The sequence below is a fragment of the Marinobacter sp. C1S70 genome, assembly GCF_000475355.1.
Classification (GTDB): Bacteria; Pseudomonadota; Gammaproteobacteria; order Pseudomonadales; family Oleiphilaceae; genus Marinobacter; species Marinobacter nauticus.
Genome location: NZ_AXBW01000084.1, coordinates 115,344 through 173,014 on the forward strand (window position 1 = coordinate 115,344; position 57,671 = coordinate 173,014).

Genomic DNA, 57,671 nt, shown 5'->3' on the forward strand with positions numbered 1-57,671 from the left:
CGAGCACGGTCCGGAAAATTCGCAGGGATAACGGGCTGACGCCATCCGCAGAGCTGGACGCCTCCTCGGCTTCGGCAGCCTGCTGCCCCTTCTTGTGTTTGAGAAGCCTGAAAGCCAGCTAGGGGGCCACCACGAAGGCGACAACCTGGGACAGCACCATACCCGCGGAGGCATTGATCGGAATCGGGCTCATGTAGGGGCCCATCAGGCCACTGACAAACGCCATCGGAATCAGCGCCGCCATGATGGTGAGACTGGCCATGATGGTAGGCGTGCCCACTTCATCCACGGCCACCGGGATGATGTCCTTGACCGCACGACGGGAGTTCTGGATCCGGCGATTGATGTTCTCGGTGATGACGATGCCGTCGTCCACCAGGATGCCGATGGAGAATATCAGCGCGAACAGGGACACCCTGTTCAGGGTAAATCCCCATGCCCAGGAGAACACCAGGGTCAGCAGCAGGGTAATCAGAACCGCGATGCCGACAATCAGGGCCTGGCGCCAGCCCATGGCCGCCAGCACCAGCAGCACAACGCACAAAGTGGCGGAGATCAGATCGGTAATCAGTTTGCGGGCTTTCTGGGAGGCGGTTACGCCATAGTCCCGGGTGACCAGCACTTCCACCGATTCCGGCAGGGCCCGGTTGCGCAGCTGGTCCAGACGCTCTTCAATGGCCGTGGTGATATTGATGGCGTTCTCGCCCGGCTTCTTGGCGATGGCCAGGGTAACTGCCGGATAAACCTCGCCGGGCTGGCCAGCCACGCCGGCTTCCCGGGGCGGCCCGAATCCGGTCATTACACTCTGGTCCGCCACGGTGCCTCCCCGGCGGACCTGCGCCACGTCCTCCAGGTACACCGCGGAGCCATTGTGCATGCCCACGACAAGGCGCCGGACATCCTCCACGGTTTCCAGCAGCGTTCCGGCCTGGACCGGTATCGACAGGTTGTCCCGGGCAATCCGTGCCTCCTGGCTGCTGGTGTTGGCCGCCATCAGGGCGTTCCGGATGTCATCGATGGTGAGGTTGAACCCCGCCAGCAACGCCGGATCGAACCGGATATCGACCCGATCCGGGATCCCGCCGGTGGTATAGACATCCCGGGTGCCGGGGACCCGTTTCAGGGCGACTTCCAGCATGTGCGCCAGGCGAGTCAGTTCCTCCCCCGTATGCCCGTTGACCGGATCATAGAGAGTGAGTGTCATCACCGGGACATCATCAATGCCCTTGGGCTTGACCACCGGCTGGGCAGCGCCCAGGTTGGGCGGCAACCAGTCCTGGTTGGAATACACCTGATTGTAGAGCCTGACCAGGGCTTCCTGCCGCGGGATGCCCACCTCGAACTGCACCGTGATCACCGCCTGGCCTTGGCGGGACACGGAATAGACATGCTCGACGCCCTTGATCTCGCTCATCACCTGTTCGGCCGGCGTGGCGATCGCGCTTTCCACCTCCCGGGTGCTGGCGCCCGGAAACGCCACCATGATATCGGCCATGGTGACGTCAATCTGGGGTTCTTCCTCTTTGGGTGTGACCACCACAGCCAGCACGCCAAGAATGATCGCCAGAATGGCCAGCAACGGTGTCAGGTGGTTGTCCTGGAAGACTCGGGCAATGGCGCCGGAGGGGCCAACAGGCGGCAAATCACGGCTCACGGGTTCGACTCCTCGCCCGTTCTTTCAAGCGGACTCAGGCGCTCGCTGCCCACCAGGACAGACGGGTTTGTGACTACCCGCTCGCCCTCGCTCAGGCCCGCAAGAACCTCCAGCCGGCCATTGTCCCGCACCCCGGTGCGAACCTGCCTCAGCCTGGGCTGATCCTGATCATCGAGCACAAATACCGCCCGGAGCTCGCTGCGCTGGATCAGGCTGCTGAACGGAACCCACAGGGTCTCGCGGCTGGCAACCGGCACACTGACCTTCACCAGCATGCCGGGAAACAGCGAGCCATTGGGCTCACTCAGTCGCATCCGCAGACGGAAGGTGTGAGTTTGCGGATCGGCATAGGGGTAGAAGGTCATCTCACCGGTTTCCAGCACCCGGCCATCAGCCAGGGTGACCTGGGCCTGACGCTCCATACGGGCCAGTTCGGCATACTTCTGGGGAAGATCCACCACAACCCGGAGCTGCTCCAGGGACAAGCCGCTGAGCAGCGGCTGGCCGGGGTTGACCGCTTCTCCGACTTCGACATGCCGTTCGGTAAGAATGCCACCGTAGGGTGCCAGCACACGGGTATAGGAGAGTTGCTCCTGGGCCTCGGAAACCGAAGCCCGGGCGCGTTCGACCCGGGCCCTGGCAGCGGCAAGGTTGTTGCGGGCCTGGTCGAATTCCTGCCTGGACACAAGGCCACGCTCGTGTACCGCTTCAATACGCTCAAAGCGCTGCCCCGCATCCGCCAATGCCGCCTCGGCCTCCTCAAGCCCGGCCTCGGCCTGGCGCAGACGGGACCGCTGCTCGCTGTCCTCCAGCTGGACAATCAGGTCCCCGGCGGCCACGGAATCATCAACGTCGAAAGGCAGGCTCTGGACGGTGCCACTGGTCTGCGCGGAAACAGTACTTTGCTGTACGGCCTCAATAATGCCATCGAGGTGCACAGTCTCTTGCAGTTCGCCTCGCTCGGCGACCGCTGTTGTCACCGGCTGGGCAGGCGACGCCTGCTGTGCCTGCGTCGTTGGGGCCAGCAAGCCCAGAGTGATCATCAATCCTGCAGCAGCCATTCGCCCCATGAGGCCCTCCGGGAAATCGTTTTGGTTATTACCTAATAACCGGAGATTATCAAAATTCGCAGCCGGAAAACACGAGAGCAGGTCTACCCGGCCGACACGCGAGTGCCCGCCGATCCTTCCAGAATGGCCAAGGCGTCCTGCAGCCGTCCAATGCCGCTGATTCCGCCAGCCTCGGCAAACCCGCAGGCGGCCTGCAGTTTCGGGCCCATGGATCCGGCAGGCATGTCCAGCGCCCGCGCCTCGCCCACGGTCAGTTCGGAAAGTGGTCTCGACCGGTCGGTGCCGAAGTCCCTGTAGACAGCATCCACATCGGTCAGCAAGAGCAGGGCGTCCGCCCCCAATTGGCTGGCCAGCAAGGCACTGGCGGCATCCTTATCGATGACCGCTTCAATGCCGACCATACTGCCATCCTCCCGACGCAGCACCGGTATTCCACCACCACCGGCACACACCACGACCACCCCCTGATCGAGCAACAGTTTCAGCACGCGCATGTCCGGTATTTCCAGAGGTTTCGGCGACGCCACCACACGGCGCCACTTGTTACCGTCCGGCGCAATACTCCAGCCCGCACCCTCTGCCCGGCGCTCAGCCTCCTCGCGTTCATAGACCGGTCCCACGAATTTGGTCGGATTTTCGAAAGCTGGGTCCTTGGGATCCACCACCACCTGAGTCAGCAAAGTCGCGACCGGTCGGTCGTGTCCGAGGGCGTTTTCCAGTTCCTGCTCGATCATATAGCCGATCATGCCCTCGGTTTCCGCACCCAGGACATCCAGCGGGTAGGCCTCATCCGGTTTGTAAGCGGCGCCCTGCAAGGCCAGCAACCCCACCTGCGGACCGTTGCCATGGGTGACAACCAGATCGTGACCGGCACGGACAATAGCTGCTAGCGAAACCGCCGCGGCTTGCACATTCTTTCGCTGAACCTCTGCGGTCAACGGCTCACCACGTTTCAGAAGGGCGTTTCCACCCAAGGCTGCCACCACCAGCATGTCAGCCTCCCAGGGTCGCCACGAGGACGGCCTTGATGGTGTGCATCCGGTTCTCGGCCTGATCGAAAACAATCGAAGCAGGGCTTTCGAACACTTCTTCCGTCACCTCCATGGCGTCTATTCCATAGGTTTCCTGAATCTCCTTGCCCACCACGGTTTCGGTGTTGTGAAAGGCCGGCAAGCAGTGCATGAACCGAACCCGTGGGTTGCCGGTTTTGGCCATCAGGGCCGCATTGACCTGGTAAGGCATCAGCAGCTTGATCCGCTCGGCCCACTTTTCCTTTGGCTCGCCCATGGAGACCCAGACATCGGTATACACGAAGTCGACTCCGGCAACCGCGGCGCCGATATCTTCTGTAATGGTGATGCGTGCTCCGGTTTCAGCCGCCAGCGCTCGCGCTTCCTCCTGCACGGCCTGATTGGGCCAGCAGGCCTTAGGTGCGCACAAGCGCACGTCCATACCCATCTTGGCACCGCCGATCAGCAGGCTGTCACCCATGTTGTTGGCGGCATCGCCGATAAACACGTAGGCCACATCCCGCAATGGCTTCTCCACATGCTCCTGCATGGTCAGGAAATCCGCCAGTATCTGGGTGGGATGAAATTCGTTGGTGAGCCCGTTGTAGACCGGCACGCCTGCGTACTGCGCCAGCTCTTCGACAACGGATTGTCCGAACCCCCGGTACTCAATGGCATCGTAAACCCGGCCAAGCACCCGAGCGGTGTCTTTCACCGATTCCTTATGGCCAATGTGGGTTCCGGTCGGCCCCAGGTAGGTGACCCGCGCCCCCTGGTCGAAGGCAGCCACTTCAAACCCGACCCGGGTTCGAGTGGAGTTTTTCTCGAAGATCAGCGCGATGTCCTTGCCGTCGAGTTTGGGCACTTCAGTGCCAGCATACTTGGCGGTCTTGAGATCCGCCGACAGCTTCAGCAAAAAGGCGATTTCCCTGGGGCTAAAATCCCGCAGTGTCAGAAAATGCCGGTTCTTGAGATTGAAAGCCATTGAGCCTCTCCTTTACTGTCAGACAGCATCCCGAATGGTTGGACAACTCATGCAGCGACCGCCGCCCCGGCCACGCCCAAGTTCCGCTCCCGGTATTGCCAACACTTCGATGCCTGCAGCTTCCAGAGCAGCGTTGGTATCGTCATTGCGATCATAGCCAACGACGACCCCTGGGCTTAACGCCAGGACGTTATTGCCGTCGTTCCACTGCTCACGCTCTCGCTCCGCCGGGTCATAACCGCCGGTGGGAACGATCTCCAGTTGCTTATAACCCAGTACGTCGGCTACTACTTCGAACAACGGACGCGGGTCCTGACGAAATGCGAGATGCTTTTTGCCCTCTCCGGGGCGCAGGTCATAGCAGACCATTTCATCGGCCACTTCCTTGAACGTCGTGACCACATTGCCGCCACAGAAGGTAAAGACGGTATCCAGATGCATCGCTGATCGGGACTTGGGTATCTGGCAGGCAACGACGCGCTCGGCTGTGCCACTTTCAAAAAGCGACCTGGCCAACTGACCAATAGCCTGAGGGGACGAGCGCTCCCCCATACCCACCAACACGGCACCATTACCCACCGGCATGACATCCCCACCCTCCAGGGAGGCAAGACCGTGGTCTTTGAGAGGATCGCCCCAGTGCACATTAACCTTGCCGGCAAATTTGGGATGGAATTTGTAGATACCCGCCATAAGCAGGGTTTCTGGCTTCCGCGCCGGCCAGTACATGGGGTTCAGGGTGACGCCACCATAGATCCAGGCGCTGTTATCGCGGGTGAACAGGAAGTTTGGCAGTGGCGGCAACACGAAGCCGTAATGACCGAGATGGTTGCCAAACAGGCCAACCGGATCAAAAGGCAGATCGGCTACTTCAAGGCCTCCAATAAGAAACTCTGCCAGCCTGGTCCCCGGCAGTTCGTCCATCCAGGCACGTAGATCCGAGACCATCCCGACACCGATTTCGTTCCAGGTAATGCGATGATCCAGTATCCATTTGCGAGCCTTCGCGATATCCAGCGTCTCCGCCAGCAACTCGTTGACGTCCAGCACCTCAACGCCCCGGGCACGCATGAGGCCTGAAAACACGTCATGGTCTTTCTGGGCCTGCTTGACCCAGAAGACATCATCGAACAACAGCGCATCGCAATTGGAGGGCGTCAGGCGACGGTGCGCCAACCCAGGCCGACAAACGATGACCTGGCGCAGGGTTCCGGTCTCAGAGTGCACTCCAAGAGTGTGTTCAGACATGACAAAGCTCCTTTTGTCGAGTGTTCACAGCATAGCGCCGAGGCTTATGACTATCGTGATGAACACGGTCAGGATAAGCAGCAAGGGCCAGATGAAGGCGAGCCAACGATCGTAGGACACCCGCCCGATGGCAAGCCCGCCGACGACAACCGCAAAGGTGGGGTTGATCAGATTTACGAGGCCATTGGCAGACTGGTAAGCCGTCACGACGAGGTCTCGTCCGACGCTGGCAAAATCCGCCAGCGGGGCGAGGATCGGCATGGAGAGAACGGCGAGACCGGAAGAAGATGGTACGAAGAAACTCATGCCAACTTCGATCCAGAACATCAGGTTGATAAAGGCCAGCTCGGGCAAACCTCCCAGCGAGGTTTCGGCGCTGTGAAGGATGGTATCGGCAATCATGCCCTGCTCCATGATCACAACAATGCCCCTGGCGAGCCCAACCACCAGGGCAACCCCAAGCAGATCCCGCGCACCATCAACGAAGCTGCCAGTAAGTTTCTTCTCGCCCAGCCGCGCAACAATGCCGATGACGATGGCCGCACCAAAGAACAAAGAGCCCATCCGGGCCATCCACCATCCCTGGGATGACACACCCCAGATCATCACGGCAAAGGTCAGGGCAAATATAATCAGGGCAATAATTTGAGTGGTAGTCAGCTTGGCGCTGTGAATCTCTTGCTCGTGATCCTCCAGGAACAGCTTCTTGTGCGCTGGCCACTGCCTGGCAACCACGGATCTCGACGGATCGGCTTTTACCCGGCGAGCATACCGCATCACGTAGCCGATACAGATCACCAGACCGCCAATCAACAGAATAAACCGCAATACGATTCCATCTGTGAAAGGGATACCGGCAGCATTGGCTGCAATCACGGTGGCAAACGGGTTAATCGTGGAACCCAGAACGCCAATACCGGCGCCGATAAGGATAATGGCAACCCCCGTTACGGCGTCGTACCCGGCCGCAAGTATCACGGGAATCAGAATGGCGTAAAAGGCCAGGGTTTCCTCGGCCATTCCGTAGGTCGTGCCACCGATCGCGAAGAGCACCATTAATATTGGTATCATCCAGATCTCGTGACCTTTCAGATGCCGCATCGCACTTCGAATACCAGTGTCTATCGCGCCCGTGGCGTTCATCACACCGAGAAAGCCCCCCAGAAATAACACAAACAGAGCGACGTCAATGGCATTGGCAGCATAGCTGTCCGGGTCATAAAAACCGCCAGTGGGGGCCAGCATTACATCAACGAAGCCCTGAGGGTTCGGGTCAACAATCTGATAGGTGCCGGGCACCGCCACTTCCCGCCCAACCTCTTCATTCATGGCTCGCTCGTACTGCCCCGCAGGAATGATCCAGGTCAGCGCGGCCACCAGAATAATCAGGCCGAAAAGGATTGTATAAGCGGTGGGGAAGCGGGAAGCGAGGTCGGTTTCAGGATTTTCTGGCAACTGTTCGTCTTCGGTCACGATGCGTCTCCTTTCCGTAATCGCATGGTGCAGACAAGTCCTTTTCGGGGATCCCAACAGGCTTGGAGTTTCCCGGCGGTTATGAGCCACTCGTACAAATCTGCATGGCTACAGCATAGTTCATGAAATGGGGCCCGAAGTTGAGGTAGCGCAATTCTTGATCGGCCATAAAAAAGCCCCGAGTGGAGCGTTAGCACCACCCGGGGCATCAATGTCGCCCGCCGGCTATGAGAAGCGGGCAACCGCCATAATCGTTTTACCACCGGGCCGTAAGCGCTGCGCGCAAGGTGCGCCCCGGCTCATTGACCCGGAACACCCCGCTGTCGGCCAGGTTGTCCTTGCTGACATGGTTCGCCCAGGTATTGTCGAACAGGTTATCCACTGCCCAGGTCAGGCTCAGATTGGCCATGAGCGGATGGGTGCCGGACAGGTTGAATACGCCGTATCCAGGTGAAGTACTGGGGTCCAGTCCGGATTCCAGGTCTACCCGATCCTGGCGACGGGCCAGTTGCCATTCGGCTTCCAGGGTGTGTCCCTGGTAGTGCCAGCCCAGCGTCTGGATAAACTGGATGGGCGGAATCCGCGGCAGCGCCTTATCGGCATCGCGGTTTTCCCCGCGCACCGAGGCCAGCTTGCTGGTGCTGCTCCAGGTACCGTTGGTCCATCCCAGCATGCCCTCTACGCCGAGGAGGCGGGCGCTGATATTTTCGTAGCGGGTATCCGTCGTGTTATTGGGATTGCGGATGTCAAAGCGGTAAACATAGTCATCCACCTGGTCCACCCAGACAGCCGGGCGCCAGCTCCACTCTCCCTGGTTGCCGGGCAGGCTGACTTCCAGCTTGTGGTGTTTTTCGGTATCCAGATCCGGATTCCCGATCCAACTGCCTTTCATGGTCTTTCGAGCAACATAGCGCTCATTCACGCTGGGGGAGCGCACGCTGTGGCTGGCCGTAACCTCAAGGGCCTGGACCGGAGAAACACGCCATTCTCCGGTCAGGAAACCGCTTACGTTGTCATCGTTGGCTTCGGTATCGCTTGCACCATAGGCCGAGGCGTAAAGCCCGGAAGGGGAGAACGTCATCATACCGCCGGCCATCGGAGTAAACGTCTGATCGGCACGGGTGGCATCCATTTCCACACGGTCATAACGGATGCCGGCACCGAGGCGGGCGTTGGCGCGGATCTGGTGGAAGGCTTCCACAAACACACCTACCCGGTCTCGCTCAACGCCCGGCCACATCAAAGAGGCCTCGTGGTCGAGATTCATGCCGTTGTACATGGTGGCGTCCCACTCATTGCTTTCCACATCCACACCAAAGGCAATATCTTTGGTGTAGTTGATGGTCTGATCCAGCACCAGTCGGGCGCCCCGGGTACGGGTTTCCGAGTTGGTCTGCATTTTCATGGGCATACCCATATTTACCGGCGGCTCACGCAGGCTGAAATTATCCATCACGTGATCCACATCTGCCTGCCAGGCCATCAGGTTCCAGCCGCCGCTGGCGACCGGCGCTCCCAGCTCCAGCCGGTACAGGTCGGTATCCGTTTTCGGTGCATCCATACCCCGGCCGGGAAACTTTACATCCCGCTCTTCCTGGCGGCTGACCAGGCCCTTGATGTAGAAGCCATTATCAGCGGTCCAGGCAGCATCCACCCGGCCTTCAGAGTTTTTGTAGGCGCTACGGACTTCGTTACCGTCGCCGTCTTCATAGTCGTCGGCTTCGTCGTAGCCGCCAGCGAGGCGGATAAACGTTTCCTTGTCACCGACCGCCACGCTGCCATTCACCAGCTTGCCTTCGCCATTGTCGGCACCGCCGACGGTCAGGTGGCCGGTTGTGCGGTTGTCATCCGCAAATTCCGGGGCGGCGGTGGTGGCGACCACCTGGCCGCCGGCAATCGGGCCCCAGCGCAGGGTGCGGTTGCTGGTGCGCACTTCCAGCACCGGCGCCAGCGCTGTGCTCAAACGGCTGGTGGGCGGATCCATCCGGCTCGGGCAGGCACCTTCCACCCGCATGCCGTCAAGCAGCACCTCAACCCGTTCTTCGTTCTGGCCACGGATCACCGGGTCCAGACCACGGCCACCCATGCGCGACAGCGAAACCCCGGCATCCGAGGACAACCGCTGTACTGGCTCGGTCTGAACGGCCGCCGCCGACAGTCGGGCGGCTTCGGCCGACTGACCTTCGGTCACCCGGATCAACATCAGGGCATCGGTTTCAGACTGGGCATGGGCAAGAGGGGCGACAGCACAGCCGGCCATCACAAGGCTGATACAGCGAGCCAGGTGGGTCTTTCTCATCATGGTGTGGCGGGTCCTTGGAGCGTTTGGATCAGGTGTTTCGTGAATTAGCCGGAATTGTATGCCGCTTCTTTTTCACTGGCTTGAGACACAATGTCGCACCCCCTTGGGGGTATCTCCGTCGGGCAGGCCGCCGGGCTTTGCAGCGGATTCACTTGCCAACTACCGCACCGCTGTGGTGCAATCACTGCCCTTTTTTTGGGCACCGCATTTCCCTGCGACCTTCAATACGCGTATTCCGAGGGCATGACACCATGACTGCAAAACTCGACGAAAAGCTGGAACCGATCTTTCGGGACGTACTTCATCGCAACCCGGGTGAGAAAGAATTCCACCAGGCGGTTCACGAAGTACTGGAAACCCTGGGGCCCGTGCTGGTGAAGTACCCGGAGTTCGCGGACAAGAAGATCATCCAGCGCATCTGCGAACCCGAGCGCCAGATCATCTTCCGTGTGCCCTGGCAGGACGACAGCGGTGAGATCCACATCAACCGAGCCTTCCGTGTCGAGTTCAACAGTGCTCTTGGCCCCTATAAAGGTGGCATGCGTTTCCACCCATCTGTTTACCTCGGCATCATCAAGTTTCTGGGCTTCGAACAGATCTTCAAGAATGCCCTGACCGGACTGCCCATCGGCGGTGGTAAAGGCGGCAGCGACTTCGACCCGAAAGGCAAGTCGGACGACGAAATCATGCGTTTCTGCCAGAGCCTGATGACCGAACTGTACCGCCATCTGGGCGAGTACACCGACGTTCCCGCCGGTGACATCGGCGTCGGTGGCCGCGAGATCGGCTACCTGTTCGGCCAATACAAGCGCATCACCAACCGCTACGAATCCGGCGTATTCACCGGCAAAGGCCTGGACTGGGGCGGCAGTCGCGCCCGTACCGAGGCCACCGGTTACGGCACCGTGTTCTTCACCCACGAAATGCTCAAGGCTCGTGGTGACTCCCTGGAAGGCAAGACCGTGGTGGTGTCAGGCTCCGGCAACGTAGCCATCTATGCCATCGAAAAATGCCACGAACTGGGCGCCAAGGTAATTGCCTGCTCCGACTCCCAGGGCATGATCGTGCATGAGAAGGGCATTGACCTGCAGACGGTCAAGCGCATCAAGGAAGTGGAGCGCCGCCGCATCAGCGCCTACACTGAATACCACAAAGACGCCAGGTACGTGGAAGACGGCAACATCTGGAGCGTTCCGTGTGATGTGGCCCTGCCTTGCGCCACCCAGAACGAACTCAACGGCAGCGATGCCAAGACCCTGGTGGAAAACGGCTGTATCGCAGTTGCCGAAGGCGCCAACATGCCGACCACGCCGGAAGGCATCATCATCTTCCAGGACGCCAAGATTGCTTACGGCCCGGGCAAGGCCGCTAACGCCGGTGGTGTTGCAACTTCCGCCCTGGAAATGCAGCAGAACGCCAGCCGCGATTCCTGGACTTTCGATTACACCCAGAAGCGCCTTGAGGAAATCATGATCGATATCCACAAGAACTGTTACGAGACCGCCGCAGAGTTTGGCGCTCAGGGTAACTATGTGCTGGGCGCGAACATCACCGGGTTCCTTCGCGTAGCCAAGGCTATGACCGCCATGGGCGTGATCTGATCACGCCATGACGCACCAGCAGCCTCAGCAGACCACAGACCGGGTGTCCACCGGACTGCCCGGTCTGGATGAGGTGCTGGATGGCCTGCGAATCGGCGACAATGTTGTCTGGCGGGTCTCCGATCTGGACGATTACCGCCGATTCGTTCTTCCCTTTCTGGATGCTGCCGCCGACGCCGGCCGGCAGATCATCTATCTCCGCTTCGGCGAGCATCCGCCGATCATTGACCAGCACCCTGCGGTGCGCACCATCACTATTGATGCCCTCGGCGGTTTCGAGAGTTTTACCAGCCGGGTCTGGCACCTGATCGAACAACATGGCCGCGGCGCCTTCTACGTTTGCGACAGCCTGAGTGAGCTACTCAATGCCTGGGCCACCGACGCCATGGTGGGCAATTTTTTCCGGGTAGTGTGTCCCTTCCTGTTCGAACTGGATACCGTCGCCTGGTTCACCCTGCACCCGGACCGACACTCCCGGATGACCCTGGACCGGATTCGCCAGACCACCCAGGTGCTGATTGATGTACACCGCCACGGCGACGATGTGCAGATTCATCCCATCAAGGCCTGGCGCCGGCAATCACCGACCATGTTCCTGCCCCATCGGGAACAGGCTGGCCAGTTCTGGCCGATTACCGACAGCAGCGATGCCACCCGCTTGCAGGCCTCGCTGGAATCCGGGCACCTGCATCGCCAGCCACTGCTGGATTACTGGGACAGACTGTTCCAGGAAGTCAGCCGGGCCGTTTTTGAACAGGACCAGACCTGCATGCCTGATCTGCAGGAGCAGGTTCTGCAGGTGATGATCAGCCGCGACCCCAAGATTCTGGAACTGGCCCGGCGCTACCTGACTCTGGAGGATCTGCTCACCATTCGCAGCCGTCTGGTTGGCAGCGGTTATATTGGCGGCAAGGCCACAGGCATGCTGATTGCCCGGAACATTCTGCTGAAAGATGCGCCTGAACTCTGGCAGCCGAATCTGGAACCCCACGATTCCAGCTACCTGGGCACCGACGCCTACTACGCATTTCTGGTCCACAACGGCCTGTGGCCGGCAATCATGCGACAACGCTCACCAGAAGGTTATCTCAGTGAAGCACCCTCTCTTCGCAAGGCCATCCTGACCGGGCAATTCCCGGCGGAAGTCCGTTCGGAGCTGGAACGCCTGCTTGACCATTACGGCCAGTATCCCATCCTGGTGCGCTCATCCAGCCTGCAGGAGGATGGTTTCGGCAACGCCTTTGCCGGCAAATACGACAGTGTCTTCCTGATCAACCAGGGGGCACCGGAACAGCGACTGGCGGAGCTGGAAAATGCCATCCGCCAGGTCTACGCCTCGTCCATGAGTGACGACGCTCTGGTGTACCGTAAACAAAGAGGCCTGGATCAGCGCGAGGAACCCATGGCCCTGCTGATCCAGCGGGTAAATGGCCGTTTCCATGGCCGCTATTACCTGCCCGATGCCGCGGGCGTTGGCGTGTCCAGAAACACCTTTGCCTGGGACAGCACCATGAACCCGAAAGCGGGCATGGTCCGCCTGGTTATGGGGCTGGGCACCCGGGCCGTAGACCGGATTGAAGGCGACCACGCCTGCGTGATGGCGCTGGATCATCCCGGCCGGCAACCTTTCCGCAACCCGGACGAACACTATCGATTCTCCCAACATCTGGTGGACCTGCTCGACCTGCAGGAGGGCCATCTGGAAACCCGACCCCTGAGCCAGTTACTGGACACCGTTCAAGATCTGCCCATGGCCCAGATGGGCGAAATCGACCGGGCCGCCAGTACCCGGGCGGAACAGATTGGGCTGCCAGGGCCGGTCTGGCGACTGACCTTCCGGCCGCTGGTTCAGTTCAGCTCATTCATTCAGCGGCTGTCATCTCTGTTATCTACCCTGGAGGCCGGCTATCAGCATCCCGTGGATGTCGAGTTCACCCTGCATATTGATGAACAGGGCGAACCCTCCTTCAATCTGGTTCAGTGCCGGCCACTGGCCACGATTGGTGAAACCGGTCCGGTCACACTGCCGGAACATCTGCCCGCGGAGCGAGAGATTTTCCGCACCCAGGGCCACTTCATGGGCGGCAACATCAATCTGGCGATTACGCGGATTATCCGTATAGATGCGGCGATCTACGCCAACCTGAATATCAATCAGCGTTACGATGTGGCCCGACGTGTCGGCGAGGTGGTTCGGGAATCCAGCGCCAGCACCCTGCTGATCGGTCCCGGACGTTGGGGCACCAGCAGCCCGGAGCTGGGCGTTCCGGTCAGGTTTGCCGATATTGCCGGCGTCAGTGCCTTGGTGGAGGTATCGGAGAATGCCGGCGACATGGTGCCGGATCTGTCCTACGGTTCCCATTTCTTCCAGGATCTGGTGGAAACCGGTATTGCCTATGTGGCGCTGTTTCCTGAATCAGACCAGTGCCGCTACCGACCTGACCTTATGCCCGGCGAAATCTCCCAGCCTGACAACGCCAGTGACATTGAGCGCGCCGTCCGGGTATATGTCACCGACCAGACACCCCTGCAACTGACCGGTGATGTGGTTCGGCAGGAACTGGTGTGCTACCGGCCGGTTGACCCGAAGCAATAGCCAGAGGTTTTTCGCCCCGGCACCGACAACACGCTGCTAGAATGCCCTCATGGAATGGCTGACACACTCACAGACCGGTTTTCGGCAGGCCGCCCGCTACCTTCTGGGCATGCGCCTGGCCATTATTGTCACCTTGCTGGTGGCGGTCGCGGTTGCCGAAACCACCATCACCCTTGCTCATCGGGCCGAGGCGCTGCTGCTGTGCCTGCTATACGGTGTACTGGCCACGCTCGGATGGTTATGGTTCAGCCGACGCCCGCCCGCCTCGGCGGTTTTTGTCAGCCTTACCCTGGCAGCCGATCTGGTACTGATCGGGTTCTGGCTTTACCTTACCGGAGGCTACACCAACCCTCTGGTCTCGCTCCTGCTGCTGCCGATTGCGGTCGCCATTATCCTGGTGCCTGGGCGCCACAGTATCGTCCTGACAGTATCCGGCGTTCTGGTGTATACCGCCCTGGTGCTCTGGCATACGCCCGCCATTGAACATCAGCATCACGGCGGCGACCTGGCCCAGCTACATCTGGTGGGTATGTGGGTGACCTTTGCCCTGACTGCCACCATCCTGCTCCTGGTAGTGGGCACTCTGGCCCGCCAGCTCAGAGCACAGCAATCCCAGCTTGGACAGTTCCGGGAAAACCGGCTTCGCGACGAACAGATTATTTCTCTGGGCCTGTCCGCCGCGGCCGTCGCCCATCGTCTCGGAACGCCCCTGAACACCATGACGTTACTGCTGGATGAAATTCGCTCTGCCACTTCTAATCAGGGCGACAAGCATCTGGAGGATGATCTGAGCATGATGCAACAGCAGCTGGCACTGTGCAGTGGCCATCTCCAGCAGCTGACCCAGGCGGCCGTCGAAGCCCGCAACGCAAAACTGGAAAACCTGCCGGTGTCCGCCTGGCTCAAACGGCTTCGGGAGTCTGCAACCTTGCTCTGGCCCGCCGGGCCGATACGCTGGGCAGACGATTGTCCCGAGGCCATGGTTGCGGTAGATGCCACCCTCGATCAGGCGGTACTGAACCTGCTCGCCAACGCCCTCACCGCCAGCCCGCAATGGGTCGCCGTCAGTTGCCAGAGGGCCGACAATGCACGGGTCGAGATCATCGTCGAAGACCACGGCGATGGTCTGGAAAGTGCCTTTGCCGGTGCGCCGGGCGAAGACGTGGTGGATTCCCGCAACGGCCTGGGTGTGGGGCTGTTTCTGTCCAACGCCACCATACAGCGACTGGGCGGCCACCTTCGTGCCCGGGTGAGCGATCAGGGCACCACCATGGTGATCGACCTTCCGATGTCTGACGCACCTTCTACGGGAGTTATCTGAACATGACAGACGGCGAATGCTGGTTGCTGATTGATGACGATGAGAGCTTTCTGCAGGTACTAAGTCGCTCTCTTGCACGACAGGGCGTGGAGAGCGCGACGGCCAGTAACCGGGCGGATGCGCTCCGGGCCCTTGGCGAGAAGCACTTTAACCGCTGCGTGCTGGACCTGAATCTGGCGGGTGAGAGCGGCCTGCAATTACTGCCAGAACTGCTGCAGGTTGATGACAATCTGGAGGTCCTGGTGCTGACCGGTTACGGCAGTATCGCGACAGCGGTAGAAGCCATGCGCCGTGGCGCCATGAACTACCTGTGCAAACCGGTCACCGTAAGCCAGCTGATTCACGGTTTTGAGCCCATTGAAGGCGCCCCCGAACTGCGCCAGGAACCGCCGTCGGTGGAGGAAATGGAGTGGGAGCATATCCAGCGGGTGTTGAATGAGCATGAAGGCAACATATCAGCAACCGCCCGGGCCCTGAACATGCACCGGCGTACACTTCAGCGCAAACTGCAAAAACATTCCCGCTGGCGGCAATAGTGCCTCGATTGTCATCGAACCGTAAAAAGTCGTTACGAATTGACGATGATCAATTCTCTGAAACCAAGGTCGAATGCCTTCCAGCCCCGGATGAGGTAGCATCCCTCGCACCTCTCATTGCAATATACGGATAACAAGTACACGGAAAATGCGGAGGTTGCGGGTAGCCATCATTGCCATTCCCGCGAACAGTTCTCACATGGAGAGGAGGAAGCCGAAAGCCACCGTTAACCGGAACACCTGATCTATGCCCAACACCCCGGACTCTCCCCAGCCTGCTTCGGATATCGATCCGAAACGACTGGCCCTGGTCGCCACCGCCAGCCGTAACATGGCACTGATACTGGATGCCGGCGGCTGCATCGAATGGGTCAACCAGGCGTTCGAGGAGCATACTGGCTACTCGCTGAGTGCAGTACGTGGAAAGCTTCCCAGCCAGGTTCTGGCCGGGCCGGACACGGATCCTGATACCGTCAGCCGAATATACCGCCACCTGTTCCGGGGCGAGGCGTTTGAAGAAGACATCCTGCACTACACCGCCAACGGCGAACCTTACTGGGTACACACCTACTGCACACCCGTCGATGGAGAGGACGGCATTGAACCCGGCTTTGTGGTAATCCAGACCAACATCTCCGACCGGAAAAACAGCGAACGCGGCCTGCGCATCGCTGCCAGCGTCTTTGATCGCAGCCACGAGGCGATTTTCATCACCGATCACCTCAACCACATTATCGATGTAAACCCAGCGTTTTCCCGGATTACCGGCTACAGCCGTCAGGAAGTACTCGGCCTCAACCCTTCCATTCTGAGCTCTGGCCGCCATTCCCGGGAATACTACCGTTCCATGTGGCAGTCCATCGAAAAAACCGATCACTGGCGCGGAGAGGTGTGGAATCGCCGCAAAAACGGTGAGGAATATGTGGAACTGCTATCGATCAGCCGGGTGCACCTGGAAGAACCCGGCAAACATTATTATGTGGCGGCGTTCTCCGATATCACTGCCCTGAAGAATCACGCCAAAGAGCTCGACCGGGCCGCGAATTACGACGACCTCACCGGCCTGCCCAACCGACAGCTTCTGGAAGAGCGGTTGCGATCCGCCAAGGCGCACGCGGACCGGCAGAAACGCTCACTCGCCATCTGCTTTCTTGACCTGGACGGATTCAAGGGCATCAACGATGAACTCGGCCACGATTTCGGCGACGAGGCCCTCCGCATGGTGGCGGAACGGCTCACCAGAAGTCTCCGCAGCGGAGATACCGTCGCCCGGATCGGCGGCGATGAATTTGTTCTGCTGATTCAGGGTGATCATTCCGAACCCCTGTATCAACGTATTCTGACGTCGGTCAGCGAGCCATTCGAACTGGCGGGCAAAGAGGTAAACCTGACCGCCAGCCTGGGCGTCACCCTGTACCCGGAAGATGATACCGACGCCGAAGGGCTGGTCCGGCACGCCGACCAGGCCATGTACGCTGCCAAAGAGAAAGGCCGCAACCAGTTCCATATTTTCGATCCCGGCCAGTATGCTTTCCGCAAGGAACGCCGGAACCAGCTGATGGAGATTTCCCGGGCCCTGGAAAACGAGGAATTCGAACTCTACTTCCAACCCCAGCTGCGCATGGCGGACTGCCAGGTGATTGCCTTCGAGGCTCTGATCCGCTGGAACCACCCGGAAAAGGGACTGATTGCCCCCGGCGCCTTTCTCCCGGCGGTGGCCAACAGTCACCTGGAGATCCCCCTGGGCCAATGGGTGCTGAAAGAGGCGATTCACCAGATGAACCGATGGCGGGAAGCCGGCGAAGCCCTGGCTGTCAGCATCAATATCAGCGCGCCCCACCTGATGGACCGGAAGTTTGCGGACTACCTGGAAGGCTATCTGCAAAGTCATCCGGAAGTGAGCCCCGGGCAAATCACCCTGGAAGTGCTGGAATCCACGGCGCTGGAAGACACCAAACGCGCCAGCAATGTGCTGGCGCGCTGCCAGTCTCTGGGGCTGCAGGTGGCGCTGGACGACTTTGGCACCGGCTTTTCCTCGTTGACCTACCTGCGCACCCTGCCCGTGGATGTCATCAAGATTGACAAGAGTTTCGTCCGCAACATGCTTACCGACGCCAATGACCGTGCCATCGTCGAAAGCGTCATTTTCCTCGCACAGCGTTTTGACCACCCCGTACTGGCCGAAGGGGTGGAAACGCTGGAGCACGCCATCGCACTGCGGGACATGGGCTGCAACCTGGTTCAGGGCTATGGCATCGCCCGGCCCATGCCGTCAGCCGAAGTACTGGGCTGGCTGGACAACTGGCGTCGGAGAATCCACTCCAGCAGGGACATTCGTGAACTGCAGACCGTTTCCGAGCAGGGTGACGGTATCTGAAAAGGGCCTTAACGGTACCGGCTCTGGTCCAGCGTACTGAGCCGGTCCGGATGGAAAACCATCAGGCCAGTGACAAAGGTGCCGTTGATGAAGCCCTCCGGAATCATGAACAGCGGCAGATACCTCAGATACTCATGCACCAGTTCATCAAAACTGTAGGTACCGCTGCTCCACAGCATCAGGCACATCACCATACCGGCCGCGGCTACCGACAGACCGGCCCCGAAAAAACCACAGAAGAAGATATAAGCGAAGAAGTTACGGAAATTGCGCCGCCGTTCCCACAACATGATGCCATGGCTGACCAGTGCCGGGACCATCACCGTAATCAGACCGTTGGCGGCAAACATCAGTAATGGCTCGCGCCCGGTGATGACGGTGATCACCAGAGCCAGCAGGCCCGCCAGCACGGCCAGAGCCCAACCCAGCATCAGGGTAATCACCGTGATGCCAAAGATGTGAATCGCCAATCCTGGTGAAATACCTGCCCGCAACTGCCAGACAAAACCCAGAATCACCGCAGCACCGAAAAACGAATGCTGAAAAGCGTTATCCTTGCGCAAGGCGGACCAGTCGACAGAACGCACCGCGTTCAACAGAATCACCGCAAACAACACGGCGGTGATCAGCCATTGACTGGTGGAGAGCAGGTTGTCGGTCATTCCCATGGCGATTTACCGGTGCGGGTGCGATTGGAAATACGGGGCAGTGTCTACACATACCCCATACACCGTCAATGGGATCACACCGTTCAGGTCAAGCCGCCAACGCCGCCCGGTTCGTGAGCGCCTGCCAGGCTTCATAAGTGCTCAGGAAGATGCGTCCGCCCAGGTGTTCCAGCAACTCCGTGCCTTTGAGCCGGTCCATGACCGGGCCCTTGATTTCCGAGAAATGCAGACGCACCCCGGCGTCGCGCAGCCGTTCGTTAATCGCCTCCAGGCTTTCCAGGGCTGAGGCATCAATCAGGTTCACCGCCGGGCACACCAGCACCAGATCGGTCAGCTCCGGCTCCCGGGTAACCAGATCCATCACGGTTTCTTCAAGGAAACGGGCATTGGCGAAATACAGGCTTTCATCCACCCGCAGGAAGGTAACTTTGGGACAGAGTTCCACCTCATGACGCAGCACGTTGCGGAAATGCTCGGTGCCCGGCACCCGGCCCACCACGGCGCTGTGGGGGCGACTGGTTCGGTACAGGAACAGGCCAATCGATAACGCCACCCCGGCAATGATACCGGCTTCGACACTGTGACCAAGGGTAAGCAGGATGGTCGCCAGCATGGCCCCGAAATCGGTACGGGAATATCGGAAAGTGCGGCCCAGTGCCGGCAGATCAATCAGGGTGATCACCGCCACAATAATGGTCGCCGCCAGCGTCGCCTGGGGCAACCAGGCTATGGCCGGAGTGAGGAACAGAGTGGCCAGGGCGATGCCCACCGCCGTGTAAGCGCCAGCCGCCGGTGTTTCTGCGCCGGCATCAAAGTTCACCACCGAACGGGAAAAGCCACCGGTAACCGGCATACCGCCCGACAGGCCGGACCCCAGGTTGGCGGTACCCAGACCAATCAGCTCCTGGTCCGGGTCAATGCGCTGGCGCCGTTTGGCCGCCAGGGTCTGACCCACCGAAACCGATTCCACGAAACCCACCACACTGATCAGCAAGGCGCTGACCGCCAGTTGGGACCACAGGCCAAGATCCAGACTGGGCATGGTGAAGGCAGGCAATCCTGACGGTACCTCACCGACCAGTCGCACGCCCTGCTCATCAAGCCGCAATACCCAGGCAACCAGAGTCGTGATCAGCACCGCCAGAATGGGCGCGGTCTTGGTCAGGATGTCGGCCGCCCGGGGCGCCAGGCCAAATCGATGCAGTACCGGTTTAAGGTACCGGCGAGACCACAGCAGAAACAGCAGGGCACCGACCCCGATCAACAGCGTGGGTAAGTTGGTATTGCCCAGGGAAACCAGTAACGAGTGACCAATCTCCAACAGGTTGTGGCCATTGGCCTGGATACCGAACAGGTGCTTGAGCTGGCTGGCGGCAATGACAATTCCCGAGGCGGTAATAAACCCGGATATCACCGGATGGCTCAGGAAATTGGCCAGGAATCCCAGCCGCAGCACCCCCATCAGGGTGAGCATCAGGCCAGACATCACCGCCAGCAAAATAGCTCCGGCCAGATACTCAGCAGTGCCCGCCTCGGCCAGTGGCGCCAGAGCAGCCGCCGTCATCAGCGAGGCCACCGCCACCGGGCCAACAGAGAGGGTGCGACTGGTTCCGAATATCGCATAGACCACCAGTGGCAGGATGCTGGCGTACAACCCGACCTGCGCCGGGAGGCCTGCCAGCAGAGCGTAGGCCAGGGACTGCGGAATGAGCATAACGGTGACAATAACCGCAGCCACCAGATCACTGGTGGCCTGGTCACGACCGTAGGATGGCGCCCATTGCAGAATGGGCAGATAGCGTTTCAGATTCATGCGCGGCTCAGAACAGGTTGACCGGTACCTTCAGGTACACCTGGCCGTTGTCTTCCGCCGGCGGCATATGACCCGCCCGCATATTCACCTGCACCGACGGCAGGATAAGTCTCGGCATATCCAGCGTTGCGTCCCGCTCGGTGCGCATCTTCACGAACTCCTCTTCCGACACACCATCGTGCACGTGCACATTGGCCCGGCGCTGCTCGGCCACGGTGGTCATGTGCTGGTATTCATCACGGTCAGGAGCCTTGTAATCATGGCACAGGAAGATGCGAGTCTCCGGCGGCAACGCCAGAACTTTCTGGATGGACTGATAGAGAACCCGGGCATCTCCGCCCGGAAAATCACAGCGGGCCGTGCCGTAATCCGGCATAAACAGGGTATCGCCCACAAAGGCGGCGTCGCCAATCACATAGGTGAGGCAGGCCGGTGTATGGCCGGGCGTATGTAGCACACGGCCTTCGAGGCTGCCGATCGCAAAGGTGTCGCCTTCCTCAAAGAGCCGGTCAAACTGACTGCCATCGCGGGCAAACTCGGTACCGGCGTTAAAGGCCTTGCCGAAAATTTCCTGTACCTGAATGATTTTTGCCCCGATACCGGTTTTGCCTCCAAGCTTTTCATGCAGGTAGGGAGCTGCTGACAGGTGATCCGCATGTACGTGAGTTTCCAGAATCCATTCCACGATCAGATCGTTCGCCTGAATGTACTGAATGATCTCGTCGGCCGAGCGCACATCGGTGCGGCCAGCGGCATAATCGAAATCCAGAACCGAATCCAGAATCGCACAGACCTGGCTGTCGGGATCGCGCACGACATAACTGAAGGTGTTAGTGGGTTCGTCAAAAAAATGCTGAACGATGGGCTGGGTCATGGTATTCACCTCTGAAGTCGCCAGTTCTTTAATCTGATCTAAGGATATACTGAAACGATATATAAGGTGAAATGCTGTTTTCTTATATGCGCGATAATCCCGATGCATCAACCAGGCAATCCCGGCCCCCATCCTTGGCCTGGTACAGCCTATCATCTGCCCTGGCAATCAGTGCCTCCGGGGTGGCCGGCTCGTCTGTCAGCTCCGACACGCACACCGCCCCGGCACTGACCGTAACGGTTAATGCCTTGCCGTCGACCAACCATTCCTCCTCCCTTACTGCTTCCATGATTCGCATCACCAGGGTTTGCACATCCCTCTCGGTCACCCCGGTAAAAACCACCAGAAATTCCTCACCCCCGAAGCGGGACACCACATCGGTGGTTCTGGTATGGGCAAGCAGGACGTCGGTAAATCGCATCAATACCTGATCACCTGCCAGGTGGCCCAGGTTGTCGTTTATCCGTTTGAAGTGATCAATATCGAACATGGCCAGGCAGAAACGGTCGCCATGGCGATTGCTGGCAGCAAGGATCTCGTCCAGCCGGGGCATCAGGTAACGACGGTTATGCAGTCCAGTCAGGGGATCACGAATCGACTGGTTAAGCAGGTCCTCTTCCAGCCGGTTGCGCTCCAACGCACCGGACAACAGACCAGAGACAATAATCAACAGATCCGCCATATCCCGCCGCCAACTCCGCCGGGATAACGAATCCACACCAAAGAAGCCCATCACCTGACCGCGGATCCGGACAGGGACGCAGAACATGGAACTGACTCCCTGCTGCTCCAGCAATGCCCGCTCATTTTCGGCATCAGGCGGCAAATCCGCAGTGTCCTCAATGAACACCACCTGGCTCTGGCTCTCCATCAGGCGAATCTGTTGCTGCCACCAGCGGAAATCGTCAATCGGCACCGCCTGCTGATCCGCCATCAACGATGGCACACCCGGAGCACACCATTCGTGGGTATTGGTCATGGTGGCAAGGTCCGGCGAAAAGGCATAGACGTAAGCGCGATCAACGCTGAAAAAGGCGCCGATGGATCTGAGCAACTCATCAATGCAGTCATCGATGGAGCCAAATCCGAGATGAATGAACTCACTGGAAAGCCGGGCAATCAGCTTCTGGAAACCCGCCTGGAACGAGAATTCCGCTTCACTATCCCGAAGATGCTGCTCTAGCTCCTTGTAGTGCTGAATGTTGTGGAACTGGCCGTACCAGAGGGTGCTGCCGTCCGGTTGCCGCTCCGGCACGGAATGGGCCTCGTACCATTGGTACTCGCCATTCTTCATCCTCAGCCGGGCGCGGTAACACCAGGGTTGCAGCGTTCGCACCGAGTGCAGGATGCTCTCACCAACGCCGGCCGCATCGTCAGGATGAATGACCCGGAAAACCGAATCGGCATTTTCCCGGAGCTTTTGCGGCTCGACGCCGAACAGTTCTTTTACCTGGTCACTAACGTAGGGATAGCGGTGGGACTGGTGATCGGCACTGAGCCAATAGGTAAACAGCACGCCCGGCACGCCGGATGCCAGCTTCTGAAAAAACCGGGCCGACAGGCCCTCTGGCTGCTCATCGTCGGGCTGGCTTGCCATAAATGGCCGGTCTCCCTGCTATTGTCTACACTGGTTTTTTTAGTGTAGTCCAGCCCGACAGTCGCGGCGAATGCGCTTCAAAGGCTGTCCAGGCGGGCCTTTGCTTCCGCCCGACGGCCGGCATCCGCCACTTCCCGACCAGGTCTCGACGGGGCTGCCAACACTTTTTCAAGATAGACCCGTGCCCGTTGAGGCTCGTCCTGCTCCGCCAGAAAATCTCCAAAGAAGTAATTGGCATCAATACCTTCCGGGTTGATTGCCAGCGATTTCTGCAGGTACTTCCGGGCCACCTCATCATCCCCGAACCCCAACGGCCAGCCCGGCACCTGATAATACAGGCTACCCAGTGAGGTATAGGCTGAGCCATCCAGCGCCTCCGGAGCGATCTTCAGGGCCGCTTCCAGGGAGGCCCGGGCCTCTTTCACCAGTCCCAGCGCACCCAGGCCGCCTTTGGCGCCGGCGTAGGTACTGAGCACAATACCCTGCCAGATCAGCGGTTCGGCACGGCCCGGATAATCAGCGACAAAGGTCTCGGCCTCTTTGGCCAGTGCCTCAAATGCCTTTTCCTTATCATCTTCGGGCAACTGATACTGGATCTGCGCCCAGCGTTGCTGGATTTGTGCCAGTTCAGCCCGCATGTCCTGAGCCCACAGGGGCATGGCCATGACCCCCGCCAACACCATTACGATCCACTTCATGACACCACTCCTGAATCCAGAAAGCGCCGGATCACCGGCAGTTGTTTTAACATGGCTTTATCCACAAGCTTCGGCAGGATGCCGTTGATCACCACAAACAGTTTTTCCGGCCAGCCGAGAAAACGTCGGCGTTCATCTTTTTCCATCGCCTGAAGAATCTGGGCTGCGACAGCTTCCGGTGCGTCCATGGCATTGCCCAGGGCACGGTTCAGCTCGTTCACCGGCGCCGGGTTCATAGCCGTGGCCGTGGCTCTGGGCGCTACGTACACCACCTGCACCGGGGTGTCCGCCAGCTCCCGACGCAGGGCTTCGCTGAAGCCGCGCAGGCCGAACTTGCTGGCGCAATAGGCGGTGTAGCCGGGAAACCCGATGCTGCCGAAGGTGGACCCCACCAACACCAGGGCGCCCACGCCGGCTTTACGGAAACGAGGCACAAAATGCCGGGCCACCAGCATAGCGGAACGCAGATTGACCATAAGCTGTGCATCCAGGTCGCTGACGGCCATGGCATCCAGCGCCGCAAACCGGTTCTGGCCGGCGCAATGAATTACACCATCAATATCGGGATACACCTCACTCAACTGTTGAAGCTGTCGATCCAGCTCCGGGCTGGCCAGCTCCAGGTGTACCGGAGAAACGCCGGCGCGCTTTTCCAGCCGCTCCGGATGTCGGGTCGCAACGATCACCCGGGCACCGCATTCCACCAGCGGCCCGATCAGGGCCTGGCCAATGCCACCGGTACCACCCAGCAGCAGGAAGGTACGGTCATGCAGCCTCATGACGTTGCTCCTTGCCATGGGCCCGCAGCGGAATACTGTGAAGCATATCGCCGTACAGGCGATACACCATGCGCGCGGCCTCGATGATGGCCTGCTGGTCCTCCGGATCGGTGATGTCGTTCATCAGGTTGCGGAAGAACTCAAAGTGGTCCTGATCCAGGGCGCCGTGAGAGTACAGATAACTGAACGCCTGATTGGGCAGGCCCAGCTGTTTCTGGATGGCTTCACCCAGGGGCGTGGCCAGCTCAATGGAGGTGCCCTCCAGCACCTGAACCATGCCAAAAAAAGCCGCCGGGTTACCCCGCTGGATGCGGTCATACAGGTAGGCCACCATCAACTCGATGGAGGTATCGGGCTGGCCATGACGAATGGCTTCCTTGTCTTCGCCGCAGGCTTCAAGGTCGTTGAGAATCCACTCGTGGTGGCCGTATTCTTCCTCGATGTATTCCACCAGTGCCTTGCGCACGAATTCCAGCCGTTCGGGCAGCCGGCCACCACAGGCCATCATCAGTGGCACGGTGTGTTTCACGTGGTGGTAGGCCTGGGTCAGAAACCAGGTGTAGCCTTCAAGGTCAAAGCGACCCTCGCGGATAGCCTGAATCACCGGGGCTCCGGTGACATGGGCCCGGGCCTGTTCAGTTTCGGATTGCAGTCGGTCAAAAAATGCCATGTTTGAGTCTCCTGGCGTTGTCTGTCGGATAGAAGTGCCCGCAGGCACTGAGAGATTCATGAATAAGGGAAAGGATTCGGCCATGAGCCTGGGCAGGTCCGCCTGAATCTGGTGCCGCACCGGGCGACCGTTGGCCGTGATGTGGCCCTCGGCCTGGGTCAGCCGTTGCCGGCGCAGGTACACGGCCTGCAAGCGGGCATAATCCGGCAAACCGGCATTCAGCAACGTCAGGGCCGCACGTATATCGTCAGGGCTTCGGTTATCCGTGATCACCACCAAAGCACCGGGTTGTGGCTCACCATCGCCAAATACCACGGCCTGAGTGGCCCCCAATGCCTGGACCAGTTCACTTTCCAGCCATTCCGGGCTGATGTTCCGGCCAAAGCTGGTGATCAACAGATTCTTGGCCCGGCCGTTGACGGCCAGAAAGCCCTCGGCGTCCTGGTCGCCCAGATCTCCGGTATCCAGCCAGTCATCGGCTTGCGGCTCATCACCGAGATACCCCAGATGGGTATTGCCCCGAACCAGAATCCGGTGTTCGTTATCCACCTTTACCTGCACATGCCCCAGGGGCCGGCCCACCGAGCCTTCTCGCTCGGCTCCGGGCACGTTCAGCGCCACCACCGAGCCACATTCAGACAAACCGTAGCCCTCGTACAGAGGCAACCCGATCGACCGTCCCCGGGCCAACAGGTCCGGCGATACCCGGCCGCCGCCGACCGCCAGGAAGCGAAACGAATCCGTTGTCAGCAATCCCTGCTCGCCGGCATTGACCAGCGCCATCGCCAGCTCAGGCACCAGAATCACGGAATGGGGTTGATGCCGGTTCAGGCCGGCCACCAGCTGGCCGAGATCGAGGCCACTGCTGCCGGTCATGCCCAGGGTCTGCAACGGGGCAACCGTCACCGCGGCGCCCATCAGCAGGGGCAGGTAAACCCCGGCAATGTTCTCCAGCAGGGTTGCCAGCGGCAGAATGCACAGGTGTTGCTCCAGCTCCACACCTTCCAGCCGCTGCTGCAGCGCAACGGCGGTCGCCGCCAGCTGCTGCGCCGACAGGCACACGCCCTTGGGGGTACCAGTACTGCCGGAGGTGAAGGTAATCTTGGCGGTGTGTTCCGGCATCCAGGAGGCAGCAGGGGACACCGGCAAATCTCTCAACCAGACGCCATGACCGATCATCTCCGCCTGTTCTGCTTCGCCACTGAATACCAGGGCATCCAGCCCGGCCCGCTGAATCAGGTGCTCGGTCTGGCTTCTGGAAAAAAACACCGGCACCGGTACACACACCACGTCCGCCATCAGACAAGCCAGGTCCGCAACCACCCAGGCCGGGGTGTTGTCGCCACACAGGCCGATGCGTTTCACGCCCAGGCTCCGCAACTGCTCGGCCACCAACTGCGCCGCCCGCCATAGCTGCTGATAACTGAAACTGGCGTCTGGCCCCTGCAGTGCAATGCGCTCCGGATGTTGCCGGACCCGCTGAGACAGGAGATCAGGCAAGGCGGCCATAGGCACCTCCCAGGTCCGCCTGCAGTTTATCCTCGGCCGCAACAACCGGCTGCACCAGCTTCAGCAAGCCGGCGGCGCGCAAGGCCGCCATACCATCAACGACCTTGATGGTCATCACCACCGGATGATGGTCGTAATAGCGACCCCAACCAGCGCCGCCATCCGGCAATTTTGAAGGGTCGGCATCCGCCAGCACCTGCGTGGCGATGCCGAGCCGATGGAAACTGTTGCGCAACTGGTCGGTACCGGTACACACCACCCAGTCATAGCCGGCAGCATCCAACCACACTGAGAGCGAGGCGAACAGATAGCGGCTGACCCCGGCTTCCACCCCGGCCAGGTGGGCAATTTCGGCAATACCGCTGCGTCTGGTTCCCGGCTCCGGCATCAGGGTTTGCACCGGCACCGACAGGTAATCCTCCAGAAAAAGCCGTTCCTGTTCCGCATTGCGCACGCCAACGGCGGCCAGCAGCGTTCCCTGAGCGGTTGTCAGGGCCAGAAGCCGTGGAATACGCAGGGAAGGCTCGGCCCCGTACGCGTGGAGGAAGCGGCGCCGAATGAAATCCGACACCGTGTGGGCCAATGGCGTGTTGGACTGGATTTCGCAAAACCACCGGCCAGCACAACGGACGGCCGGAACCAACTCCCCGGAATCCGGAGGACAACAGGTCGACATTGTTAACGGATCAGTCATGGCTGCCTTCTCTCTGCTTGCTTTTCCTGGCCCAGACGGACGCAGGGTCATGGCTGACAGATTAGAAAGGCTGGCTTAAACCAGTCTTAAGACGGCACCACAGAAACCTTAAGAGCGCCTTAAGGTTTCTGTGCCTGCACGGTTAAGGCTCACTTAAGAAAGGAGGGGTAGATTGCGGCCGACCTCGGGGCTATCCCGAAAACAATCGACACAGACGCAAACACCTATGCCCAAAGCTCGCCATTTTTTTCAACGCCGACTTGCCCGTTTCCTTGCAGCCGGCGGACTGGCCACGCTGTTGCATTGGCTGATGATGGGCCTGCTGGTTCAGGCCGGGCTTGACCCCAGGCTAGCAACAGCAACCGGAGCCACGGCCGGACTGGTTTTCAACTACGTGGCCCAGCATCAGTACGCGTTTGCCTCGAACCTGCCGCACCGAGTCGCGATGCCGCGATACCTGGCGGCAGCCAGTCTGGGCTGGACCCTGAACCTTTTCAGCTTCTCCGTTCTCAGCCTGGCTGGCCTCAAAGTCCTGTCAGCACAGTTCCTGGCCACGGCACTCGTCACGGTTGCCAATTACTTCTTTGCCAAGAGGTTTGTTTTCCATGAAAAAACAACGCTCAAGCTCCCCTGAACCTATGCTGAGCATAGTTATTCCGGTCCACAACGAGGCTGAAGTGCTCCCGGCCCTGCTGGCTCGACTCTGGACAACCGGGCAAAAGCTCGACGGCAGCTTTGAGCTGCTGTTTGTCGACGACGGCAGTCGGGATGATTCGGTCGCAATTCTGATGGCCGCCAGGCAACGGCAGCCAGAAATCCGTGTCTTGCAGTTGTCCCGAAACTTCGGCAAGGAGGCGGCAGTCTCGGCCGGCCTGGAGCACGCCCGCGGCGAGGCCGTGGTGCTTATGGATGCAGACCTTCAGGATCCCCCCGAACTGATTCCCGACATGCTTGCCGAATGGCGCAAAGGGGCCGATGTCGTGCTGATGAAACGCCGATCCCGGGCCGGCGAAAGCTGGCTTAAACGCATCACGGCCAGCCTTTTCTATCGTCTGATCAATCGGATCAGCGATTCTCCGATTCCGGTCGATACCGGCGACTTCCGGCTGATGAGCCGGCGCACGGTCGAGGCCCTGAACCGGCTTCCGGAACGCAACCGTTACCTCAAGGGCATGTTTGCCTGGGTCGGTATGCCCACCGTAACCCTGGAATTCGATCGCGACCCCCGAATCGCAGGCAGCACCAAGTGGAACTACCTGAAACTCGTACACCTGGCCATGGAGGGCATCACCTCATTCTCGACCCGACCACTGCGACTGGCTCTTGTGCTGGGCTTACTGGCCGCGGGGGCAGGCGGCACCGTTGGCCTCTGGGAGGTAATCCGGGCGCTGGCCTTCGGCATTTCAACACCGGGCTATGCCTCCCTGATTGCCATGATCACCTTCCTGTCCGGCGTCCAGCTTCTGTGTGTCGGCTTGTTGGGGGAATACATCGGGCGCATCTATATGGAAACCAAGCAACGCCCGGTCTTTATCGTGGCGGAAGATAGTCAGGAGACCATGACTTACATACAACCCATGCTGCGAGTGGCCGGCCATGACCAGAATCAGTAACACCTTGCTGTGGCTGCTGGTCTCGGTGCTTGCTGCCAGGCTCGGCCTGTCTGCCTTGTTGCCGTTCGCGGACACCACCGAGCCCCGCTACGCGGAGATGGCGCGGATTATGGCGGAAACCGGCGACTGGATAACCCCCTGGTTCGATATTGGTGTGCCTTTCTGGGGCAAGCCGCCCCTGTCGTTCTGGACTCAGGCACTGTCATTCAAGCTGTTCGGCGTCAGCGAATTCGCCGGCCGACTGCCCTCCTGGCTGGCCAATGTCGGCATCGTCTGGCTGGTCTACAACCTGCGTCGCTACCTGCACCCCGACCCGCTCGGCCACGGAGCCAAAACTCAAGGGCTCTGGGCTGCGTTAATCTACGCCACTACGGCATTGGGCTTTCTGTCTGCCGGCACGGTAATGACGGATTCATTCCTGGCCCTTGGCACCAGCCTGACACTGGTGAGCCTGATCATTCGCCTGCAGGGGGGGCCGCCGCTCTGGGGCTGGCTGTTCTTCATCGGCCTGGCTACTGGCCTGCTGGCCAAGGGACCACTGGTTCTGGTGCTTGCTGGCCTGCCGGTGTTCCTCTGGGCGCTCACCTTCAACCGTTGGCAGACCCTCTGGCACAGTTTGCCCTGGGTGCGCGGGCTGGCCCTGACCCTGCTGATTTCAGCCCCCTGGTATGTTCTGGCGGAGCTGAAGACACCTGGCTTCCTCGATTACTTCATTGTCGGCGAGCACATCAAGCGTTTTGTGGTCAGCGGCTGGCAGGGTGATCTGTACGGCAGCGCCCACGATTTCCCCCGGGGCACTATCTGGGTCTATCTGGTGCTTGCCAGCATGCCCTGGGGGCTTGTCGCGGTGGCTGGCGTGCTTCGCAACCACTGGCGCGACGCTCCCAAGCTGCAGCAATGGCATACTGGCGAACAACATGTCAGCGCGCTGGTAATCCTGGCCGCGGTGGCACCGGCCGTGTTCTTTACCCTGGCCGGTAACATACTGTGGACCTATGTGCTGCCGGGACTGCCATTTGTGGCTGCGCTCGCCTCCGGGTTACTGGCAGCAGACACCGGCCGACGCTTAAAGCGCTCCGCCATAGCCGCCCCCCTGTTCATCCCCTTACTCGGCTCAATTGCCAGCGGCTGGGTCTACCTGCATCCGGAGCAACTGAAAACGGAACGGGAGCTGGTGATGACCGCCAGCCAACTGGCCGGGCGTTCATCGGCCAGGCTTGTGTACACCGGCGAACCGCCATTTTCGGCCAGGTTTTACAGCGCAGGCAGAGCCGATAGCATTGACGTGGAAAGTCTTCGTCTTCAGCTCGCGAATGGAACTCTGCGGCGACCTTTGGCGGTGGCCGTGGGAAAAAACCAGCATGACTTACTTGGCCAGTTGCAGCAGATTACCGATCCGGTCGACGAAAACCGGCGTTACAAGCTGTTCCTGCTGGAACCGATGACCAACAATACGGCTGGGAACAGTAATTCGGACCGCAAATTGCCCGCATTCCATTACACTGAAAAACACCAGCAACCTTTGAGCTAAAAACCAACCGGATGGCGTAGCCAAATGCGCATACTTCTAACCGAAGACGATCACCCACTGGCCAACACCATGCTGAGCATGCTGCGGGACGGCCAGAATACCGTAGATTGGGTCGATGATGGCCAACAGGCTCTGAACGCCTTACTGAACGAGAGCTTTGACCTGGCCATTCTTGACTTGACGTTACCCCGTGTCGATGGCCTGGACATTGTCCGCCAGGTGAGGGAGCAGGGCGTAGAGTTGCCCATCATCATCCTGACTGCGCGGAGCGAACTGACCGAAAAACTACAGGGACTGGATGCAGGGGCAGACGATTACCTGACCAAGCCCTTTGCCATGTCAGAACTGAAAGCCCGGATAAGGGCGGTTACTCGCCGCCGCTCAGGCACACGAGTCTCAGGACTCAAGGTGGGGCGACTCGTGCTTGATCCGGACTCTGCGCAATTGCAGGTAGGCACAGAGACGTTCGTGCTACCCCGTAGCGAACTGCAGATCCTTCACTATCTGATGCGGCACCCTGATCAGGTGGCAACCAGACGACGTTTGGAGGAACAACTTTACGGCTGGGATCAGGGTGCCGAGAGCAACGCCCTGGAAGTTCACGTTCACCATCTGCGCCGGCGGCTGGGTAAGCAGGCCATTCGCACTGTGCGCGGCGTTGGCTACATGCTGGACAGCAAAGCAGCCTCGGAAGGCCAAGAAATATGAGCCTGACACGGAAGCTGATTCTGCTAATTACCAGCACTGTTTTTATGATCACTCTGATCGCGGCAGGCTGGGGGTTCTATGTCAGCAATCACCAGTTGGACGAACTGTTCGATGCGGAGCTGGCACAAAGTACCCGGATTGTGCAGGGGCTGGTGGAACATCTCTCGAGCACTCAGTCTATCGAGCAGTTAGCCTTTACGCTGTCGAAAACTCTCGAATTGCCGGACGCATTATTTCAGGGCGATGAAGAAGAGGACGAAATTCTGCCCGACGGTGCCGGGCATAAATACGAACGCAAAATCGCTTTCGAAGTCTGGTCTCCTGATCAACAACCTGTTCTGGACACTCTCCGGGCTAACGATGCCCAAGGCCTTGAGCCAGGATTTGCCTGGCAGGAAGCCGCCGGCTATCAATGGCGAACGTTTACCATTCGAGATCCATCGACCGGGTTCTGGATACGTACCGCCCAGCGAGAAGACGTTCGGGATGAACTGAGCCAGGAAATTGCACTGGGCAACGTACTGCCCTTTCTGTTGGCGTTACCTTTACTGGCCATAGCCGTACTGGCATCAATTCAGGTGAGTTTCAAGCCTTTGAGAAAGCTCGAAAAACCGGTTCGGAACATGGCACCGGAGAACATCCATCCCCTCGACGATCGTCAGGCTCCGAAAGAAGTAGCTGGATTGGTGCACGCAGTCAACGGCCTGTTGAGACGACTGAATCAGGCTCTGGAACGTGAACGCCGCTTCTCCGCTGATGCGGCACATGAGCTGCGAACCCCATTGGCCGCGCTGCGCCTGAATCTGGAGAAAGTTTACGGTGACAACCCCGAACAATATGGAGACCTTATCCAGGCCGTAGACCGAATGGTTCATCTGGTCGAACAAATGCTGTTACTGAGTCGGGTGGACTCCGGCGCTCAGTTTCCGCCGGAGCATCACAATCTTTCCGCCATTCTGGAACAAAGCATCGCAGATGTTGCACCGCTGGCGCTAAAGAAAAACATAGAGCCGGTGCTCCAGGACGAAACAGGTCAGTCCCTGATTAGCTGCCATCGTGCCCTGATTAACACCCTCATGCGCTCCTTGCTGGCCAACGCCATCCAATACAGTCCGCCTCATACCATAATCACCACCAATCTCGTTCCCGCAGGTGAAGGCTACGCCATTTCGGTTTGTGACCAGGGTCCTGGAATTCCCGCGGAGGAGCGTGAACGCGCACTCAGCCGGTTTGTGCGACTGGATCAACGTAAAGGAGGAGGCGCAGGGCTAGGGCTGGCGATTGCTCGGCGTATTGCAGAGCTCCATGGTGGCCATCTAATCCTGGCAGACAGAGCAGACGGTCAATCCGGGCTTTGTGTGCAAGTATGGCTGCCAGCACGATGCCCGGCGCTCACTAAACGCTCTTAAGATTCGGTTAAGCTTTAAGGCAGATAATTCTTCAAGGCATAAACCGCACAGCAACGCGGTTTAGTTTACATCTTGGAGAATACCTCAATGTCTCAGCATAGCACTCTGTCACTGGTCATTCCTGCAAAAAATGAACAGGAAAACATAGCAAAGCTGCTGACCGAGACCTTCAACGTCATGAGGGATTACCCGGGCTTTGAAGTCGTGCTCGTGGACGATGGCAGTTCCGACCAGACACTGGCAACAGCTCGTCGCACTGCCGAGGCTTTGGGGGGCAGGCTATTGGCGGTTCGACATGAACAGAGCATCGGACAGAGCGGGGCACTGGCGACCGGTATCCTTCGCGCCACAGGCCAACTGATTGTGACAATGGACGGAGATGGTCAAAACGACCCCGCCGATATTCCAGCACTGTTGCAACAAGCGAACAGACTCCACAATCCCGACTTTTGTATTGCCGGCTATCGCAGAAATCGGAAGGATACAGCATGGAAACGTTTCCAATCACGCCTGGCTAATCGTATTCGCAACGCCTTTCTACATGATGGAGTTCCCGATACAGGCTGTGGACTGAAGCTGTTTCCCCGATCGACCTTTCTCAAACTGCCGTGGTTCGATCACGCCCATCGGTTCATTCCCGCGCTGGTGAAAGGCGCGGGAGGCGAAATCGCCATTGTCGAGGTCAATCATCGCCCAAGAATGGCCGGGATTTCCAAATACAATGCCTGGAACCGTGCATGGGCCGGAATCGTCGATATGATCGGCGTTATGTGGTTACTTCACCGCACACGAGTTCCTCAAATTGCAAACCTAGAGGATCCGAACAACAGTCGACCGGCAACGGAACGGGCTTGATATGGCTTCGGGACTGCGCTGGCTATCTTTCGCCATCCTGGTATTAACAGGCTATCTGACCATGAGCGGGGACTGGTTCGGTTTTCTGACCGATCAGGAGCGCGTGGCAGATTTCCTGAACAGTAATGGGCTGGCAGGACTTTCAGCCATTACGCTGCTCGGTGCACTTTTCACTGGATTCGGAGCCCCCAGACAGGTCCTCGCTTTCGTTCTGGGATTTGCCGCAGGCAGCATTCAGGGTGCGATCCTATCGACTATCGCTACAGCCATTGGCGCGACAGGCTGCTTTTTTGTCGCACGCTGGCTTTTGCGAAAAGCACTCCTGAACCGTTTTTCAGATCGCATGCAACGTTTTGACCTGCTGTTCACGGAAGGCACTCTGCTCAAAATACTCATGATCAGGCTGTTGCCGGTAGGCAGCAATCTTGTCACCAATCTCCTCGCCGGGTGTTCCGGGATACGATTCGTCCCATTTTTGTTGGGCAGCGTTCTTGGCTACCTGCCCCAGATGGTGATCTTTGCAATGGCCGGCGCAGGGATTGGCCAGGCCCGTCTCGATCAGCTTGTGATAAGCGCGGTTCTGTTCGCGCTGGCAAGTGCCATTGGCGCTTACCTGTATCACAACCAGCGCAATCAGACCCTTGCTGATTCCGTATCTGACCCCTCCTGAGTTGCGATTATGACACTCGACTTCCGTCTTCGGCGTTTACCCGACACCTTATTCAATCTGCCGTACAACCGATTGTTACTGGTGGTACTGGCCTTCGCGGCACTCATGATTCTGACCGGCATCGGGTTACGCTCTCCGTGGCCCGCCGACGAACCGCGATTCGCCGAAGTCGCCCGGGAAATGGTGGCCTCCGGGCAATGGCTGCTGCCCATGCGGGGCGGCGAACTCTACCCGGACAAACCACCGGTGTTCATGTGGGCCATCGCCTTTTTCTACTGGCTGACCGGCAACCTGAAAATCGCGTTTCTGCTGCCGAACGCCCTGTGCAGCCTGCTAACCCTGGGCCTGGTGTTCGATCTGGGCACACGCTTGTGGAACCAACGCACCGGCGCCATTGCCGCACTGCTGCTGATGGTGGCACCCCAGTTCCTGATTCAGGCCCAGCGAGCCCAGATTGATGCCATGGTGGCCTGCTGGATCATGGTGGCCTGTTACGGTCTGATCCGGCATTTTTTCGTGCAGCCGTCCTGGCGTTGGTATTTCGTGGCCTGGGCCTTTATGGGGCTTGGCATTATTACCAAAGGGGTTGGCTTTCTGCCCGCCTTGCTGTTCATTCCGATACTGGCCCTGAAACTGCAGGACACTTCTCGGTTTCAGGGCACACTCCGCTGGCGCTGCGCCCTCGGCCCCCTGGTCATGCTGGCCGTTGTGGCAGCCTGGCTGGTGCCGATGGTGCTGGCCGTCAGTCACCTGGGCACGGACGAGGCCCTGGCCTATCGCGACAACATTCTGTTCAAACAGACCGGTGAGCGCTATGCCGATTCCTGGGGGCACATTCAGCCCTGGTATTACTACGTCGTCAGCGTGATTCCCTCGCTGTGGTTTCCGCTGCCGCTGCTATTCCTGGCACTGCTGCGGCCCATTCGTGAGATTCTCAAACACAGGCTGGACGTGGTGGTTCTGCTGGCGTGGGTCGTGTTGGTGGTGGCATTTTTCAGCCTGAGCCCGGGTAAACGCGGGGTCTATGTGCTCCCGGCTTTGCCGGCACTGGCCCTGAGCCTGGCCCCGGCATTGAGTGGACAAAACCCGGCACGCTGGTTCGGGGCGGTCATCAGTGTTCTGCATCTGCTGCTTGGTGCAGCCTTGATCATCCTGGGCGTCCTAGCCTGGAATGACCACCCTCGTCTGGTGGAAAAGGTCGCTGACTACACCCAGGATCCGGCTCGACTGCACGAAGCCGGCACCCTGTTGTTCACCCTTGGTTTTATCTGGGTCGCAAGTCTCATGGCGTTCTGGCGCTGTCGGGCACTCGGGCGCTGGTTCATTGCCCTGATGGTGAGTTGGCTGGTGTTCACAACCTGGGGTTATCGGATTCTCGAGCCATTGCGCACACCCAGAAATGTGCTCGCCGCAGCCGAGCAGTTCGTGCCTGCCGGCGGGCAGATTGGCATGATTGATTTCCGTGAACAGTTTATTCTTTTCTCGAAGCGGGATTTCACTCATTTCAGCTTCTTCAGTTCACTGGAACAGGAAGATCGTAATGCATGGGTCTGGATGAAGAAGACGCCAGACAGTTACCTCATTGTGGCCGATCGGCATGCTCTGTCGTGCTTCACCACTGACGGCGCAAAATCAATTGGCACCGCTCACCGGGATACCTACGTGCTGCTGAGCGACCAGGACATGACTGACAGCTGTGAACCACCGGACAAGGTGACACGCTTTACCACCGAAAACCCCGGGAAGTGGTTGGACTGATGCAACCCTGAGAACACCGCAAATTTTGTTGGTCTCACGTACAATGGGCGCTTTTGAATTCTCAAGGAGGCGCCCTTGCTCCCTCGCTCGCAGATTGCACAAGAATGGCAGGCCTTCTGGCTGGCCCTGGGCTTCCTGACTCGTATCCCAATGCTCGTTCGGATTGATTACTCCCAGCGCCTGATGAACCAGAGCAGCGTTTATTTTCCCCTGGTGGGCCTTCTGCTCGGCCTTGGCTATTGCGCCGCCTACTTTCTGTTCTCATTGGTGGCCAGCCCGCTGGCGGCCATTATCCTGGTAGTTATTCTGCACCTGTTTATCACCGGGGCCTTCCACGAAGATGGCCTGGCCGACAGTGTTGATGCTCTCGGCGGCGGCTATACCGTTGAAAAACGACTGGAGATCATGAAAGACAGCCGGATCGGAACCTATGGCACAGTGGCACTGGTGATGGCCTTGCTGCTGAAAGTAGCTCTGCTGGCTGAGGCTGAATTGATCTGGCTTGCGTTGCTGGTGGCACCTGCGGTTTCCCGGCTGACACCACTGATATTGATGGCCTGCCTGCCGTACGTCACTGACCCCGATAAGAGTAAATCCAAGCCGGTGGCAGACGGTTTCTCCCGCAGCCGTTTGCTGGCGGCCGCGGGGTTTGTATTGTTGCTGGCAGCCGGATTATCACTCTGGCAGCCGTTACTGATTCCCGCAGCCATAACGGCCGTCCTGCTGGTTGCTGTGTTCTGGGGCAGCTATCTTCGTAGCCAGCTCGGTGGTTACACCGGCGACACCCTGGGCGCAGCTGTCGTGTTCAGTGAACTGGCGCTGTTGCTGTTTCTCTAACGCTCGGGAAATCGTCAGTTATCCACCGTGAAGGACACTATCCGGGACAGGTGGCTGATGGGCATTTCCGTCTCTTCGTGCCAACGGTTGAACGCCTCCTGGGCCTGGCTCATGCCTTTCTTGCTGGCCGGTGAGGCATCCAGAATTCCGGCCCGGGTCAGGGCGGTAACCACATCGTGGGACAGGATAAAGCCATCCCAACCCACCCGGCGCAGGAAGTACTGGGCTGAGTTCCCGCCCAGACGCTCACCGTTACGCTTCAGGTAGAGCAGCAGCCCCACCTGATCGGTCGACGGCCACTGGGCCAGAAACTGACCAAAGCTGCCATGGTCTTTCGCCACATCCATGATCATCCGGGCATTTTCCGGCACGGTCCGGATCTTCTGCATGTTGCGAACGATACGCTCGTCTGTAGCCAGCTGCTCGAGCACTTCTGGCGGCACCTGCTGCCAGTAGGCGGGCACAAACCCTTCGAAGGCCGCCTCAAAATCCGGCCACTTGTTCTCGATTACCCGCCAGACAAAACCAGCCTTGAAAATGCATCGGGTGATCTCGGACAGGTAACGGTCGTCGCCGACCTCCGCCAGGCGATGTTTTTCGGTGACCGGAGGCAACAGGGATTTCAGGGCCTGCTCGCCACCCTTCCGGGCCAAGGCCTGCTGGTAAAACACAGAAAACTTCATCTCACCCCCTGAACAGAAGTCCCAAATCGGGTCGGATCGTACCCAATTCGGGACCTATGAGGAAAACGATAATAGTTTTTTATGGTACCCATCACTCCCCGGCGAGGTACTTTTCCAGTTTCTTATGCGCAATCGGCTGTCCCCAGCTATTACCATGCACAAGATCCTCCAGCATTACATCCTGATCCAGAATTCTCACCCAGGACATTGGGGCCTTCGCGCTGGGCATCGGTGAAGGGATCATTCGGGTTACTCACAACTGCAACAGGCTCCTTAACCGGTCCGTGTCCAGGCACTGATCCACCTGATCGGCCAGGCGATCAAGCTGCTGCAGACGGTGACGCTGGTAGTCCACCGACTGCTCGCCCTGTGTTTTAAGTCCTGCCCAGGCCAGAATGGCCTTGCAGGCGGCTGGCTCGTCGAAGACGCCGTGGATATAGGTGCCCGCCACCTGGCCATCCGCACTGACGGCGCCATCCGGCCTGCCTTCCAGCTCTGCAAATGGGCGCACCAGCGCCGCGCCTTCCGTGACACCGTTGTGCATTTCATAGCCTTTCAGAGCGCCTGTCACCGCCGTGCTGGCAACATGGGAGGTCAGCCCGCCATTTACCATTCGAAGCTGCTTGCCCGGCACCATACGAGTAACCATCTCGAACAGGGCCAGGCCCTTCGTAGTGCCGACTTCACCTTCCAGCCCTTCCGGGTCTTCCACTTTAAGCCCCAGCATCTGGAAGCCGCCACAGATACCCAGTAGCTTGCCGCCATACCGCAGGTGTTTCTGGATGGCCTCCGGCCAGCCTTGTTGCTTCAGCCACTGAAGGTCGTGCCGGGTGCTTTTGCTGCCGGGCAAGATAATCAGATCCGCTGGCGGAATGGGTTCATCCGTCCCCACGAACACCAGGTCAACGCCCGGGTGGAGTCGCAACGGATCAAAATCGTTGTGGTTGCTGATCCGGGGCAATACCGGCACCACCACTTTCAGGGCGCCGGCCTCGCTGGTGCCGGCGGCACTGACGCTGTCTTCGGAGTCGATCACTAACCCGTGCAGGTATGGCAAAACGCCGAACACCGGCTTGCCCGTGTGTTCCGTCAGCCAGTCCAGCCCGGGCTCCAACAGCGCAATATCGCCCCGGAACCGGTTGATGACAAAACCCGCCGTCCTGCCCCGCTCACTGTCGGATATCAACGCCAGTGTGCCCACCAACTGGGCGAAAACACCGCCCTTGTCGATATCCCCTACCAGCAACACCGGACAATCGGCGGCTTCGGCAAAACCCATGTTGGCAATGTCGTTGGCCCGCAGGTTGATTTCCGCGGGGCTGCCGGCGCCTTCGGCGATGACCACATCGTAGCGAGCGCTCAGATCCCGCCAGCTCGCCATCACCGAATTCATCGCCTCAGCTTTGTAGGCGTGGTAATCCAGAGCATCCATATTGCCATGGACCTTGCCCCGCAAGATCACCTGGGCGCCGCAATCGCTCTGGGGTTTCAACAACACCGGGTTCATGTCGCTGTGGGGCTCCAGGCCACAGGCCAGCGCCTGTAACGCCGTGGAACGGCCAATCTCGCCGCCATCCACGGTGACTGCACTGTTCAGGGCCATATTCTGGGGCTTGAATGGCGCGACTGAGACCCCCTGCCGGGCCAGCCAGCGACACAGCGCCGCCACCACCGTGGTTTTGCCAGCATCCGAGGTGGTGCCCTGCACCATCAGGGTGGGCATTTACAGCTCCACACCCTTCTGGGCCTTGATGCCCTGATCCTTGAAGGCATGTTTGACCACACCCATCTCGGTGACCGTATCAGCCAGATCAATCAGTTCCTGCGGAGCCCCGCGACCGGTGACCACCACATGCTGCATTTCCGGACGGGCCTGCAGGTCGTCCAGCACCCTATCGAGATCGATGTAGTCGTACTTCAGGGCGATATTCAGTTCATCCAGCAGTACCAGGTCATAGCTGTCATCGCTCAGCATGCTTGCTGCAACTTCCCAGGCATCGGTTGCGCTCTTCACATCCTGTTCCCGGTTCTGGGTATCCCAGGTGTAGCCCTGTCCCATGACGTGGTAGGTGACGTTCGGCAGCTCCCGGAAAAACGCTTCCTCACCGGTGCTGAATGCGCCTTTGATAAACTGGACGATGCCCACTTTCATACCGTGGCCCAGAGCCCGGGCCACCATGCCAAAGCCGGAACTGCTCTTGCCCTTGCCGGGGCCCGTGAGCACCAGCAACACGCCCTGTTCTTTCTGGGCTCTGGCAATGCGTTCCTGCATGATCTTCTGTTTTGCTGCCATGCGCCTGGCATGGCGTTCGGGGTCTTTGGCGCGTTCACGCATGATGACTCTCCTTGGGTTAAGGCGTTCGAGTTGCTCAGGAAAACCGGACTTCCTCACCGCGAAAGATCGCGCTAATCAAAGCAGGCGCTGACGGGAAGTATCCGTGAAAATAGCTGGCCACCAGTTTCTGGTCGCGATACACGGCCTCACCTTCAGAGCCAGCCTGTTTCTTGGCCCTGGCGGCAGGTTGCCATGGGGTCTCAAGACTGGAATGGTGATAGGTGTGGCCCCGCAACCCGCCGAGCTGGGTTTCCAGACTTTGCAGACCCAATGCGGTCAGTCGGTTAGCCATGGTCGCCCGCCCGGGCACCAGGCCCAGCAGACTATGTACTTTGCCGTCTTTATCTGCCAGCTCTTCGGCACAGGCCATCAGACCACCGCACTCTGCCAGAATGGGTTTACCGGCCCGGTGGAAGGCGCGAATCGACGCGAGCATGGCCTGATTCTCCGCCAAGGTCCCAGCATGCAACTCTGGATAACCGCCCGGTAGCCAGAGTGCATCGGCCATCGGCACTTCCGAATCTTTCAGGGGCGAAAAATACACCAGCTCAGCGCCCATGGCTGTGAGCAGATCCAGATTGGCGCGATAGATAAAACTGAAGGCCGCATCCCTGGCAACCGCGATCCTGAGCCCCGCCAGCAGCTGTTCTGGCCGGGAAGGTGCCTCATAATGAAAAGATACGGGCTTGGGCAGCACATCCAGACCCGCTGACATCATGACTTCGGCAGCCTTATCCAGCCGATCACTGAGGTCGTCCATTTCAGCCGCCTGGACCAGACCAAGGTGCCGGTCCGGAATGTTCATGGCATCGTTTCGGGGTATCGCTCCCAGCAGGCTGATGCCTTCCGGCAGACTCTCCCGTAGCAGCTCGCCGTGGTAAGGACTGCCAATCTTGTTGGCAATTACCTGATGAACAGGGAGTTCGGAATCAAAGCTCGCCAAGCCGAGGGCAACCGCGCCGAAGGTCTGAGCCATACCTTTGGCATCAATCACGGGCAGGGCCGGAATACCCGCCAGTTTGGCTAGGTCGCCGCTGCTGGGGCTGCCATCAAACAAGCCCATGGAACCCTCCACCAGAATCAGGTCCGCGCTCTGGGCGGCCTCGGCCAGCCGCCACCGACACTCGTCCTCGCCGGTCATCCAGGGGTGCAACTGGTAAACCGGGTTACCGGAGGCTACCTCCAGCACCATGGGGTCCAGGTAATCCGGCCCGTGTTTGAACACCCGGACGTTACGGCCGGCGTTCCGGTGCAGTCGGGCCAGGGCGGCGGTGACCATGGACTTGCCCTGGCCGGATCCCGGGGCGGTGATCATGGCAGCCGGGATTTTGTTGTCTGGCATGTGTTGCTATTCCCTGTCGTCTGAATTTGGTGCAGACGGGCAGCGGAGCAGGACTTTCCGGGACACGCTGTGAATACATCCCTGTAAGCTTGACTGCAGCATCCCTGCTGCAGACAGTCCCGGAAAGCCCTGCCCCGCTACCCTCGCGATACTTCTGAGCTAGACTCGTTTTGGCACGAAAAAAGGCGCGCCATCCACTTCCACCGTTGCCAGTTGCTGGTTGTACAAACGTTCCAGAGCGTTCGGCACCAGCATCCTTTCTGCCGGGCCCCAGCAGGCTTCGCCGTTGGGGTACATCAACAGAATATGATCACACCAGCGGGCAGCCAGGTTCAGGTCGTGCAGGCACATAAAAATGGCATTACCCGCTGCCGCACGGTCGGTGAGCAGTTTCATGACGGCCACCTGGTGATGCAGATCCAGGTGATTCGTCGGTTCATCCAGCAACCAGGTATGAGGCGACTGGGTCATCAGGGTGGCAATCGCCACACGCTGGCGTTCCCCGCCAGACAGGGTAGTGACCAGACGGTTTTTCAGGTGCAGGACATCCAACGCTTCAAGAGCCCTTTGCGCCATAGCCAGATCGTCTGCCCCTTCCATCTGCCACGGAGACAACCAGGGATGGCGACCGATCAGCGCGGTTTCCATTACCGTTGCCGGGAAGCCATCCTGCCGGTCCTGGAACACCAGCCCCAGCTGTTGAGAGAACACACGGCGCTTTAATCCGGATACCGGCACATCCTCGAGATACAGCTCACCGGCACGGGGCGAACGAAGGCCTGCAAGGGTATGCAGCAGAGTGGTCTTGCCGGCACCGTTGGGGCCGAGTACGCCCCAGATCTGACCGGAGCCGATCGTTAAATCCAGCGGGTAGCCATCGACGCGGCCGGGAATATCAATCACCAGGTTCCGGGTACTCAGGGTCTGCATGTGGCGGCTCTGCATGGCGTTCATCAGCGACTCCGGTACAACAGGTACAGGAAGGTGGGAACACCCAGCAACGCGGTGATCACACCCACCGGCAGCTGTTCCGGTGCGATCACCACCCGCGCCAGGGTATCCGCCAGCACCAGAAGGGTACCGCCAGCCAAGGCACAGGCTGGCAGAATCAGTCGCTGATCATTGCCCAACACCAGCCGGAGCATATGTGGAACCACAAGGCCGACAAAGCCTATGCTGCCCGCCATGGTGACCGCCGTGGCGGTGAGCAAGCTGGCGAGAATGTAAATCAGCCATTCCAGCGGGCGAACCGAAATACCCAATGCCGCCGCCTGCATCGGTCCCCGAGCCAACACATTCAGGCTCCGACCCAGTGGCACCACCAGAACACAAACAACAGTCAACAATCCCAGTCCGGGCCATGGTATCCGGGCGTAAGACACATCGCCCATCAGCCAGTACAGCATGCCCGGCAACTCCCGGGCCGGGCTGATCGCCAACATCAGGGTAATCACCGCACCCCAGCCAGCGGCCACCACCACCCCGGTCAGCAACAGGCGGGAGGGCGTCCAGCTGCCAGTGCCATGGGCCAGCCCAAACACCATCAAGGTCGCGAGCAGGGCACCGGCAAAGGCAGAACCGGAAATAACCGCGCCGCCAAGTCCCGCCAGCATCGCCAACAACGCACCAACAGCGGCGCCGCCGGACAGGCCCAGAACATAGGGATCGGCAAGCGGGTTACGCAGCAATACCTGCATCAGGGCCCCGGCCACGGCCAGCAAACCTCCGGTGGCAAAGGCCGACAAGGTTCTGGGTAGCCGGAGTTCAAGGATCAGCGTGCGCTGGAGATTCGAGCCTTCACCCAGAAACACCGACAGCACATCAGCAGGTGATATCGCCACGCTGCCAACACCGACCGAGATCACCATGGCCAGCACGCCGGCCAGAGCCAGCACCAACAGTGGCAAAGTGATCGGCCGGATCACGCAAGGGCTCCATTAAGGTCGCCGGTCACGGGCCACCTCCAGTTTTTCACAAAACAGGCGCGTACCTTCGAGCATTCTCGGTGTTGGTCGCTGTACCAGAGATGGCGGGATAAAAAACAGGTTGTCCCGCTCTGTGGCGGTCAGGCTCGGGAATGACTGCCATCGAGTCAGCCAGTGGCGGTTTTCCTCCCCCATCCCGCCAGCCAGGATAGCCTCGGGATTGGCCGCAATAACGGCTTCGGCACTGATTCTGGGCACCAACCTCTCCAGATGGCCAAACACGTTGTCACCACCACACAGCTCAATCATTTCACCAATCAGATGGTCACGGTTGACCGTCATCAAAGGCTCATCCCACACCTGATAGAACACCGGTACCGTGTCGGCACCTGAAAACCTGGCTCGCAGGTCTGTAATGCCTTTGCGAAATCGGTCCGCCTCGGCAAAACCCGCGGCTTCGGTACCGGCCAAGATAGAGAGACGCTCGATGGTGTCAGACACTGCCTCAAAACTGCGGGGCTCGATGGAGAACACAGGCACACCCATCTCTCTGAGTGTCGCCAACTGCTCGGTCGGGTTACCGGTTACCCAGCCAATCACTAGATCCGGCTCCAGTTGCAGCAAGCGTTCCATATCCATGCGGGTGTGGCTGCCAACCGAAGTCACTTCTTTGGCGGCCGGGGGGTAGTCACTGTAGGCGACCACTGCAACGACCTGATCGCCGGCTCCGGCAGCCCAGGCCAGCTCGGTAGCCCCGGGGGAAAGCGCGGCAATCCGTTGTGCCGGTTGCTCAAGGCAAATCTCTTTACCCAGATCATCCGTGGCACAGACCGGCGATGCCAGGGCGGGGAATGCCAGCAGCATCCCGCCCAGAATCAAAGCCATTGCCTTCAGATCTGCCACAGAGGCCTCCCCCGGTTTAACGGTTATTATCGGATATCGTAACGCACGGTCAGCATGGCAGTGCGGCCGGCTGCAATGTAGTCCAGGTCATTCTGCCGATCATAACGAGCGGTGCTGTATTCCTTGTCCAGCACGTTAGCCAGCGTCAGCCGGGTTGACCAGTCAGGGGCAAAGCGCCAGCCCGCCCGCAAGTCCAGAGTAGCAAAACCGGGCAGTCTGTCGTCGTTGGCACGGTCATCGTAACGATAGCCTTCGGCCACCACTGTGCCACCGAAGTCCCAGGTACCAACGCGCTTACTCAGGTCAAGACGCAGGGTTTTGCCACTCCGGCGCTGGAGTCGGTTTCCGGTTTCCCGGTCTTCCGGGTCCAGCAGCGTCAGAGCCGCATCACCGCGCCAACCATCCCGCTCAAAACCAGCGCTGAACTCGGCACCACGGATTCGGGCTTCATTGACGTTCATTGGCGTCCACAAGCCACTGGGGGTCGGGCTCCAGGCAATCAGGTTGTCCACATCCAGCTGGAACAGCGCTGCATCCCAGAACCAGGTCTGATAGTGGCCACTGGCACCCAACTCCACCGTTCCGGACTCTTCTGCCTCCAGGTCCGGGTTGGCTCCGGGGAAATACAGATCGTTGAAGGTGGGTGCCCGGAAAGACGTACCATAACTGATCCGTACTCGGTGGGATCGATCCAGAGCATGGCCAAGGGCAATGCCACCGGTTTCATTTTTGCCGTAGGCTTCGTTGTCGTCACCGCGCACACTCAGTTGAAGGTCGGTTGGGCCGAAGTTCAGGCGCAACTGGCTGTACAGGGCGGTGTTGGTGCGGCTGGTCTCGGCGTAATCGGTGGTACCGCTGACTTCGTCAGTCATTAACTCTGCCCCTACCACCAGCTCATGGACATTCCAGGTAAAGGTGTTGTCCCAACGCGCTGCCCGTGAACGGGTATTGAAGGTGCTGTTGAATGTGGGCGTAACGTTGTCGGTTTCGTCCCGGGATTCAGAGAACTGAAGTGAATGACGCCAGTAGTCACTCACCGGGGTTTCCAGCCCGAAGCCGATGGTGCGAATCATGAAATCAATTTCGCCGCCTTCGTATTCAGTGTTGCCCTCGCTTTGCACCATCACCAGGCTGGCTTCTCCGCCGGAGTCCAGCTCATGGACGACACGTCCGATACCGGCGGTGTTGCGGAAGCCCCGGTCGTCACCATCGGTGATCACTGCTGTACCGTCGGTTTCTTTATGCAAACCACTCAGGCTGAAACGGGTATTTCCAGCGCGGGCAGCAGCACCGGCACTGCCTTTCTGCGTGTTGAAATTGCCTGCACCGACTTCTACCCAACCTGCCGGCGTGTCTTCCGGGTCCAGCGTAAAAGCCTGCACAACGCCACCGACAGCATCGGAACCGTAAAGTGAGCTCCGGGCGCCACGGACAATTTCCACCCGCTCAATCAGTTCAACGGGAAAGTACTGCCAGGAGGGACCACCGGATGTGGCCGAACGCAGGCGCACACCATCAACCAGCAGCAGCGTGGAGTCGTTGGCGGTGCCGCGGGTGTAGACACTGGTGGTTTTTCCGAAGGAACCGTTGCCGGTCACGTTGATGCCGGGTTGTCCTCGCAGCAGCTGGGTGAACTCTGAGGGGCTTTGCTCGCGGATATTTTCTTCGTCGATGACCGTAACTGATGACAGGCTTTCACCCGCAGTCAGAGGCCCAAGGGTGGCGGTAACGACAATCGGTTCCAGCTTGCGTTCATCCGACGCTTCATCGGCGGCAACAGCAGGCAACGCCAGTGGTAATAGCATCAGGGCGGGAAGGGCTTTGGCAGTACTCATAGCTTCACTCACGTTTCACCGCACGCACCCGTACGGTCGATCAATTAACTGCGGAGGAAGACAGACTGCTCAGACGGGGGTGGAGGGCGTGTCAGTAAATGCGAGCCAGGTTCACCCACCGCCGTCGCCCTCCGCAACGTCTGGTGTCCGGAACCCAAGGTTCCGCCTTTCAGGCCGGTCTCCGGGCTTACAGGCGGAGCCTGTGCTCCGGGGCAACCACCTTCCCATGCCATTGGCACAGTGGCGTACTGGATTGCCTTTCACCTGATTACCGTTGCGGGGGCAGCGCCGGAATGTCACCGGCTTCCCGTTTCACTGCAGGCACTCCTCCGGACTATCGCCAGCCTGGACAAAATGCATACAGCACCTGAAATCGCGGGCAAGACTATCAACCAGGGTGGGGGTGGTCAATGAGATATGTTAATTCAGACAACGCACCCTCCAGCCGTTGCCAACCGGTTTCATCCGGTGGCAAACCGAAACGCAGGGCTGCGGGTGTGTCAAAACGCCTGACCAGAATGCCGCGGCAAGCCAGTTGGTCAGCAATGCCCGCTGCGCGGGGATGTTGAACCGTTCTGAAGAGCAGGGTGCCGGTGGGGGACGACATCCCATATTGTCTGAGCAGGCCGTCCATGCGCAGTCTGGCCGTTCGCAGGCTGGCACGAGCCTCCACCTGCCAGGCCCGGTCTTGCAGTGCCCTGGCCATCAGGTACCGGGCCGGACCGCTGACCGTCCAGGGACCAAGTTCGTTCGACATCTCGCACGCCAGACCAGGGTCGGCCAGGACCGCACCGGCACGGAGACCGGCCAGCCCGAAAAACTTGCCCAGCGAGCGCAACACAATCAGCCCCGGAGCGCCCGCCCACGGGTCCAGGCCGAAGCCCGGCTCGCCCTCAATAAACGCCTGATCCAGCACCAGCCAGCCATCACGCTCGCGCAGCCGCTCGTGCCAAAACCGTAAACGGGCAGGATCCATCAGCTGCCCGGTCGGATTATTCGGCTGTATCCAGACCACTACATCCACAGAATCCAGCCATGCCAGCTCCGCTTGCATTGTCGCCTGTTCAGGAATCGCCACCACGTCGAAACCCGCTCGCCGCCAGGCATGACCATGCTCACGATAACCGGGCATGGGCACGGCCACCCGACCGAAACCATGCTTACGGGCACGAACCGCTGGCAGGGCCATGATCGCCGCCTGGGAACCCGCTACGGGTAGGCAGCAGGCACGCTCCGGCGCCCCGGCCCAGATACGGATAATCTCTTCCAGCCCATCTTCCGGCTCCGGCAGCCGTTGCCATACCTCCGCCGGAATTGCCGGAACCGGCCAGGGCACAGGATTAATACCGGTGGAGAGATCCAGCCATTGTTCCGGAGGAATGCCCCAGTGCTGAGCCGCTGCCCTCAGGCGACCTCCATGCTCCGGCAAATCAGCACCATCGAACGCTGTCACCCGATACCTCCTGACCAGAACGCATTCAGACTTGCGGCCAAGGCCAACAACACCAACAGCCACAACATCACGCCACGCTGAACCAGGGAAATCGCGCCCTCCACGGTTTGCGCCGTGGCGCCTTGCCCGCTGCCCAGCAGCGGTCGCTGCTTCACGCCACCGGAATAAGGCGCCGGGCCGCCCAGTGTGACACCGAGCGCGCCCGCTCCTGCTGCCATCACCGGGCCGGCGTTCGGACTGTCCCAGGCCCTGGACTGTTCACGCCAGCATTTCACGGCCAGCCGGGTATTGCCCAGCAACGCATAGGTCAAGGCAGTTAGCCGGGCAGGCACCCAGTTCATAGCATCATCGAGCCCGGCGGCGCAGCGCCCGAAATACAGATATCGTGGCGTCCGGTAGCCCCACATGGCATCCAGCGTATTCACCAGCCGGTGCAAAACCAGTCCGGGCAAGCCAGCGACCAGATACCAGAACACGCTTGAAAACACCGCATCCGCACCGTTTTCCAGCATGGATTCCGAGGCCGCGGCGGCAACGCCTTCGTCACTCAACACTGCAGCATCCCGACTGACAATTCGGCCAACCGCCAGCCGGGCCCTGGCACCATCCCCGCACGCCAACGCAGTCGACACCGCCCGGCCATGTTCCGCCAGCCCCCTTAATGAAATGGCAAGCCAGACACCGGCCACCTGAGTGAGCAGCCACAGCCAGCCCTCCAGCAGGAATTGCAGAAAAATTGCCAGTACGACGGCTGGCATGACCGCTACCAGGGTCGCCAGCACCCCCAGCAAGAGGCTTTGCGCCGGGAAAGTCTGCTGATCATTCAGGCGTTGCTCCAACAGGGATGCCCATCGACCGAAGCCCACCAGCGGGTGCCACCGACGGGGCTCACCCATCAACCAGTCCAACAAAACCGCCGCACCGCACACCAGCACTGCAACCACAAACGTATCCAAAGCCGGTCTCCCTGATTCAATTGCCGGCAAGTCTAACCGACCGGTCACGAAACTTGACAGCCTTGCCTCCCGGTTAGACCATCCTCGGTTTTCCGCCCACAAGGACCCATCGCCATGGCACTGCCCGACAGCTGGCTCACGTCTCCCCCACGGCCCTCGGTTCAGCACACAGCGCTTGCCGCCGAGCGTCAGCAGGTGCTCACAAAGCCACCCGGCTCTCTCGGGCAGCTGGAACAGCTCGCCATCAGTCTGGCGGGCCTGCACGGCACCGACAGACCCAGCGTTGATCCGGTGCGAATGGTGGTGTTTGCCGGCGATCACGGCGTTTGCGCTGAAGGCGTTTCCGCATTTCCTCAGGCTGTCACCGCCCAGATGATCGCCAATTTTGCCAGCGGCGGCGCCGCCATCAGCGTGATGGCCAAGGAACTCGGTGCCAGTCTGGAAGTGGTCAACCTGGGTACCGTTGGTGAAGTACCGGAGTTACCCGGCGTCATAGATCAGATTATCGCGCCTTCCACGGCCAACATGGCAGAATCACCGGCCATGTCCTCGCGCCAGCTTGAATCCGCGCTATCCAGTGGCGACGAAGCCGCCAGGCGTGCCGCAAACGTTGGCAGCCGCCTGTTTATTGGTGGCGACATGGGCATAGGCAACACAACCAGTGCTGCAGCACTGGCCTGTGCCCTGCTGGGGCAGCAGCCCACCACCCTCGTTGGCCCGGGCACAGGGCTGAACTCCGAGGGCGTTGCCCGCAAGGCGAGGGTGGTTGAAAACGCGTTGCAACGGCATGGTCCCGACCGTGATCCGCTGATGGTACTGGCCTCTCTGGGAGGCTTCGAAATAGCCGCACTGACCGGCGCCATCCTGGGCTGCGCCGCGCGCCGGATCCCGGTTCTGGTGGACGGTTTTATTGTCTCAGTCGCTGCACTGGTGGCCGTGCATCAACAACCGGCTGCGCGCGAGTGGCTTCTGTTTGCGCATCGGTCAGCCGAACCCGGCCACAGTGCCGTGCTGGAGGCACTTGATGCCTCGCCGCTTCTGGATCTTGGCATGCGCCTGGGCGAAGGCAGTGGCGCCGCCGTTGCCGTTCCCCTGTTACGCGCCGCCTGCGCGCTGCATAACCGGATGGCCAGTTTTACCGACGCTGGCGTCAGTGGCAAAGCGGAAGAATAGCCCTATGACCACCACAGTAATCGACCTGATACGCCACGGCGAACCGGAAGGCGGCCAGATGTTCCGGGGCAGTAAAGACGACCCCTTGAGCGACACCGGGTGGCAACAGATGATAGCTGCCATCGCCGAGGGTGATCGGTGGGACGCCATCGTCAGTTCACCCATGCAACGATGCCAGCGTTTTGCCCAGCAACTGGCCGATGAACACAGAATTCCACTGCATATCGAAGAAGATCTCCGGGAGATCGGCTTTGGTGAGTGGGAAGGGTTGACCGCTGAGCAGATCCAGGAGCGCTATGGGGATCATCTTAACCACTTCTGGCAGGACCCCATCAACTTCCTCCCCCCCGGCGGTGAGGCTGTGACGGATTTCTACCAGCGCACTATTGACGGTTTTGATCGATGGCAGCAAACACTTGCCGGCAAACGGGTCTTGGTGGTCTGCCACGGAGGCGTGATCCGCATGGTGCTGGCCAATGTATTGGGCATTCCGCTGGAGAGATCATTCACCGGCTTTGCCGTGCCTTACGCCTGCCGCAGCCGGATACAGGTGGACCAGTCCGAATTCGGTGTGTTTCGCAGCCTGATCAGCCACCAGCCTTGAGGGTAAGTGGCAAACCCGCCACGGCCATCACCACCTCATCACAACGCTGGGCCAGGGCCTGATTGAGCCAGCCCAGCTCATCCGCAAAGCGACGGGTCAGCGGATCCATGCCGATGGTCCCGAGCCCCACTTCGTTGGTCACAATGACCAGGGAGCCAGGATAGACCTCAACCGCCTCAAGAAAGGCCGCCCGTTCGGGCTGGAACAAGGCGCCGTCGGCAAACAGCAGATTGCTCAGCCACAGGCTCATACAGTCCACCAACAGCAACGGCGGTTCTCCCGGGCCGCTGGCATACTCTGATAATACCTGACCCAGGCGCAGCGGCTCTTCAGCAAGCTGCCAGTGGTCCGGCCGCAGTTCCTGGTGACGCTGGATACGCAGTGCCATTTCATCATCGCCTGCCGTCGCGGTCGCCACATAAACCACGTCGTTACCGGTCGCTTTGGCCCTTTGCTCAGCCAGCCCGGTCTTACCGGAGCGAATCCCGCCGGTTACCAGTAACTTGTTGACCATAAACCTTTCTCCAGCCCGCCCCATTCCGGTGCCAAGGTACACCAACCGGACAGACAACTGCTATAGTTTGGCCAGACTCCGGAAACGGCGGCACCGCAATCGCCGGCTTCAGAACAAGACCGATTAACCCTGGAGAGCCCATGCAGGCCGAGCTGCTCGACATCCGCAACCACATCGCCCAACACGCTCCCTTCGACGAAATGCCCGAAGAACTGCTCGACCGCATCGTCACTGGCATCGAAGTGGCCTATTACCGGGCCGGCACCCAGATCCTTGAGCTGGGCCAGCAGAACTACTGGTTGCACTACATCCGCAGCGGTGCGGTGGAAATCTTCCGGCGTTCGGGCGAGCTTTACAACCGCATCGGTGAGGGCGAAATCTTTGGCCAGTTTGGCCTGCTGCGCAATCAGAAAGTGCGCTTTCCGGCCAAAGCCATCGAAGACTGCCTGATCTACAAAATCCCCTACGAGACCTTCCAGCATCTGTGGGAAAACGACGAGAACTTCGCGGATTTTGTCGAGATTGAAGACCACAGCCGTCTGCGTTCGGCGGTCTCGCGCCGGCACAAATCCAACGAACTGATGTCCGCCAAGGTCACCCGGCTAATCGCCCGCGAGCCAGTCTCTGCCCCAACCACCGTCCGCCTTCAGGAAGCCGCCCGGATCATGACCGACAACGGCGTGTCGGCACTGCTGCTGATGGACGAAAGTGGGGATTCGCCCCGGCTCAAGGGCATCATCACCGACCGGGATCTGCGCACCCGGGCGGTCACCAACGCACTGCCATCAGAAACCCCCATCAGCGAGATCATGTCCGAAGGGCTGATTACCATCAGCGCCCGCAGCTACATCTTCGAAGCCATGCTTACCATGCTGCACAATAACGTGCACCATCTGCCAGTGATGGAAGACCATGAAGTGCGTGGCGTAATCGCGCTGTCCGACATCGTCAAATACGAGAGCCAGAGCAGCTTGTACCTGGTGAGCAACATCTACCACCAGAACGACGTCAAAGGCCTGAAGAAAATCAGCCGCGAAGTGCGCGACAGCTTCGTGCGCATGGTGAATGAAGACGCCAATTCCCACATGATCGGCAGCGCCATGGCTGGCATCGGCCGAAGCTTCAGTCAGCGCCTGTTGGAGCTGGGCGAGGAAAAACTCGGCCCGCCACCCATCCCGTATTGCTTTATGGCTCTCGGCTCCATGGCCCGGGATGAACAGCTGGTGGTTACCGACCAGGACAACGCCATGGTGCTGGACGACAGCTTCATTCCGGAAGAGCACGACGAATACTTCCTGGCCCTGGCCAAATTTGTCTCCGACGGCCTGGCTGAATGCGGCTACACCTACTGCACCGGTGATATCATGGCCACCAATCCGAAATGGCGACAACCGCTGAGCGTGTGGAAGGATTACTTCACCGACTGGATCGACAACCCCAAAGCCGAAGCCCTGCTCAACAGCAACATCTTCTTCGACCTGGACGGCATCTACGGCGAAACCGACTATGCTGAACAGCTGAAAACCCTGATCGTGAACAAGGCCAGCAACAGCCAGCGCTTCCTTACCTTCCTGGCCCGCAATGCCCTGAACCGCACGCCGCCCCTGGGCTTCTTCCGCACCTTCGTCCTGGAAGAAGACGGCAAACACCAGAAAACCTTCAACCTCAAACGCCGCGGCACCGCACCGGTTTCTGACCTCATCCGGGTGCACGCCCTGGCCTGCGGTTCCCGCTCCCAGAACTCCTTCGAACGCCTGCGCGACATCGCCAAAACCAAACTCATGCTGGACGACGACGCCGGCAACCTGCGGGATGCCCTGGAATTCATCTCCATCGTCCGCATCCGCCATCAGGCCCTGGCCATCGAAGAGGGCCGCGACCCGGACAACAACGTGCGCCCGGAGGACCTGTCGCCGTTTGAACGCAGCCACCTGAAAGACGCCTTCCAGATCGTCAGTAACGCCCAGAAATTCCTGCGCTTCCGCTACAACGCCGGGGGAGCCACCCGGAATGTCTAGCGTGATCAAAAGCGGCAACAGCAAGCAGAATTGGCCAGAGAACTACCGCAAAGGCGCCGAACAGGCAAAAGACGCCAGAATCCGCGCCTTCTACGAAGCCGGCTGCCCCAGTCCGGACACGCCTGTCCGGGACGTCCCCTTAGTGGCCCTGGACTTCGAAACCACTGGCCTGGAAGCCGACCAGCATTCCATCGTCAGCATCGGCCTGGTGCCCTTTACCCTGACAGGTATCCAGCTCGGCCAATGCTGGCACCAGGTGGTTCGACCCAGACTGCCCCTGCACAAAACCTCTGTGACCATCCACGGCATTACCCACAGCGAAATCGAAAACGCCCCGGACCTGGAAGACGTACTCGACCCGCTGTTCGAACACCTCAACGGCCGAATCCCCGTGGTGCACTACCGCAACATCGAACGCCCGTTCCTGAACACCGCCCTGCAATGGCGCCTGAACGAACAACTCCGCTTCCCGGTCATCGACACCATGGCCATCGAAGCGCACCTGCACCCAAACCGCAACCCCAGCCGCTGGCAGCAACTGATGGGCAAAAAGCCGATCTCCATCCGCCTGGCCGACAGCCGGCTACGCTACGGCCTGCCCCACTATGCCTCCCACAACGCCCTGATCGACGCCATCGCCACCGCGGAACTGCTACAGGCCCAGATCCTGCACCACTTCAGCCCGGAGACCCCCATTGGCGATCTGTGGGTGTGATGCCATAGCCCCAAGCCCCGGCAACCGATAGAATGTCCCCAAACCAGCCAAAGGGACCGAAGTGACCACACCAACCGCCAAAACCACCCCCCTGGACGCCTTCCGCCGCGCCAGAAGAATGTGGCTAAAAGGGGAAAAAATCAGCCTGGCCGCCCTCGCCGACGACCTCCACATCGGCCGCGCCACCCTGTTCCGCTGGGTTGGTAACCGCGACCTGCTGATTGGTGAAATCCTGTGGTCCCTGTACGAGCCCCTGTACAAAGAAGCCCGCGCCGTTACCCCCGGCCATGGCGTCGACTACGTGGTGGGCGTGTTCCGCCACATCAACATGACTATCCTGCACTTCGCGCCGCTGCGAAAGTTCCTGCATCAGGACCCGGAATACGCCCTGAAAATGCTCACTTCCTCCCACTCCACGCTGCACGCCCGCACCGTGGAAGTGAACACCCGCCTGCTCAAAGACGAAGTGCGCGCAGGCCATCTGAGCCCACCCATGAACATCCAGAGCTTGTCCTACTTCATGGTACGAATCGCCGAATCCTGCCTGTACAGCGACATCATTGGCGGCCGCGAACCCCGCGATGAAGAGCTTGAGGATGCCTGCACTGCCGTGCGCATATTGCTGGGCGGAAAGGTCTGAGCTCCTGATACCGCTGGAAACCTGGCCAGCCTGGGATTACTCTTTGCTGACAGTCACAGGAAATCACCAGCAAGGAGTGCACCATGAACCACCGCAACACCCAACCGCGCCTCAACGTGCTGCAAGCCGGCCTGCTGCTACTCAGCCTGGCCCTGGCACCGTTAGCCCACAGTGAAAACCTCACCGAGGACGATGTCACTTCCTTCATCGCCAGCATGGAAGCCATGCAGCCCCTGATCGACAAGCATCAGGACTTCATCGAATCCATCGAAGATCCAGCCGACGATGAGCGGGAAGTGGATTTCGCCCGGATGATGTCCTCGATGGTGGACGAAGTGAAAGGGCACGCAATGTACGATGACCTGGACGACCTGGTCGATGACTTCGGATTCTCCAGCCCGGAAGCCTGGGCCCGCAAAGGCGACCGTATCGTCAGCGCCTGGTTTGCCATCGAAATGGAAGCCCAGCCCGACATGGCACCGGATATCGCGGAGATGGAGCGCGCCATTGCCGAGATGGAAAACAATCCCGACATGCCCGAAGCCGCCAAAGCCCAGATGCGCGAAATGATGGAACAGATGATGGTGACCGTCAAAAGCGCATCCAGTGCGGCGAAGCAAGTGAGCGATGCCGACAAACGTGCTGTCAGGCCCCACGTAGAACGCCTCAAGGCTGTGATGGAGCAGGACGAGAGCGACTACGAATAACACGCTCCCCAAAAACAAAACCCCGGTACTGTCGCCAGCACCGGGGTTTCTTTTTGCTGCCTGAGCAGCGAGCGATCAGGCCGTCAGGTTGTAAACAAACACGATCGCCACGGCAATCGGGGTCACAAAGCGGATCAGGTTGTACCACAGGCTGAACGCGCCACCCTGCAGGGCCAGGTCGCTCTTCAGCGATTCCTTGGCCACAAACCAGCCCACAAAAATGGCGGTCAGCAGGCCAGACAGTGGCAGCATGATGTTGGCGGTGAAGTAGTCCAGCAGGTCGAACACCGTCTTGCCTTCAAAGGCGGCAAACATGCCCAGCGGCGTCACATCAGACCAGACGTTCAGGGACAGAATGGAAACAATGCCCAGCGCCCAGCACAGCACGCCCACCAGAATAGCGCTGCCGGTGCGGGCCAGGCTGGTTTTCTCTTCAACCCACTCAACCACCGGCTCCAGCAGGGAAATGCCAGAGGTCCAGGCAGCAAACAGCAACAGAACGAAGAACAGGGTGCCGAACAGGCTGCCCATGGGCATGTTACCGAACGCCAGCGGCAGGGTCTGGAAGATCAGACCGGGGCCGGCACCGGCTTCCAGGCCGTTGGCAAACACCACCGGGAAAATGGCCAGGCCCGCCAGCAGTGCCACCACAGTGTCCATGATCGCCACACTGACGGCGGTGCGGCCGATGGAGACATCACGGCCCAGGTAGGAACCGTAAGCCATCATGATGGCCATACCCAGGCTCAGTGTGAAGAAGGCGTGCCCCAGGGCAACCAGTACGCCTTTCACCGTCAGTGCCTCAAAATTCGGGGTGAACAGGAAACTAACCGCCTCGCCGAAATGGCCGGTCGTCGTCGCGTAGCCAACCACCAGCAACAGCAGCAGGAACAGCGCCGGCATCAGAATGGTAACCGCACGTTCCAGGCCGCCTTTCAGGCCCCGGGAAACTACCAGCACCACCAGCGCCATGAACACCGTGTGCCAGGCCAGCAGCTGAATCGGGCTGCCCAGCAGGCCACCGAACAGCTCGCCCACAGATTCTGCAGTGCCGCCGGTGAAATCGCCCATCGCCGCGTGGCCAATGTAGGAGGCCGCCCAGCCACCGATGACCGAGTAGAAGGACAGAATGATAAACGCAGCCAGCATGCCGACAATGGCCGACACTCGCCAGGCCGGCGACGCCAGGTTGCGCTCCGCCACCAGCCGAAAACTGGTAATGGGGTTATGACGACCATTCCGGCCGATAAACACTTCCGCCATCATGATGGGAATACCGATGATGGCAATACAGAGCAGGTACACCAGAACGAAGGCACCACCGCCGTTCTCGCCGGTGACATAGGGGAACTTCCAGATATTACCGAGACCAACCGCGGAACCGGTGGCTGCCAGAATAAACGCGAACTTGGAAGACCAGAGTCCGCGAGCCCCGTTCCCGCTGTCTGCTGCGGAGTTGGACTGAGTCATGTGTTTGCTTCCTGTGCTTTTGGCTGAGGAAAATACGAATTGTCAGATCGCCCGGCACGACGTGCGGGCTGTTGGGGCGGGATTCTGCCAGCACTGGCGGCATGATGCCAGTGCTGAGGGGCGAGCGCCGGGAGAATTCATCATTCCCGACGCGGCCCGGGAAAGCTAATCAGCGGGTTTTACTGACAAATCTAGCAATCAGGTCTTTAAGGCCACCGGCCATCTGGCTCAAGGTGTCGCTGCTCTGTTTTGCCGCATCCGCCTGTTCATCACTCTGGTCAGCCAGGCTGGCAATATTCACCACCTGGCGATTGATTTCATCCGACACCTGGCTCTGCTCTTCAAACGCCGCGGACATAGTGATAAAACTCTCGGAGATGCGATCCACCGAGCTAACGATGGCATTAAGCGCATCGGCCGCGCCCTGCACCCGGTTCAGACCATCACTGGCAATCTTTTCACCGGCGCGCACGGCGTTCACGGTTTCATCCACCTGGGCACGGAAATCCTCAATCACCTCGTGTATGCGTACCGTCGACTGCCGGGTACGCTGCGCCAGCGAGCGCACTTCATCAGCCACCACCGCAAAGCCCCGGCCCTGTTCTCCGGCCCGGGCCGCCTCAATGGCAGCATTGAGGGCCAGGAGATTGGTCTGATCGGCGATTTCGCTGATCAGATCCGCCGCCTCGCCAATGCTGCGGGTGGATTCGCCCAACCGCCCCACCGAGTCACCAATGCTCTGAACCTGGTTTACCAGTTGCTGGATGGCGCCCAGTGCCTCACCACTACGGTCGCTACCCTCATGGGCCTGGCGGTTGGCTTGTTCCGCTTCCCTGGCGTTGTGATTAACGGATTCGGCCACTTCCTGGATGGAGACCGTCATTTCGTTGATGGCGGAGGCGGTCTGGTCCGTTTCGGCCCGTTGGCGGGCAATGGCAGAGGCACCTTCGCTGATGTAACCATGGGAGGCCCTGGCCTGCTCCAGAAGTTGCTCAGCCTGATCATCAATGCGGGCCAATGCGGTTCTGATTCGCGCCTCCTCACTCACCAGCAGTAAGGCCAGCCGCGACATCAGTCCACGCTCATCGCTGTAGGTGCGGGCGACGATAGGGTCCTGGAAACCATCCGGACGCAACGCCAGCAGGCCCTTGAGCCGGTTGGAAATGGAGGTAAACACCAAACCAAAACCCAGCAGGTGGCCAACCACTACCAGAAGCACGGCAAAAGCCGGAGAGTCGAATGCCAGTGCACCCAGGCTCAAACCCATGGACACCACAAAGGGCCAGCCTGAACGGGCCATGGATAGAGCCCGGTTGCGCCAATCGGAGCTCAACCGACCTTCGGAGATCTTTTTGTACAGACTTTCAGCGCGGGCAATCTGATCCCGTGAAGCCCGCACACGAACCGATTCATAGCCCACCATCTGGCCATTTTCCCAAATTGGCGTAGCGTAGGCGCTCACCCAGTAATGGTCACCGGACTTCGCCCGGTTTTTCACCACCCCCATCCAGGCCTTGCCGGCTTTCAGGTATTCCCACATAT

General features: G+C 59.7%; 47 protein-coding genes, 1 pseudogene and 1 riboswitch (2 of these 49 cut by a window edge). Of the genes and pseudogenes, 20 read left to right on the plus strand and 28 right to left on the minus strand.

The genetic code is table 11. From position 1 onward, the window contains the following. The 7 genes and pseudogenes from Q669_RS20040 to Q669_RS18235 all read right to left on the minus strand — a co-directional run. Positions 1–1,654: pseudogene (locus Q669_RS20040) on the minus strand (efflux RND transporter permease subunit) (it extends 1,577 nt beyond the left edge of the window). Continuing rightward, a complete protein-coding gene (locus tag Q669_RS18210) occupies positions 1,651–2,724 on the minus strand; it encodes an efflux RND transporter periplasmic adaptor subunit (protein ID WP_022993379.1) in 1,074 nt (357 codons plus the stop codon). Before Q669_RS18210 ends, Q669_RS20040 begins: the two are co-directional and overlap by 4 nt. An 83-nt stretch (positions 2,725–2,807) precedes the next feature. Continuing rightward, positions 2,808–3,716 (minus strand): carbamate kinase, encoded by a 909-nt coding sequence (gene arcC / locus Q669_RS18215; protein WP_022993380.1) that lies wholly within the window; start codon positions 3,714–3,716, stop codon positions 2,808–2,810. Between the two features lies 1 nt (position 3,717). Then, positions 3,718–4,719 (minus strand): ornithine carbamoyltransferase, encoded by a 1,002-nt coding sequence (locus Q669_RS18220; RefSeq protein ID WP_022993381.1) that lies wholly within the window; start codon positions 4,717–4,719, stop codon positions 3,718–3,720. Positions 4,720–4,737: 18 nt separating this feature from the next. Further along, on the minus strand, positions 4,738–5,967 hold the full coding sequence (locus Q669_RS18225; protein WP_022993382.1) for an arginine deiminase: 1,230 nt from the start codon (positions 5,965–5,967) through the stop codon (positions 4,738–4,740). 24 nt (positions 5,968–5,991) lie between these two features. Continuing rightward, on the minus strand, positions 5,992–7,440 hold the full coding sequence (locus Q669_RS18230) for a YfcC family protein (protein WP_022993383.1): 1,449 nt from the start codon (positions 7,438–7,440) through the stop codon (positions 5,992–5,994). Between the two features lie 256 nt (positions 7,441–7,696). Then, positions 7,697–9,742, minus strand: coding sequence for a TonB-dependent receptor domain-containing protein (locus tag Q669_RS18235; protein ID WP_022993384.1), 2,046 nt, complete (start codon positions 9,740–9,742; stop codon positions 7,697–7,699). 251 nt (positions 9,743–9,993) lie between these two features. On the opposite strand from Q669_RS18235, the gene gdhA reads away from it, so the two are divergent. From gdhA to Q669_RS18260, 5 genes are all read left to right on the plus strand, one after another. Continuing rightward, positions 9,994–11,343: an NADP-specific glutamate dehydrogenase gene (gdhA, locus tag Q669_RS18240; RefSeq protein WP_011783856.1), complete on the plus strand. Its 1,350-nt coding sequence runs from the start codon at positions 9,994–9,996 to the stop codon at positions 11,341–11,343. Between the two features lie 7 nt (positions 11,344–11,350). Further along, complete coding sequence (locus Q669_RS18245) at positions 11,351–13,939, plus strand: PEP/pyruvate-binding domain-containing protein (protein ID WP_022993385.1); 2,589 nt, start codon at positions 11,351–11,353, stop codon at positions 13,937–13,939. A 49-nt stretch (positions 13,940–13,988) separates the two neighbouring features. Continuing rightward, positions 13,989–15,260, plus strand: a complete 1,272-nt coding sequence (locus Q669_RS18250; RefSeq protein ID WP_022993386.1) for a sensor histidine kinase — start codon at positions 13,989–13,991, stop codon at positions 15,258–15,260. A gap of 2 nt (positions 15,261–15,262) precedes the next feature. After that, complete coding sequence (locus tag Q669_RS18255) at positions 15,263–15,796, plus strand: response regulator transcription factor (protein WP_022993387.1); 534 nt, start codon at positions 15,263–15,265, stop codon at positions 15,794–15,796. 247 nt (positions 15,797–16,043) lie between these two features. Beyond that, the gene (locus Q669_RS18260) at positions 16,044–18,173 is read left to right on the plus strand and encodes a putative bifunctional diguanylate cyclase/phosphodiesterase (protein WP_022993388.1); all 2,130 of its coding nucleotides are present in this window, start codon (positions 16,044–16,046) and stop codon (positions 18,171–18,173) included. Between the two features lie 8 nt (positions 18,174–18,181). Here Q669_RS18260 and Q669_RS18265 read toward each other — a convergent pair whose 3' ends face one another. The 8 genes from Q669_RS18265 to Q669_RS18300 form a co-directional block, all read right to left on the minus strand. Continuing rightward, positions 18,182–18,841, minus strand: coding sequence for an energy-coupling factor ABC transporter permease (locus Q669_RS18265; RefSeq protein WP_022993389.1), 660 nt, complete (start codon positions 18,839–18,841; stop codon positions 18,182–18,184). Between the two features lie 88 nt (positions 18,842–18,929). Next, a complete protein-coding gene (locus Q669_RS18270) occupies positions 18,930–20,654 on the minus strand; it encodes a SulP family inorganic anion transporter (RefSeq protein ID WP_022993390.1) in 1,725 nt (574 codons plus the stop codon). A gap of 7 nt (positions 20,655–20,661) precedes the next feature. After that, on the minus strand, positions 20,662–21,528 hold the full coding sequence (locus Q669_RS18275; protein WP_036150001.1) for an MBL fold metallo-hydrolase: 867 nt from the start codon (positions 21,526–21,528) through the stop codon (positions 20,662–20,664). Between the two features lie 82 nt (positions 21,529–21,610). Next, positions 21,611–23,125 (minus strand): diguanylate cyclase, encoded by a 1,515-nt coding sequence (locus Q669_RS18280; RefSeq protein WP_022993392.1) that lies wholly within the window; start codon positions 23,123–23,125, stop codon positions 21,611–21,613. A gap of 77 nt (positions 23,126–23,202) precedes the next feature. Then, positions 23,203–23,823, minus strand: a complete 621-nt coding sequence (locus Q669_RS18285; RefSeq protein WP_022993393.1) for a tetratricopeptide repeat protein — start codon at positions 23,821–23,823, stop codon at positions 23,203–23,205. After that, complete coding sequence (locus Q669_RS18290) at positions 23,820–24,602, minus strand: SDR family oxidoreductase (RefSeq protein ID WP_022993394.1); 783 nt, start codon at positions 24,600–24,602, stop codon at positions 23,820–23,822. The genes Q669_RS18285 and Q669_RS18290 overlap by 4 nt, the downstream gene beginning before the upstream one ends. Further along, positions 24,589–26,781 (minus strand): AMP-binding protein, encoded by a 2,193-nt coding sequence (locus tag Q669_RS18295; protein ID WP_022993395.1) that lies wholly within the window; start codon positions 26,779–26,781, stop codon positions 24,589–24,591. The genes Q669_RS18290 and Q669_RS18295 overlap by 14 nt, the downstream gene beginning before the upstream one ends. Beyond that, positions 26,765–27,475 (minus strand): thermostable hemolysin, encoded by a 711-nt coding sequence (locus tag Q669_RS18300; RefSeq protein ID WP_200861814.1) that lies wholly within the window; start codon positions 27,473–27,475, stop codon positions 26,765–26,767. Before Q669_RS18300 ends, Q669_RS18295 begins: the two co-directional genes overlap by 17 nt. 226 nt (positions 27,476–27,701) lie before the next feature. Here Q669_RS18300 and Q669_RS18305 point away from each other — a divergent pair, with 226 nt between their 5' ends. From Q669_RS18305 to cobS, 9 genes are all read left to right on the plus strand, one after another. Continuing rightward, on the plus strand, positions 27,702–28,109 hold the full coding sequence (locus Q669_RS18305; RefSeq protein ID WP_011783843.1) for a GtrA family protein: 408 nt from the start codon (positions 27,702–27,704) through the stop codon (positions 28,107–28,109). Then, entirely contained in the window at positions 28,081–29,088 is a 1,008-nt protein-coding gene (locus tag Q669_RS18310; protein ID WP_036149969.1) for a glycosyltransferase family 2 protein, read from the plus strand. Before Q669_RS18305 ends, Q669_RS18310 begins: the two co-directional genes overlap by 29 nt. Continuing rightward, a complete protein-coding gene (locus Q669_RS18315) occupies positions 29,072–30,619 on the plus strand; it encodes an ArnT family glycosyltransferase (RefSeq protein WP_022993397.1) in 1,548 nt (515 codons plus the stop codon). Before Q669_RS18310 ends, Q669_RS18315 begins: the two co-directional genes overlap by 17 nt. A gap of 24 nt (positions 30,620–30,643) precedes the next feature. Continuing rightward, complete coding sequence (locus Q669_RS18320) at positions 30,644–31,327, plus strand: response regulator transcription factor (protein ID WP_022993398.1); 684 nt, start codon at positions 30,644–30,646, stop codon at positions 31,325–31,327. Then, complete coding sequence (locus tag Q669_RS18325) at positions 31,324–32,736, plus strand: ATP-binding protein (protein WP_011783839.1); 1,413 nt, start codon at positions 31,324–31,326, stop codon at positions 32,734–32,736. The genes Q669_RS18320 and Q669_RS18325 overlap by 4 nt, the downstream gene beginning before the upstream one ends. Positions 32,737–32,823: 87 nt before the next feature. Continuing rightward, positions 32,824–33,591 carry a glycosyltransferase family 2 protein gene (locus Q669_RS18330; RefSeq protein WP_011783838.1) on the plus strand — a complete coding sequence of 256 codons (768 nt, stop codon included), beginning with the start codon at positions 32,824–32,826 and terminating at the stop codon, positions 33,589–33,591. Between the two features lies 1 nt (position 33,592). Next, complete coding sequence (locus Q669_RS18335; RefSeq protein ID WP_022993399.1) at positions 33,593–34,261, plus strand: TVP38/TMEM64 family protein; 669 nt, start codon at positions 33,593–33,595, stop codon at positions 34,259–34,261. Positions 34,262–34,270: 9 nt separating this feature from the next. Beyond that, the gene (locus Q669_RS18340; RefSeq protein WP_011783836.1) at positions 34,271–36,019 is read left to right on the plus strand and encodes an ArnT family glycosyltransferase; all 1,749 of its coding nucleotides are present in this window, start codon (positions 34,271–34,273) and stop codon (positions 36,017–36,019) included. Between the two features lie 75 nt (positions 36,020–36,094). Next, on the plus strand, positions 36,095–36,856 hold the full coding sequence (gene cobS / locus Q669_RS18345) for an adenosylcobinamide-GDP ribazoletransferase (RefSeq protein WP_011783835.1): 762 nt from the start codon (positions 36,095–36,097) through the stop codon (positions 36,854–36,856). A 14-nt stretch (positions 36,857–36,870) separates the two neighbouring features. Here the strand turns inward: cobS and Q669_RS18350 are convergent, their stop codons facing one another. The 10 genes from Q669_RS18350 to cbiB form a co-directional block, all read right to left on the minus strand. Next, positions 36,871–37,539, minus strand: coding sequence for a DNA-3-methyladenine glycosylase I (locus tag Q669_RS18350; protein ID WP_011783834.1), 669 nt, complete (start codon positions 37,537–37,539; stop codon positions 36,871–36,873). A gap of 253 nt (positions 37,540–37,792) precedes the next feature. Continuing rightward, on the minus strand, positions 37,793–39,262 hold the full coding sequence (locus Q669_RS18355) for a cobyric acid synthase (RefSeq protein WP_011783833.1): 1,470 nt from the start codon (positions 39,260–39,262) through the stop codon (positions 37,793–37,795). Beyond that, complete coding sequence (gene cobO / locus Q669_RS18360; protein WP_011783832.1) at positions 39,263–39,874, minus strand: cob(I)yrinic acid a,c-diamide adenosyltransferase; 612 nt, start codon at positions 39,872–39,874, stop codon at positions 39,263–39,265. 34 nt (positions 39,875–39,908) lie between these two features. Further along, positions 39,909–41,216: a cobyrinate a,c-diamide synthase gene (locus Q669_RS18365; RefSeq protein WP_022993401.1), complete on the minus strand. Its 1,308-nt coding sequence runs from the start codon at positions 41,214–41,216 to the stop codon at positions 39,909–39,911. Between the two features lie 159 nt (positions 41,217–41,375). Then, on the minus strand, positions 41,376–42,170 hold the full coding sequence (locus tag Q669_RS18370; protein WP_011783830.1) for an ABC transporter ATP-binding protein: 795 nt from the start codon (positions 42,168–42,170) through the stop codon (positions 41,376–41,378). After that, entirely contained in the window at positions 42,170–43,084 is a 915-nt protein-coding gene (locus Q669_RS18375) for a FecCD family ABC transporter permease (RefSeq protein WP_050999037.1), read from the minus strand. The genes Q669_RS18370 and Q669_RS18375 overlap by 1 nt, the downstream gene beginning before the upstream one ends. A gap of 69 nt (positions 43,085–43,153) precedes the next feature. Beyond that, entirely contained in the window at positions 43,154–44,044 is an 891-nt protein-coding gene (locus Q669_RS18380) for a cobalamin-binding protein (RefSeq protein WP_022993402.1), read from the minus strand. A gap of 26 nt (positions 44,045–44,070) precedes the next feature. Next, positions 44,071–45,879 carry a TonB-dependent receptor domain-containing protein gene (locus tag Q669_RS18385; RefSeq protein ID WP_022993403.1) on the minus strand — a complete coding sequence of 603 codons (1,809 nt, stop codon included), beginning with the start codon at positions 45,877–45,879 and terminating at the stop codon, positions 44,071–44,073. A 154-nt stretch (positions 45,880–46,033) separates the two neighbouring features. Continuing rightward, a riboswitch (cobalamin riboswitch) is annotated at positions 46,034–46,243 on the minus strand. 24 nt (positions 46,244–46,267) lie between these two features. Continuing rightward, positions 46,268–47,332, minus strand: a complete 1,065-nt coding sequence (gene cobD, locus Q669_RS18390; protein ID WP_022993404.1) for a threonine-phosphate decarboxylase CobD — start codon at positions 47,330–47,332, stop codon at positions 46,268–46,270. Beyond that, entirely contained in the window at positions 47,329–48,276 is a 948-nt protein-coding gene (cbiB, locus tag Q669_RS18395) for an adenosylcobinamide-phosphate synthase CbiB (RefSeq protein ID WP_227501148.1), read from the minus strand. Before cbiB ends, cobD begins: the two co-directional genes overlap by 4 nt. A 126-nt stretch (positions 48,277–48,402) precedes the next feature. Between cbiB and cobT the strand changes: the two genes are divergently transcribed. Continuing rightward, complete coding sequence (cobT, locus tag Q669_RS18400) at positions 48,403–49,461, plus strand: nicotinate-nucleotide--dimethylbenzimidazole phosphoribosyltransferase (protein ID WP_022993406.1); 1,059 nt, start codon at positions 48,403–48,405, stop codon at positions 49,459–49,461. Between the two features lie 4 nt (positions 49,462–49,465). After that, positions 49,466–50,065 (plus strand): histidine phosphatase family protein, encoded by a 600-nt coding sequence (locus Q669_RS18405; RefSeq protein ID WP_022993407.1) that lies wholly within the window; start codon positions 49,466–49,468, stop codon positions 50,063–50,065. Here Q669_RS18405 and cobU read toward each other — a convergent pair. Next, on the minus strand, positions 50,049–50,579 hold the full coding sequence (gene cobU / locus Q669_RS18410; protein ID WP_022993408.1) for a bifunctional adenosylcobinamide kinase/adenosylcobinamide-phosphate guanylyltransferase: 531 nt from the start codon (positions 50,577–50,579) through the stop codon (positions 50,049–50,051). The genes Q669_RS18405 and cobU overlap by 17 nt on opposite strands. Before the next feature lie 140 nt (positions 50,580–50,719). Here cobU and Q669_RS18415 point away from each other — a divergent pair, with 140 nt between their 5' ends. The 4 genes from Q669_RS18415 to Q669_RS18430 all read left to right on the plus strand — a co-directional run bounded on the left by Q669_RS18415 (position 50,720) and on the right by Q669_RS18430 (position 54,659). Beyond that, entirely contained in the window at positions 50,720–52,597 is a 1,878-nt protein-coding gene (locus Q669_RS18415) for a putative nucleotidyltransferase substrate binding domain-containing protein (protein ID WP_011783821.1), read from the plus strand. After that, positions 52,590–53,312, plus strand: coding sequence for a 3'-5' exonuclease (locus Q669_RS18420; RefSeq protein ID WP_036149971.1), 723 nt, complete (start codon positions 52,590–52,592; stop codon positions 53,310–53,312). The genes Q669_RS18415 and Q669_RS18420 overlap by 8 nt, the downstream gene beginning before the upstream one ends. 61 nt (positions 53,313–53,373) lie before the next feature. After that, entirely contained in the window at positions 53,374–53,952 is a 579-nt protein-coding gene (locus Q669_RS18425; protein ID WP_011783819.1) for a QsdR family transcriptional regulator, read from the plus strand. Between the two features lie 83 nt (positions 53,953–54,035). Then, positions 54,036–54,659: a hypothetical protein gene (locus Q669_RS18430; RefSeq protein ID WP_022993410.1), complete on the plus strand. Its 624-nt coding sequence runs from the start codon at positions 54,036–54,038 to the stop codon at positions 54,657–54,659. A gap of 75 nt (positions 54,660–54,734) precedes the next feature. Here Q669_RS18430 and Q669_RS18435 read toward each other — a convergent pair whose 3' ends face one another. Both Q669_RS18435 and Q669_RS18440 read right to left on the minus strand, forming a co-directional pair. Further along, on the minus strand, positions 54,735–56,129 hold the full coding sequence (locus tag Q669_RS18435) for a sodium-dependent transporter (RefSeq protein ID WP_011783817.1): 1,395 nt from the start codon (positions 56,127–56,129) through the stop codon (positions 54,735–54,737). A 169-nt stretch (positions 56,130–56,298) separates the two neighbouring features. Beyond that, a protein-coding gene (locus tag Q669_RS18440; RefSeq protein ID WP_022993412.1) for a PAS domain-containing methyl-accepting chemotaxis protein crosses the window boundary here: on the minus strand, positions 56,299–57,671 show its 3' portion. The gene runs 202 nt beyond the window's last position; only the last 1,373 of its 1,575 coding nucleotides appear in the window; its start codon lies beyond the right edge, outside the window; it ends in the stop codon at positions 56,299–56,301.

Coding starts and splice junctions, on each gene's coding strand:
- Q669_RS18210 (WP_022993379.1), bottom strand. CDS start 2,724: ATGGGGCGAATGGCTGCTGCAGGATTGATGATCACTCTGGGCTTGCTG.
- arcC (WP_022993380.1), bottom strand. CDS start 3,716: ATGCTGGTGGTGGCAGCCTTGGGTGGAAACGCCCTTCTGAAACGTGGT.
- Q669_RS18220 (WP_022993381.1), bottom strand. CDS start 4,719: ATGGCTTTCAATCTCAAGAACCGGCATTTTCTGACACTGCGGGATTTT.
- Q669_RS18225 (WP_022993382.1), bottom strand. CDS start 5,967: ATGTCTGAACACACTCTTGGAGTGCACTCTGAGACCGGAACCCTGCGC.
- Q669_RS18235 (WP_022993384.1), bottom strand. CDS start 9,742: ATGATGAGAAAGACCCACCTGGCTCGCTGTATCAGCCTTGTGATGGCC.
- gdhA (WP_011783856.1), top strand. CDS start 9,994: ATGACTGCAAAACTCGACGAAAAGCTGGAACCGATCTTTCGGGACGTA.
- Q669_RS18245 (WP_022993385.1), top strand. CDS start 11,351: ATGACGCACCAGCAGCCTCAGCAGACCACAGACCGGGTGTCCACCGGA.
- Q669_RS18250 (WP_022993386.1), top strand. CDS start 13,989: ATGGAATGGCTGACACACTCACAGACCGGTTTTCGGCAGGCCGCCCGC.
- Q669_RS18255 (WP_022993387.1), top strand. CDS start 15,263: ATGACAGACGGCGAATGCTGGTTGCTGATTGATGACGATGAGAGCTTT.
- Q669_RS18260 (WP_022993388.1), top strand. CDS start 16,044: ATGCCCAACACCCCGGACTCTCCCCAGCCTGCTTCGGATATCGATCCG.
- Q669_RS18265 (WP_022993389.1), bottom strand. CDS start 18,841: ATGGGAATGACCGACAACCTGCTCTCCACCAGTCAATGGCTGATCACC.
- Q669_RS18270 (WP_022993390.1), bottom strand. CDS start 20,654: ATGAATCTGAAACGCTATCTGCCCATTCTGCAATGGGCGCCATCCTAC.
- Q669_RS18275 (WP_036150001.1), bottom strand. CDS start 21,528: ATGACCCAGCCCATCGTTCAGCATTTTTTTGACGAACCCACTAACACC.
- Q669_RS18280 (WP_022993392.1), bottom strand. CDS start 23,125: ATGGCAAGCCAGCCCGACGATGAGCAGCCAGAGGGCCTGTCGGCCCGG.
- Q669_RS18285 (WP_022993393.1), bottom strand. CDS start 23,823: ATGAAGTGGATCGTAATGGTGTTGGCGGGGGTCATGGCCATGCCCCTG.
- Q669_RS18290 (WP_022993394.1), bottom strand. CDS start 24,602: ATGAGGCTGCATGACCGTACCTTCCTGCTGCTGGGTGGTACCGGTGGC.
- Q669_RS18295 (WP_022993395.1), bottom strand. CDS start 26,781: ATGGCCGCCTTGCCTGATCTCCTGTCTCAGCGGGTCCGGCAACATCCG.
- Q669_RS18300 (WP_200861814.1), bottom strand. CDS start 27,475: ATGACTGATCCGTTAACAATGTCGACCTGTTGTCCTCCGGATTCCGGG.
- Q669_RS18305 (WP_011783843.1), top strand. CDS start 27,702: ATGCCCAAAGCTCGCCATTTTTTTCAACGCCGACTTGCCCGTTTCCTT.
- Q669_RS18310 (WP_036149969.1), top strand. CDS start 28,081: ATGAAAAAACAACGCTCAAGCTCCCCTGAACCTATGCTGAGCATAGTT.
- Q669_RS18315 (WP_022993397.1), top strand. CDS start 29,072: ATGACCAGAATCAGTAACACCTTGCTGTGGCTGCTGGTCTCGGTGCTT.
- Q669_RS18320 (WP_022993398.1), top strand. CDS start 30,644: ATGCGCATACTTCTAACCGAAGACGATCACCCACTGGCCAACACCATG.
- Q669_RS18325 (WP_011783839.1), top strand. CDS start 31,324: ATGAGCCTGACACGGAAGCTGATTCTGCTAATTACCAGCACTGTTTTT.
- Q669_RS18330 (WP_011783838.1), top strand. CDS start 32,824: ATGTCTCAGCATAGCACTCTGTCACTGGTCATTCCTGCAAAAAATGAA.
- Q669_RS18335 (WP_022993399.1), top strand. CDS start 33,593: ATGGCTTCGGGACTGCGCTGGCTATCTTTCGCCATCCTGGTATTAACA.
- Q669_RS18340 (WP_011783836.1), top strand. CDS start 34,271: ATGACACTCGACTTCCGTCTTCGGCGTTTACCCGACACCTTATTCAAT.
- Q669_RS18350 (WP_011783834.1), bottom strand. CDS start 37,539: ATGAAGTTTTCTGTGTTTTACCAGCAGGCCTTGGCCCGGAAGGGTGGC.
- Q669_RS18355 (WP_011783833.1), bottom strand. CDS start 39,262: ATGCCCACCCTGATGGTGCAGGGCACCACCTCGGATGCTGGCAAAACC.
- cobO (WP_011783832.1), bottom strand. CDS start 39,874: ATGCGTGAACGCGCCAAAGACCCCGAACGCCATGCCAGGCGCATGGCA.
- Q669_RS18365 (WP_022993401.1), bottom strand. CDS start 41,216: ATGCCAGACAACAAAATCCCGGCTGCCATGATCACCGCCCCGGGATCC.
- Q669_RS18370 (WP_011783830.1), bottom strand. CDS start 42,170: ATGAACGCCATGCAGAGCCGCCACATGCAGACCCTGAGTACCCGGAAC.
- Q669_RS18375 (WP_050999037.1), bottom strand. CDS start 43,084: ATGGTGATCTCGGTCGGTGTTGGCAGCGTGGCGATATCACCTGCTGAT.
- Q669_RS18385 (WP_022993403.1), bottom strand. CDS start 45,879: ATGAGTACTGCCAAAGCCCTTCCCGCCCTGATGCTATTACCACTGGCG.
- cobT (WP_022993406.1), top strand. CDS start 48,403: ATGGCACTGCCCGACAGCTGGCTCACGTCTCCCCCACGGCCCTCGGTT.
- Q669_RS18405 (WP_022993407.1), top strand. CDS start 49,466: ATGACCACCACAGTAATCGACCTGATACGCCACGGCGAACCGGAAGGC.
- cobU (WP_022993408.1), bottom strand. CDS start 50,579: ATGGTCAACAAGTTACTGGTAACCGGCGGGATTCGCTCCGGTAAGACC.
- Q669_RS18415 (WP_011783821.1), top strand. CDS start 50,720: ATGCAGGCCGAGCTGCTCGACATCCGCAACCACATCGCCCAACACGCT.
- Q669_RS18420 (WP_036149971.1), top strand. CDS start 52,590: ATGTCTAGCGTGATCAAAAGCGGCAACAGCAAGCAGAATTGGCCAGAG.
- Q669_RS18430 (WP_022993410.1), top strand. CDS start 54,036: ATGAACCACCGCAACACCCAACCGCGCCTCAACGTGCTGCAAGCCGGC.
- Q669_RS18435 (WP_011783817.1), bottom strand. CDS start 56,129: ATGACTCAGTCCAACTCCGCAGCAGACAGCGGGAACGGGGCTCGCGGA.